Below are 57671 nucleotides of genomic sequence, written 5' to 3'. Positions count from 1 at the left end.
CGACGTGTCGGACGAGAAGGACGATCCGCCGGCCTCGGCCGGGGCAGCTGCCTCGGCCTCGAGCGCCTTGGCGACAGCGGCCTTGTGAGCCTCCCAGCGACCCTGGGCCGCAGCGTACTCCTGCTCCCACTTCTCGCGCTGAGCGTCGAAGCCCTCGAGCCAGGCACCCGACTCGGGGTCGAAGCCCTCGGGGTACTTGTACTCGCCGTTCTCGTCGTACTCGGTGGCCATGCCGTACAGCGCCGGGTCGAACTCGGTGCCGTTGGGGTCGACCGACTCGTTGGCCTGCTTGAGCGACAGCGAGATGCGGCGACGCTCGAGGTCGATGTCGATGATCTTGACGAAGACCTCTTCACCGACCGACACGACCTGCTCGGCGAGCTCGACGTGCTTGCCCGAGAGCTCGGAGATGTGCACGAGGCCCTCGATGCCGTCGGCGACGCGGACGAACGCACCGAACGGAACGAGCTTGGTGACCTTGCCCGGAGCGACCTGACCGATCGCGTGCGTGCGTGCGAACACCTGCCACGGGTCTTCCTGCGTCGCCTTCAGCGACAGGGAGACGCGCTCGCGGTCGAGATCGACCTCGAGGATCTCGACGGTGACCTCCTGGCCGACCTCGACGACCTCGGACGCGTGCTCGATGTGCTTCCACGAGAGCTCGGAGACGTGCACGAGGCCGTCCACGCCGCCCAGGTCGACGAACGCACCGAAGTTGACGATCGACGACACGACACCCTTGCGGACCTGACCCTTGTGCAGGTTGTTGAGGAACGTGGTGCGCGACTCGGACTGCGTCTGCTCGAGCAGGGCGCGGCGCGAGAGCACGACGTTGTTGCGGTTCTTGTCGAGCTCGAGGATCTTCGCCTCGATCTCCTGGCCGAGGTACGGCGTGAGGTCGCGGACGCGACGCAGCTCGATGAGCGACGCGGGCAGGAAGCCGCGGAGGCCGATGTCGACGATGAGACCACCCTTGACGACCTCGATCACGGAGCCGGTGACCACACCGTCGTTCTCCTTGATCTTCTCGACGTCGCCCCAGGCGCGCTCGTACTGCGCACGCTTCTTGGAGAGGATGAGGCGGCCTTCCTTGTCCTCCTTCTGGAGAACGAGGGCTTCGACCTCGTCGCCGACCTTGACGACCTCGTTCGGGTCGACGTCGTGCTTGATGGAGAGCTCGCGCGAGGGGATGACACCCTCGGTCTTGTACCCGACGTCGAGGAGGACCTCGTCGCGGTCGATCTTCACGACGGTGCCTTCGATGAGGTCTCCGTCGTTGAAGAACTTGAGGGTCTTCTCGACCGCGGCCAGGAAGTCTTCAGCAGATCCGATGTCGTTGATGGCGACCTGCTTGGTGGCCGGGGCGGTCGTTGCGGTAGTCATGTAGTGGGTTGTCCTTGTTGGGTTGGGTGTCGGGCTTCGCACCAGGACCGGGCGGTCCCGGCATCCGTTCGAGGACGAGCGGATGCCTCAGCCGAAGCGATGTGGATGGGATTGCGTGTCACGCAGACATGACGATATCGCCACGCGTGTGACACTCCAGGTTATCAGAGCACGGGCGCCACGGACAGCCGCCCCCGATCAGGTGACGTCACCGTCCACGTACCACCACCGGTCGCGCTGGAACACGAACCGACTCCGCTCCTCGAGGATGCCGTCCGCTCCCCCGTCGGTCCATCCCGCGCGGAATTCGACGATGCCCCGGCGGTCGCCCGGTTGGCCCTCCTCGACCCGCACGACCGTGAGCCGCCTCCACCGGAGCGACGCGTCGAGATCGACACGGTCGGGGCGAGTCGAAGGATGCCAGGTCGCCTCGAGGTATGCCGCGTCGTTCACCGCGAACGCCGTGAATCGCGAGCGCATGAGGGCGACCGCCGTCGGCGCTGCTCCCCCGGCCAGGTAGGGGCCGCAGCACTCCTCGTACGCGCCGCCGCCGCAGGGACACGAAGCCCCCGGAGCGATCACCCGCCGCGACCGCGCCCCGAACGCCGCACCTGTCGAGGAAAACGGATCGGATGCCACGCAACGACTCTAGGCGCGGCGGCCGCGGGCGGACGCGCCTGTGGACAACCGGCGAGCCTGGAGCGCACGGATGGCTACGGTGACCGGGTGATGATGCGGAAGACAGTAGTGACGACCCTGGCGGCGACGGTGGTGGTTGCGGGACTCTGCGGTTGCGCGCCTGATCCCTTCGCCGACCCCACCCCCGCTCCGACGCCCAGTGGCGTGGTGTCCGGCTTCGCGTCCGACGAGGAAGCCTTCGCCGCCGCCGAGGCCACCTACCGGGCCTACGTCGATGCTGTGAACGAACGCCGCAAGGATCCGAGGTCCGAACCGGACCCATTGTCGTTCATGACGAAGTCCGGCAGCGCCGAGGAACGGAGTGCGGAGAGTGAGCTGCGGTCTCGAGGCTGGAAGATTGTCGGCGATTCATCCATCGCATCCGTGACCCCGATCTTCGCGGACGAGTCAAGCGCCACATTGAACGTCTGTCTCGACGCCTCCGGAACAACAGTTGTTGACGGAAAGGGCAATGATGTGACCCCGCGTGAGCGCGATGATCGCGTCTCAGTAAGTGTTCACTTCGAGGTGTTTGCTGGACGAGCTCACATTGCGGGCACGCAAACGATGGAAGTCGGATGCTAATCGAACTGTCTATCGCGGCTGCTCTTCTGGATATCCACGCCGGACGTTGCACGTCGAACATGCAGAGCGCGGGCATGTGCGCCATTTCAACCGTTAACGATCGAGAACTGACAATTGAAGGATCCGTGGCGCCACCAAGCTCGGGGGTTGGTGTCGACGGCGGTGAGTCCCGGCCACCGACTAGCGAGGACCCCTCCGCCGAATCGACGGAGTGCACCGACCCGCTGAACCGGTGCCTGTCATTCGAAGTGGTGATGCGCGAGGAGCCGACGCTCAGCGACGTCGCCTCTTTCGCCCCGACTTTGACGTCGCTCTCGCCGGAGCCGGACGGCATCGGAATCGCGGGGCTTCCCCTCAACGTCGTGGCGCACGCCGAAGCCCACACGCGCACGGGCGAGCTGTTCGACCTCCCGGTGACCGTGCGATTCCGCCCGGTCTCCTTCGCGTTCGACTACGGCGACGGCACCGCACGCGAATCGACGACGGGCGGTGCCACGTGGCAACAGCTCGGTGTCGCGCAATTCACCGCGACGGGCACCAGCCACGCCTACCGTCAGCGGGGCACGTACACGATCACCGCCGTCGTGCACTTCGCGGCGGACGTTGACTTCGGCAACGGTTGGCAGCGTGTGCCCGGTCTGCTCGGCATCCCGGCAGGCTCGACCACCGTCGAGATCCTGGAGGCGCGCACCGCGCTCGTCGAACGCACCTGCGCGGAAGACCCCAGCGGCATCGGATGCTGACGGTCAATCGGCGCAGTCGGCGCGACGGGCGGAGCACGTCGCGACCACCCGCACACGACCGTGCCGCGTGCCAGGATGACAGCGTGACCGACCGACTCATGCTCCTCGACACCGCCTCGCTCTACTTCAGGGCGCCGACATGCGTCTCAGGCGGATAGAAGAAGGTGACATCGAAGTGACCGGCAGCGAATCCGACTCATTGCCAACCGCCGAGGAGTTCGAGGTGGACGAAGGCCTTCAGAGGATGATCGTGAACAACGTCTTAAGAGGAATCGCGAACGAGATGGTCTTGACCGGGGAGGTCGACCCGTCGCGGCTCACGCTGGACCAATTGCTCGCGCTCGCATTCGAACGGATGAAGGACAATCTTCGGGACGGCGTGGAGTTCGCGATGGTCGTTGACCATAGTTCAACAATCCTGGCCGAGGCCCGTTCATATGCCGACGGCGGAAGAGAAGAGTTCGCTTTCGTATTTTACGGACTGTTTATCGAGCACGTCCTAAACCGAGCAATTCGCGACCGTTCTACGCAACTTGGCCTATCAGAGCGCGAGACGGTTGAACTCATGCGGCGGTCCGTACCTGACAAGACGGGGCTTACCTGGAAGTTGCTTTTTGGCGAAGACTTCCCAGCGCTACTGCGGTCGGACATCCGATTCATATCAGAGCGACGAAACTCTTTCGCGCACTACAAGTGGCAAGACCATCCCGAGTCACATCTCTTGCCTGACGCGATCCGGACGCGTCGCGAGAAGGCGGAAACTACGGCGGAGAGGGCCGCATCGACTCTCGAAGACTACGTCAGGCGTCTCTTTACCACCGATGGGGACGTAATCGACCACTGGTTGCATGGACCACACCCGACTGAGGAATCGCAAAATGAAGAACCATCCTGAGAAGTTGCTCTTGCTTGACACCGCCTCGCTCTACTTCCGCGCCTTCTACGGTGTCCCCGACACGGTCAAGGCGCCCGACGGGCGTCCGGTCAACGCCGCACGCGGCCTGCTGGACATGATCGCGAAGCTCGTCACCACCTACGAGCCGAGCCACCTCATCGCCTGCTGGGACGACGACTGGCGCCCGCAGTGGCGCGTCGACCTCATCCCCAGCTACAAGACGCACAGGGTCGCGGCCGAAGTCGAGACCGGACCCGACGTCGAAGTGGTTCCCGACCCCCTCGAGATCCAGGTTCCGATCATCCGCGAGGAACTCGCCGCGCTGGGTATCCCGATCATCGGCATCGCCGCACATGAAGCAGACGACGTCATCGGCACCCTCGCCACCACGACGCCGGGAGCCGTCGACGTCGTCACGGGCGACCGCGACCTCTTCCAACTCGTCGACGACGACAGGGATGTGCGCGTCATCTACACCGGCCGCGGGATGAGCAACCTCGAGGTCCTCACCGACACCGTCGTCGTGACGAAGTACGGCATCCTTCCGACCCAGTACGCGGACTTCGCCGTGTTGCGAGGTGACGCATCCGATGGGCTCCCCGGTGTCGCGGGTATCGGCGAGAAGACCGCCGCAACCCTCCTCGCCGCCCACGGCGACCTTGCCGGCATCATTCGCGCTGCCGAGGCCGGTGACGGCATGAGCGCCGGCGTCCGCGCGAAAATCCTCGCCGCACTCGACTACCTGGCGGTCGCCCCGACCGTCGTCGAAGTGGTCCGGGATCTCCCCCTCGACATCGACCTCCACGAGGCGCGCCTGACCGCACCCGACGCCGCCACGCTCGCCGACCTCACCGACCGGTGGAACCTGGGGAGCTCGCTCGATCGCGCTGTCGCAGCGATCTCCGCACGCGCCTGAACCGACGCGATGGTCCAGCGGGCAGAGGCGCGGCGGGCACGGATCACGCGTGCCGTGCGGTCCACTCCCGCAGCTGCTCCAATGGCCACGTCGTCACGATCCGCTCCGGCGGGACCCCGGCGCGCTCGGCGCGGACGGCGCCCTCGCTGAGCAGCGCGAGCTGCCCGGGCGCATGCGCGTCGGAGTCGATCGAGAACAGGCACCCCTCCGACAATGCGACGGCAATGAGCTCGTCGGGCGGATCTTCCCGCTCGGGCCGAGAGTTGATCTCCACCGCCACGCCATGAGAGGCGCACGCCGCGAAAACCGCAACCGGGTCGAACGTCGACGGCGGGCGCGTGCCCCGACTCCCGCTGACGAGCCGGCCCGTCACATGACCGAGCACATCGACATGAGGACTCGACACCGCAGCCACCAACCGCCGGGTCATCGCCGCCGACTCCATCCGCAGCTTCGAATGCGCCGAGGCCACCACGACACCCAGCTCCGCGAGCAGCCCCTCCTCCTGGTCGAGGGCACCGTCGTCGAGGATGTCGACCTCGATGCCGCTCAGCAGCGTGAATTCGTCCACGGAGAAGGACGGCACGAGCCGGAGTTGCTCGCGCAGGCGCTCGGGAGAGAGTCCGCGAGCCACCCTGAGGCGGGGAGAGTGGTCAGTCAACGCGAGGTATTCGTGCCCCAGCGCGCGAGCGGCATCCACCATGAGATCGATCGACGTCAACCCGTCCGACCACTCCGAGTGCGCGTGCAGATCGCCGCGCAAGCGAGGCCGCAGGGTCGAGACCGCGGCTTCCGCGGAGCAGCGGAGTTCCGCCAGGTAGCGCGGCACCCCTCCCGCGAGCGCCTCCTGGATCACCGCGAGCGACGAGTCGCCGATGCCCTTGCGTCGGCGCAGCGCTGCCGTGTCCGCCAACTCCTCGGACGTCAGCCCTTCGATGGCGGCCGCCGCCGCCCGGAACGCCTGCGAGCGGTACCGCGAGGCCCGCTCGCGCTCGAGCAGCGTTGCGATCTCGGTGAGCGCTTCTCTGGGCTCCACGTGGTCCTCCGGTCGTCGACGTCGTCCTCGGGCGAGCCGTGCGGGGTGCGGACACGCGAACGGGCCCGCGCCGGAGCACGGGCCCGTTGCGCTCAGGTCAGGATGCCACTGCCGAGCGACGCACCACCACGGGCACCGACGCGAGGCGCCGGATCGCCCAGCCGAAGAGAATCGAAAGGATGCCGATGCCGATCGCGAATGCCGCGACTCCGAAGGAGACGACCGACGTGAACAACGACGCGCGCAGGAACGAGGCGTTCATCATGACGGCACGCACGGGGTCGTCCTGGTCGAGTTCGGCGTACGTCTTGCCGCCCGAGATGCCCATGGCGTGGTGCTGGATGATGTCGGCCTGGACGAACGCTGTCAAGGGACCGGCGACGGTCTGGCCCTGGAAAGCCATCGCGTCGTCGGGAACCACGATGTTCTCAGCGCGCAGCTGACTCGACACCATCACCCAGACGACGACACCCACGACGATCAGTGCGATACCGCCCAGGATGCCGAGGACTCCGACGGCTTTCACCAGGCCGACCTTCTTGACGGGGGGCTCGACGGTGTCGGACGTGACGACTGATTCTTCGGACATGGGGGCGTTCCTCTCTGGCATGCCGGGGTGTTGCCCACAACGTATCGCCGCGCCCGAGCCCCTCGCCAGGGTGCGAGGCCGGAGAAAACCCCTGCCGAAAGTGGGGGATCGTCAGCGGGAGGTCGCCGCAACCCAGTCGTCGAGCGCGGCGGCGGCCTTTCCCGTGTCGATCGCCTCGGCAGCGCGACTCTTCGCTGCCGACAGCCGCTCGACGATCGGAACCTGCACCTGTGCGGCGTCGCGGAACAGGTCGTAGGACACGATGCCCGCCGCGGCGTTCAGGAGAACGATGTCGCGGACGGGCCCGGAGTCGCCGCCGAGCACGCGGCGCACAACCTGGGCGTTGTGCGCGGCATCGCCGCCGAGGAGGTCGTTGATGTCTGCCAACGGGATGCCGATGTCACGCGGATCCAGGTCGTGCTCGTGGATGTCGCCGCGAGAGATCTCCCACAGCCGGCTGTGCCCTGTCGTCGTGAGTTCGTCGAGTCCGTCGTCACCTCGGAACACCAGCGCTGTGGCACCCCGGGTCTGGAAGACCCCGGTGATGAGCGGCACCCGATCGAGCTGCGCTACCCCGACGGCGTTGGCCTCCGCCCGCGCAGGATTGCACAGCGGGCCGAGGAAGTTGAACACGGTGGGGACACCGAGCTCGGCGCGCGTGGCACCGGCGTGACGGAAGCCCGGGTGGAAGGCGGAAGCGAACGCGAAGGTGATGCCGACCTCCGCCAGCACCTCGGCGACGCGCTCGGGGGTGAGCGACAGATCGATGCCGAGCGCGCCGAGCACGTCCGAGGACCCCGAGGCCGAACTGGCTGCCCTGTTGCCGTGCTTGACGACCGGGATGCCCGTCGAGGCGGCGACGATGGCAGACATCGTCGAGATGTTCACGGTGCCGAACCGGTCACCGCCCGTTCCGACGATGTCGAGCACGTCCGCGGGAACGGGAAGGGGAAGCGCAGCCTCCAGGATCGCGTCGCGGAAGCCCACGATCTCGTCGACCGTCTCGCCTTTTGCGCGCAGTCCGATGAGGAATCCCGCGAGTTGCGAGGGCGTCGCCTCACCCCTCATCACCTGGCGCATCGCCCAGGTAGATTCGGACACGCTGAGGTCACGTCGCGCGAGGACGTTCGTGAGGATCTCGGGCCACGAGTAGAGCTCCGCCATGGGCATCGATCCTATCGGCAGTCTCACGGCGGCTTCACGGCGTGTACCGATGCCCCTCTCAACCCCTCCGAAAGTCGAACCCACCTTCAGTGATGAGGAAACCGTCCGCCGAATCAGCCATAATGAGAGCGTGACGACCTCTCCAGCTACCTACTCCCAAGCCTTGCGATCCGTCAAGCGGCCGGATCCGGTCGCTGTCGGCACCATCGTGTGGCTCGGCAGCGAGGTCATGTTCTTCGCGGGGCTGTTCGCCATCTACTTCACGATCCGCAACGCGTCGCCCGAACTCTGGGCCGACCGCACGGAACTGCTCAACATCCCCTTCGCCGCGGTCAACACGCTCATCCTGGTGCTCTCGTCGTTCACCGCCCAGGCCGGTGTCTTCGCCGCCGAGCGATTCCAGCCTTACCGCAAGGGCACGATCTGGCAGTTCCGCCAGTGGGGCATGGTCGAGTGGTTCTTCCTGACGTTCATCATGGGCGCCGTCTTCGTCTCGGGTCAGGTGTGGGAGTACGCCACGCTCGTCGCGGAGGGGATGCCGATCAGTGCGGATTCCTACGCCTCGGCGTTCTACCTCACGACCGGCTTCCACGCCCTCCACGTCACGGGCGGCCTCATCGCGTTCCTCCTCGTGATCGGTCGTGCGTACGCCGTAAAGAACTTCGGACGCAAGGAGATGACTTCCTCGATCGTCGTGTCGTACTACTGGCACTTCGTCGACGTCGTCTGGATCGTCCTGTTCATCGTCATCTACTTCGTCAAGTAAGAGAGCGGAGCTGAGTACCTCCATGGCATCCAAGACAGCGCGCCGTCGCACCGGTCGCCGCAGCACCTGGGCAGCCGCCGCCCTCATCGGCATCGGCCTGCTCGTCAGCGGCGGTGTCTACGCCGGCGCGTCCGCCGCCATGGCCGCCACCGAGCCGTCCTCCGCCACCACGTCGACCCTCACGGTCGAAGACGGCAAGAAGCTTTTCCAGGCCAACTGCGCCACGTGCCACGGCCTGAACATGGAGGGCACGCCCGACGGTCCGGCGCTGTACGGCGTCGGCGAGCTGGCCGTCGAGTTCCAGATGTCCACGGGTCGCATGCCCCTCCAGATGCAGGGTCCGCAGGCGCCGCAGAAGCCGGTCCAGTTCACCGAGGACCAGATCAAGGCGATCGCCGCGTGGGTGCAGTCGACCTCTCCCGGTCCGACCTATCCCGCCGAATCGATCCTCGACGGCGGAGGGAACGTCGCCAACGGCGCCGAGCTCTTCCGCATCAACTGCGCGATGTGCCACAACGTCGCCGCAGCCGGTGGCGCTTTGACGGAGGGCAAGTACGCTCCCGCCCTCACGAGCACCAGCCCGCTGCACATCTATGCGGCCATGGTCACCGGCCCGCAGAACATGCCGGTGTTCAACGACATGACCCTGACCACGGACGAGAAGCGCGACATCATCTCCGCGCTGATGTGGATGCAGCAGAACGAGTCTGCGGGCGGCTTCTCGCTCGGCTCGCTCGGTCCGGTGTCCGAGGGCCTGTTCATCTGGATCTTCGGCATCGGCGCACTGATCGCTCTCACCGTGTGGATCACGGCGAAGTCGAACTGATCGACACACTTCACTGACGGAACGTACGAGGAGCACCATGGCACACGAGGAAGACGCGCTCGAGCACGAGAGGGCTTCATGGAAGCCGTCTCCGGGGCTCGCGGTCGCGGTTCCCGACCCCGTGCAGAACCCCGGTCTGCCGCCGCACCGGGCGCGCACGACCGACAAGGACCCGGCCGCCATGAAGCGCGCCGTGCGCACGGTCTACACGCTCTTCTATCTGTCGCTCGCCGGGAGCATCTGGGCGGTCGCCGCCTACATGCTCTTCCCGATCGAGAGCGGCCAGATCATCGACATCCGGCACAACAACCTCTTCATCGGACTCGGCATCGCCCTGGCGCTCTTCGCGCTGGGGGTCGGCGCGATCCACTGGTCGAAGGCGGTGATGTCGGACAAGGAGTACATCGAGCCCCGACACGCCACCCGTGGCCGCGACGTCACCCGCGAGGGCGCCATCCAGGCGTTCCGCGACGCCAACGAAGAATCGGGATTCGGCCGTCGCGCCGTCATCCGCAACTCGCTGATCGCGGCCCTCGTGGCATCCGTCGCTCCGGGCATCGTGCTGTTCCGTGGCCTCGCGCCGGAGAGCTCGGAGGAGAACCCGATCGCGGGCGACCCCGTCGCTCTCCTCAGCCACACCATGTGGAAGAAGGGAATGCGCCTCGCGCACGACCCCAGCGGCGAGCCGATCCGCGCCGCCGACCTCACGCTGGGCTCCGCGGTTCACGTCATCCCTGAGCCGCTCGCCGAGCTGAGCCACCACGAGGGCTACCTCGAGGAGAAGGCCAAGGCCATCGTCCTTCTGATGCGCCTGCTGCCCGAGCAGCTCCCCGCCGAGCACAACAACCTGGAGTGGGCCTACGACGGCATCGTCGCGTACTCGAAGGTGTGCACCCACGTGGGTTGCCCGGTCGCCCTATACGAGCAGCAGACGCACCATCTCCTGTGCCCCTGCCACCAGTCGCAGTTCGACGTGTCGCGCTCGGCAGCCGTGATCTTCGGACCCGCCGCCCGCCCGCTGCCGCAGCTGCCGATCACCGTCGACGACGAGGGTTACCTGATCGCGCAGAGCGACTTCAACGAACCTGTCGGCCCGAGCTTCTGGGAGCGCCATTGAGCACCGCGACCGTCAACCAGACACCGACGGAGAAGTCGCAGGCTGAGAAGCCTCTCGGCGGTCGATTCGTCGCCGGCGCCGCGAACTACATCGACGAGCGCACGAGCATGTCGGGTCTCGTCAAGGAGCTCGGCCGCAAGATCTTCCCCGATCACTGGTCGTTCATGCTCGGTGAGATCGCGCTGTGGAGCTTCGTCGTCGTGCTGCTCTCGGGCACGTTCCTGACGTTCTTCTTCCAGGCGTCCATGGTCGAGACCCACTACGAAGGCGCCTACCTGCCGATGGTCGGCGTCGAGATGTCTGCGGCGCTCGACTCGACGCTCCGGCTGTCCTTCGACATTCGTGGCGGCCTCCTGGTGCGCCAGATCCACCACTGGGCCGCGCTCGTGTTCGTCGCGGGCATCGGCGTGCACATGCTGCGCGTGTTCTTCACGGGTGCGTTCCGCAAGCCGCGTGAGCTCAACTGGGTGATCGGCTTCGTGCTGTTCATCCTCGCCATGGGCGAGGGCTTCACCGGCTACTCCCTCCCCGACGACCTGCTGTCGGGCAACGGCCTCCGCATCATCGACGGCATGATCAAGGGCATCCCGCTGATCGGCACATGGACCTCGTTCCTCCTGTTCGGCGGCGAGTTCCCCGGCACCGACATCGTCGGCCGACTCTATGTGCTGCACATCCTCCTGCTGCCGGCGATCCTGGTCGCGCTGCTCGCGGTGCACCTCATGCTCATGATCGTCAACAAGCACACGCAGTTCGCCGGCCCCGGTCGCACGAACAGCAACGTCGTGGGCTACCCGATGATGCCGGTCTACATGTCCAAGATGGGCGGCTTCTTCTTCATCACCTTCGGCGTGATCGTGCTGATCGCTTCGCTGTTCACGATCAACCCGATCTGGAACTACGGGCCGTACGACCCCTCCCCGGTTTCGGCGGGAACACAGCCCGACTGGTACATCGGCTTCGCCGACGGTGCGCTGCGTCTCGTGCCGCCGCACCTGGAGTTCGTGTTGCTCGACCGCACGTGGTCGTTCAACATCCTGATCCCCCTTGGCGGTCTGGGCCTGTTCATCGTCTTGGTGATGCTCTACCCGTTCATCGAGGCGTGGATCACGGGCGACAAGCGCGAGCACCACATCGCTCAGCGTCCACGTCACGCACCCACCCGTACCGCCATCGGCGTCGCCGGAGTGATCTTCTACGCCGTGCTGTGGGCGGCGGCGTCGTCGGACATCATCGCGACCCACTTCCACCTCACGATGGAAGGCGTCATCCACGCGCTGCAGGCACTCCTCATCATCGGCCCCGTGTTCGGGTACTTCATCACGAAGCGCATCGCTCTCGCTCTTCAGAAGAAGGATCGTGAGATCGCGCTGCACGGCTACGAGTCCGGGCGCATCGTCCGACTGCCGGGCGGCGAGTACATCGAGGTCCACCAGCCCGTCGACGAGTACGAGCTCGTCAAGCTCGTCGACTTCGAGACGAACGCGCCTCTCGTCGTCCGCCCGGACGACCGCGGGCGCATCGCCTGGCACCAGAACCTGCGTTCGGCAATCTCGCGCTGGTTCTTCGAGGACCGACTCGTTCCGCTGACGCAGGCCGACATCGACGAGGCGCGTGCACATCAGCACCACACGCTCGAGCACATCGCCGAAGAGGAAGCCGCCGAACTCCAGGGCGCCCACGAGCGCGCCGGAGTTCCCGACGCCCCGCTTCACCCGATCGATGACGGACACAACGGCGAGACGGCGAACCGTCCGTCGAACGTCATCATTCCGGACGACGACGAGGGCAAGAAGAGCAAGAAGAAGCCCACGTCCGACTGACGCCGACGACGAGAGCGGCGAGGCGACGACCGGAAAGGTCGAGCCTCGCCGCTCTCGTCATTCAGGAGCGAGTGTCGGGGCGCCGACATCCGCTCCCTACATGCGTGCGGGTCAGCCGGTCAGACCCGCGAGATCGACGGCGAACCCTTCGGCCGCAGCGCCCGCCCACACCGGCTCCTCCGCGTCAGGCACTCCCCTGCGCACGTCGCAGACGACAGCGGTGACGTTGTCACGGGAGCCGGCTTCGAGCGCCGCGTCCACGAGGTTGCGCGCCGTGAGCTCAGCGTCGGAATCCGTGCGGAGGATATCCGTGATCACCTCATCGGGAAGATAGTCGCTCACGCCGTCCGTGCAGAGCAGCCACCGATCGGCGGCGACCGGCACTCGTTCCGTCACGCGCACGACGTCGTCCGCGTCTCCCCGCAGGGAGGCGGTGATGATGTTCCGGCGCGGATGGTGCATGGCATCCTCAGCGCTCACGATGCCCTGATCCACCAGGGTCTGGACGTAGGAGTCGTCACGGGTCTGACGGATAAGGTGCCCGCCACGGAGCAGATAGGCGCGGGAGTCGCCCGTGTGCGCGAGCAGCAGTCCCCCGCTCCGGTCGAACCAGATGCCCGTGAACGTCGTCGCCATGCCTGCCAGGCCAGGGTCTCGCCGCACGTGAGCCGCGAGCTCTCCGTTTGCTCCATGGAGCCTGCGTTCGAGCTCGTCGGCATCTCTCACATCGCTTCCGCCGGAGACCAGCCGATGGACGAGCGCTGCCGACGCCAGATCACCCGCCGGCCCGCCGCCGACGCCATCGGCGACTGCCGCGCCCCAGGATGCCACGAAGGCAGCGTCCTGGTTGGCGTCTCGGTGCGGACCTCTGTCCGACCATACGCCGGCCTGGAGCCGGAACGTCATTCGATCAGCGCGCGAAGTAGCCGCGGTAGTACTCGTAGACCCAGCCGACGATGGCCACGACGAAGACGGCCACACCGATGGGGAGCAGGAACGTGCCTACGGCCAGGCCGACGATCGCCAGTGCGGCCGAGAACGCGAGCACGAGCGGCCACCACGACCACGGGCTGAACTCACCGAGCTCCGGGTCACCGTCGTCGATGTCGGCCGTGAGGGTGTCCTCAGGAAGCGCGCCCCGCTGCGCGCGGTGGACGCGGTGAACGTAGAACGCGATCATCGCGGCCATGAAGACCGTGAACAGCAGCGCGGTCGATCCCACCCACTCGATGGCGTTGTACCACGGGAGGCTGGAGTGCTCGATGATGTTCCATCCGGTGTACAGGACGGCGCACAGGAGGAAGAAGGCGGCGAGGATCCACCACAGGTTGACGTTGGTCTTCACTTACTTCACCTCTCCCTCGGCGAGGTCGACGACGGGCGCATCGGGTGCATCCTTGGCCGGACCGACTCCCACCGGGATACCCGCTTCGGGGTGATTCAGGTCGAACGCGGGGCGCTCGCTGCGGATGCGCGGAATCGACGTGAAGTTGTGTCGAGGCGGGGGGCAGCTCGTCGCCCATTCGAGCGACGCTCCGTAGCCCCACGGGTCGTTCACGGTCACCTTCGGTGCCGTGCGCGACGTGAGCCACACATTGAGGAAGAACGGGATCATCGAGGCGCCGAGGATCATGGCGCCGACGGTGGAAACCTGGTTGCCGAGCGTCCAGCCGTCCGCGGCCGAATAGTCGGCGTAGCGACGCACCATGCCGTCTACTCCCAGCCAATGCTGGATGAGGAACGTCATGTGGAAGCCGACGAAGAGCATCCAGAAGTGCACCATGCCGAGGCGCTCGTTCAACATGCGCCCGGTCCACTTCGGCCACCAGAAGTAGAACCCGGCGAACATGGCGAACACGACCGTGCCGAAAACGACGTAGTGGAAGTGCGCGACGACGAAGTAGGAGTCGGACGTGTGGAACGTCAGCGGAGGCGACGCCAGGATGACGCCGGTGAGACCACCGAACACGAACGACACGAGGAAGCCCAGCGAGAACACCATCGGCGTCTCGAACGTGACCGAACCTCGCCACAGCGTGCCGATCCAGTTGAAGATCTTCACGCCGGTAGGCACCGCGATGAGCATCGTCATGAGCGCGAAGAACGGAAGCAGGACGGCGCCCGTGACGTACATGTGGTGCGCCCACACCGAGACCGACAGCGCGGCGATCGCGATGGTCGCATAGACCAGCGTCTTGTATCCGAAGATCGGCTTCCGGCTGAACACCGGGAAGATCTCCGAAACGATGCCGAAGAACGGCAGCGCGATGATGTACACCTCAGGGTGACCGAAGAACCAGAACAGGTGCTGCCACAGCAGCACGCCGCCGTTGGCGGGGTCGTAGATGTGGGCCCCGAGCACACGGTCTGCCGCGGCGGCGAAGATCGCTGCCGCCAGCACCGGGAAGGCCATCAGCACGAGGATGCTCGTGACGAGGGTGTTCCACGAGAAGATCGGCAGACGCCACATCGTCATACCCGGTGCGCGCATCGTGATGATCGTCGTGACGAAGTTCACCGCACCGAGGATGGTGCCGAAACCGCTCATGCCGAGTCCGAGCATCCAGAGGTTTCCGCCGGCGCCGGGCGAGAAACTCGCGTTGGCGAGCGGCTGGTACGCGAACCAGCCGAAGGCGGCGGCACCCTGCGGGGTGAGGAAGCCGGCGATCGCGATGAGCGAGCCGAAGATGAACAGCCACAGCGCGAAGGCGTTGAGGCGCGGGAATGCGACGTCAGGGGCGCCCAGCTGCAGCGGCAGGATGGCGTTCGCGAAGCCCGCGAACAGCGGCGTCGCGAACATCAGCAGCATGATCGTGCCGTGCATCGTGAACAGCTGGTTGTACTGATCCTTCGTCGGGATGACCTGCATACCCGGCTCGAAGAGCTCGGCGCGGATGATCAGCGCCATCACACCGCCGAGCAGGAAGAAGAGCACGGAGGCGATGAGGTACATGTACCCGATCGTCTTGTGGTCGGTCGACGTGATCCACTTGACGATCACGTTGCCCTTCTCCTCCACGCGCGATGCGCTCAGGAGAGCTGCTTGACGCGGCGGCAGAGTGGACGGACGGCCGTACGTCTCGCCCTGGAGCGGAAGCGTCGTCGCCATCAGTGGTCTCCCTCGGAGTCGGTCTGCGCGCCCGTGCCCGGCAGATTCTGCAGGCGGTCGTAGGCGTCGTTGATGTCACCGGTCTGACCGGCATCCCGCAGCGATGCGAGGTACGCGTCGTACTCGGCCTGCTCGACCACCTTCACCTTGAACAGCATCATCGAGTGGTACTGGCCGCAGAGCTCGGCGCACTTGCCGTCGTACTCGCCGACACGCGTCGGGGTGAACGACCAGTAGTTGTCCTTCCCGATGTACATGTCCTTCTTGTAGAGGAAGTCGATGATCCAGAAGGAGTGGATGACGTCGCGAGAGACGAGCTTGATCTTCACCTCCTGGTCGACCGGGAGGTAGAGGGTGGGCAGCTCGCTGGTGATGTTGCCCTGCGGGTCGGTCTGCGCCTGGACACCCATCGACCAGACGGCGTCGTCGGCCTGCTCGCAGTCGCTCTCGGTGTACTGGAAGTCCCAGGCCCACTGCTTGCCGATCGCTGTGATGCAGACGTCCGGGTCGTCGTACTGGGTCTCGAGGATGGCCTGATCACGAGCCGTGAACGCGAAGAATCCGATCACCAGGATGAGCGGCACGATCGTGTAGAAGATCTCGATCGGCATGTTGTAGCGCATCTGAACGGGGAGTCCCGTCTGGCCCTTGCGCCGACGGTACGCGACCGCCGCGAAGCCCATGAGCGCCCACGTGATGACGCCCACGACGAGGAGCACGATCCAGGAGTTGACCCAGAGTCCGGAGACCATCTCGGTGCGGTTGGTCGCCTGAGTCCCGTCGTCGGTGAACCCCGGGAGGAAGCCGTTCAGCTCGGTCGGAGTGCATGCCGCAAGGGTGATCGCCGTGGCGAGTCCCAAGGGGATGACGGCCCAGCGGAGGCGACGTTTGACGCGCACGGTGCACCTTTCGGGGTCATGAAGGTCGAACACCTGCCAGTCTAGGGCAACCTCTCACTCGATTCAGGCCATCCGCCCAGGATGTCCCGACTCTCGGAGGGGGCGCACAGCCGCCTGGCCCGGTGTCAGTGGAAGCTGTCGCCGCAGGCGCAGCTGCCCGCCGCGTTGGGGTTGTCGATCGTGAACCCCTGCTCCGAGATCGTGTCCTTGAAGTCGATCGTCGCACCGTCGAGATACGGCACCGACATGTCGTCGACGATGACCTCGACGCCGTCGAAGTCGACGGCCTTGTCGCCGTCGAGGAAGCGCTCATCGAAGTAGAGCTGGTAGATCAGCCCCGAGCATCCGCCGGGCTGCACGGCGACGCGCAGACGCAGGTCGTCGCGGTTCTCCTGGTGCAGCAGACTCTTCACCTTCGCGGCGGCGGCATCGGTCAGTGCCACGCCGTGGTCGGGCGTGACGGCGGCGGGCGACGTGGCGATGTCGGTCATGACTCTCCTGCAGTGTCGGGCCGTCAGTGCCCTTCAGGGGCCGGGACGGCGGATGCCACGATTCTACCGCCTCCTCGGCATCCGCGGCCTGGCGTGCGGCGAGCCGCGGGACTCAGAGCGCCGTCGCGTCGAGGCTCTCCAGCAGCAGCGCCTCCGAGATGAGGGCGTGGCGGAACGTGTCGAGATGCAGGGACTCGTTCGGGCTGTGAGCGCGGGCGTGAGGGTCTTCGACACCGGTGACCAGGATCTGCGCCCCCGGGAACTCGCGCACGAGATCCGCGATGAAGGGAATCGAGCCGCCGACGCCGATGTCGACCGGGTCCACGCCGTATCCGGTCGCCAACGCGTCGCGCGCCTTCTCGACGGCCCAGCCGCTCGTATCGACCAGGAATGCGTCTCCGGAGTCGACGTCGCGGAAGGTGAGCTCCGCGCCGAACGGCGCGTGGGCGCGGAGGTGCGCCTCGATCGCGGCGAACGCCTCGGCCGCCGGCTGACCGGGAGCAACACGCGCACTGATGACGACGGACAACTCGGGGGTGAGCGTGTTGGACGCGTTCTTGACCGACGGGAAGTCGATGCCGGTGACGGTGATCGACGGCTTGTTCCAGATGCGGCTCAGGATGGTGCCGCGTCCGACCGGCGAGACCCCCGCCGGCAGCCCGGCCTCACTGCGCAGCGTGTCCTCGGTGTAGTCCGGGGTCGGCGCGTCGCGCTCGGTGAGCCCGGCCACGGCGACGGCACCGTCGTCATCCCACAGCGTCGACAGCAGCTTGACGGTCGCGAGCATCGCGTCAGGCACCGCTCCCCCGAACATGCCGGAGTGGGATGCGTGATCGAGGGTCTTCACGCCCAGGGTGAACCGTGTGTTGCCGCGCAGCGAGACCGTGAGGGCAGGGGTGACGGCATCCCAGTTCCCGGAGTCCGCGACGACGATGACGTCCGCGCGCAACGCGTCGGCGTTGTCCTGCAGGAACTGCGCGAACGATGCGGAGCCGGCCTCCTCCTCGCCCTCGATGAACAAGTTCACGCCGAGGTCGAAATCCGTGCCGAGCGCGGCGACCAGGGCGCGCAAGGCCCCGACGTGGGCCATGACGCCCGCCTTGTCGTCGGCGGCGCCGCGACCGTAGAGCCGGCCGTCGCGCACGGTCGGCTCGAAAGGCGCAGACTCCCACAGCGTCTCGTCGCCCACCGGCTGCACGTCGTGGTGTGCGTAGAGAAGGATCGTGGGTCGACCGTTGCGCGCGGATCGGGTGGCCAGCACTGCCGGCATCCCCTCCTCGCCGGTCGCCGGCACCACGGCGGTCTTCACCTCGACGCGGTCGAAGATCCCGAGCTCGTTCAGCAGCCCTTCGACGGCGGAGGCACTCCGCGAGACCTCCGCGCGGTCGAAGCCGGGAAATGCGATCGACGGGATGCGGACGAGGGCTCCGAGGTCGGCGAGGGCGGCGGGGACGGCATCGGCGGCAGCGGCGCGCACGGCGTCGGACCGGGACAGTTCGGAGGTCATGCGGGTAATCTTATGGGGCCCGCTCTCCGCCGATCCGAGGTATCCCGTGGCCAAGACACCCGCCGCCCCCGCTCCTGACACCGAGCCCGACGCTCCCGCCGGTCCCGGGAAGAACCGCCCCACGCCGTCGCGCGCCGAGCAGGAAGCCGCCCGCAAGCGTCCGCTCGTCGCGGACACGAAAGAGGCGCGGGCCCGGGCCAAATCCGACCTGGCGGCTCAGCGTGAGAAGGCGCGGATCGGCATGGCCAACGGCGAGGAGAAGTACCTGCCCGCCCGCGACAAGGGTCCGCAGCGGCGCTTCGCGCGAGACTTCGTCGATGCCGGCTGGCACATCGGCGAGCTCATGATGCCGCTGATGGTGGTCGTCATCCTGTTGAGCCTGTGGCCGAACGCCGCCGTCGTCTATTACGGCTTCGTCGGTCTGTGGGTGTTCATCATGTTCGTCGTGGCCGACATGATCATCACGAGCATTCGAGTGAAGCGGGCTGCGTCGGCGAAGTGGGGCGATCGCCGCGAAAAGGGCCTCGGCTGGTACTCCGCGATGCGCACGATTCAGATGCGCTTCATGCGTCTGCCCAAGCCGCAGGTCCGGCGCGGCCAGCACCCGGCCTGACACCACACGACGTCCTGCACCGGCACGGCAGAGGGCCCGCACCCCATCGGTTGCGGGCCCTCTCGCATGTGCGACGTCAGGACGTCGACATGACCTTGTAGGTGTACTCGATCTTCACCTTGTCGCTCGTGAAGCGCGACTTGCCCGCGAGAACGACGGCGAGATCGATACTGCGCGCCGATCCCTTCAGCGACAGGCGGCCGAGCGACCGGTCACCCTTGACGACGAGATCGCTCTTCCCGGTTTCGGCTCCCGTGCGGGTGTATCCCCACGCGACGGTGCCGGCCAGCTCCGTCGTGCTGAGCACGACACGAACCGTGCCGTCACCGTACTTGTACGAGTTCCGCACCGCAGTGGGGACACCGAAGGTTCCGACCGCTGCGACCGAGAGGAAGCCTTCCGTGGCGCCGACGCATCGGAAGCTCGTCGAGCCGACATCGCTGCAGCGGCTGCGCGAGTCGAACGGCATCCAGTCGTCGAACGCCCGCTGGGCCGAGTACCAGGTCGACGTGGTCTTCGTCACGAGCTTGCCCTTCTTGACGACGACCTTCGTGCTGGAGGTCTTGGTGCCGCCCTCCGGACCCTTCACCGCCACCGTGACGGTGTAGGTGCCGGGTACGAGACGGCCGGAGACGGTGCCCGCCCAGGTGGCCGACCAGGTCTTGCTCGAGGTGAGCTTCCACGACGTGATCGTCTTGCCGTCGCGTGACACCTTGACGTAGCCCGTGACCGGGATGGTCGCGCCCGTCGTGGTCGACGTGCGGACGGCGATCTTCGTCGCATCCTTGTAGCCGTCCTTCGACGGATAGATGGTGGCCAGCGAGACGGAGACCTTCGTCGCGGTGACCGCCGTGGTGCGGACGGTCAGCGGGACGGCGGCACTCGCGACCACGTCGGAGCCCGCACCCGTCACGAGCGCCCGTACGGAGCCGCTGCCTGCGGCGAGCTTGGAGCCGGTGACGGTCGCCGTGGCGGCGGCGCCGGTCGACGAGGCGACGCTGACGGTCTGCGTCTTGCCGCCCACCGACGCGACGACGGAGCCGGCGAACGGAACCGCCAGTGCCGTCTCATCCACTGCGACCACGGTGGCGGTCGTCTTGGGTCGGCTGCTTCCGGACCACGAGTAGATCGACGAGGCACTGAGCGACAGCGCGACGGATGCCGGGCGGCCCGAGCCGACGGTGAGCGCCACCGAGACGGGGTCGCCGACGGCCGGTGTCGCCCGCACCGACAGGGTGCCGGCGGGGAGGTCGGTGACGGGCACCGCGATCGACGTGCTCAGCGCGTCCGCGGCGAGGGCGACGCTCTGCGTACGGAGGATGCCGATGCCGTCGGCGGCCAGCACGTCCACGGTCACGTCGGTGGCGACGTCGGAAGACAACGCCAGCGTCGCCGCGTCGCGGACGCCGTCCTCGTCGGGCAGGGTCAGCATCGTCGACGGAGGACCGAGGATGAGCGTCGCGGTCTCGTCGACCGGCAGAGGCTCCTCTTCTCCGTCGACAGCGAGCGCGGGGGCGGCGGTGGCCACGAGGGCCAAGGACAGCAGCACCGCGCTCGCGCGCGACATTGCCGGCCTCATGGATTCGGGTTTCATGAGTTCCTCACAGGTAGATGAGAGAACTCTAATCTGGCATCGGCGGCAGAGAGAAGCCCACGCGGAAAGAATCCCGCGCGATCGAATCAGTCGCGCACGAGCCCGCGATTGATCTGCCGAGCCCAGAAGGGTCCGCGATAGATGAAGCCGGTGTAGCCCTGAACGAGGTCCGCGCCCGCGTCCAGCCGATCCTGCACGTCCCGCGCCGACTCCACTCCCCCGGCGGCGATGACGCAGAATCCCCGGGGCACAGCGCCTCGCACGATCCGCAGCACCTCCAGCGCGCGCTCCCGCAACGGCGCACCCGACAACCCGCCGACACCCGCGGCGTCGACCTTCGCGGCATCCGTCCGAAGCCCTTCGCGGGCCACCGTCGTGTTCGTGGCGACGAGTCCCGCCAGGCCGGCATCGACCGCGAGCCCGGCGATGGCCGCCACCTCCTCGTCGGCAAGGTCCGGTGCGATCTTGACCAGCAGGGGGGTCTCTCCCGCGGCCGCGCGCACGGCTTCGAGCAGAGGGCGGAGCGTCTCGACGGCTTGAAGTCCTCGCAGACCGGGAGTATTCGGGGACGACACGTTCACCACGAGATAGTCCGCGACGGGCGCGACCAGCTCGGTGCTGCGCACGTAGTCGCCGACGGCATCCGCGACGTCGACGACACGGCTCTTGCCGATGTTCGCCCCGATGATGGGGCGGCGGGTTCGGCGGCGAGCCCGCGCCAGTCGAGTCGCGGCCGCCGCCGCACCCGCGTTGTTGAAGCCCATGCGGTTGATCAGCGCGCGGTCCTCTATGAGGCGGAACAATCGCGGGCGGGGGTTCCCGTCCTGCGGGATCGCGGTGACCGTGCCGATCTCGACGTGACCGAAGCCGAGCGCGTGCAGGCCCGAGATCATGACGGCGTTCTTGTCGAATCCGGCCGCCACGCCGAACGGCGAGTCGAAGACGAGCCCGAGCGCCTCGGTACGCAAGCGCGGGTCGGGGCGCGTCATCGCTCGCACGGCCCAAGCGATGGGACGCAATCCGAAGACGCGGATGACCGGGATCACGAGGTGATGAGCGAACTCGGGGTCCATGCGCGCGAAGAACGTGCGGAAGATGAAGGGATACATCGGGACCAGCCTAGAACCCGCGCGAGGGAGTCCTTGCGATGGGCGGCCGGGAGTAAGCGTCGTCAGTCGTCCGTCGATGCCGCGGCAGCATGATCGGCGCGCAACTGCGCGATCGACGACTCGAAGTCCTCGAGCGAGTCGAACGCCTGGTACACGCTGGCGAAGCGGAGGTACGCGACTTCGTCGAGGTCGCGAAGAGGTCCGAGGATCGCGAGCCCGATCTCATTCGTGTCGATCTGGGAAGACCCGGTCTGTCGCACGGCCTCCTCGACCGCCTGCGCGAGCACGGCGAGGTCGGAGTCGGTGACCGGGCGGCCCTGACAGGCCTTCCTCACCCCGGACATGACCTTCTCGCGACTGAACGGCTCGATCACGCCGGAGCGCTTGATGACGTTGAGGCTCGCCGTCTCGATCGTCGAGAAGCGTCCGCCGCACTCGGGGCACTGACGGCGGCGGCGGATGCTCAAGCCGTCATCGCTCGTGCGGGAGTCGATGACGCGGGAGTCGGCGTGGCGGCAGAACGGGCAGTGCATGGTGACTCCAGACTACGTCGCGGACCGATCCACGAAGCGCGCGGTGACCGCCTCGCCGTGCGCGGGCAGCGCCTCGGCATCCGCGAGCGCCACGATCCCGTCATGAACGGCCTCGAGCGCGACACGATCGTAGGCGATGACCTGCTGCGGACGCAGGAACGTGGATGCCGAGAGCCCGGCGGCATACCGCGCCTGGCCCCCCGTGGGCAGCACGTGATTGCTTCCGGCGAGGTAGTCGCCGAGGCTGACCGGTGAGTGCTCGCCCACGAAGACGGCGCCCGCGTTCACGAAGTCGTCCACCCGAGGGTCGGCGAGATGCAGCTCGAGATGCTCCGGGGCGTAGGCGTTGCTGAAGGCGGTCGCCGCCTCGACATCGTCGACCAGTACGATCGCCGACTGCGGACCGATGAGTGCCTCGCGGATGCGCGCGGAGTGCCGGGTGGCGGCGGCACGCAACGTGACCTCCGTCGCCACCTTCTCGGCAAGAGCGGGCGACGTCGTCACCAGCACGGCCGCGGCCTGCTCGTCGTGCTCGGCCTGACTCACGAGGTCCGCCGCGACGAGGGTCGCGTCTGCCGAGGCATCGGCGACGATGAGGATCTCCGTCGCTCCCGCCTCGGAGTCGGTGCCGACCATGCCCGCGACCACCCGCTTGGCCAGGGCGACGAAGTTGTTGCCCGGCCCCGAGATCACGTCGACCGCGTGGAGACCCAGTGATGGCACACCGTGGGCATAGGCGCCGATCGCACCGGCACCACCCATCGCATAGACCTCCGAGACGCCGAGCAGCTTCGCTGCCGCCAGGATCACGGGGTGTACCCGTCCGCCGAACTCGCGCTGCGGCGGCGAGGCGAGCGCGACCTCCGACACGCCGGCCACCTGAGCGGGGACGACGTTCATGACGACGCTCGACGGATACACGGCCTTGCCGCCGGGCACGTACACGCCGACGCGCTGTACCGGACGCCACCGCTGCTCGACCCTGGCCCCCGGACCGAGCTCGGTGACGAGAGGCGGGGGAACCTGAGCGGCCGACGCGAGTCGGACTCGGGAGATGGCCTCCTCGAGCGCCCGCCTGACGTCGGGATCGAGCGATGACAGAGCCTCGTCGAGGTGGGTGGCCGGGACACGGATGTCGTGACCTTCCACTCCGTCGAAGCGCGCCGCCTGTTCACGGAGCGCCTCCTCGCCACGAACGGACACGTCGTGGACGATCTGAGCCGCCGTGTTCAGCGCCTCGTCCCGCGCGGCGGTGGCTCGAGGAACAGCGGCCAGAAGCTCGGCCGGCGAGAGGACGCGGCCGCGCAGATCGATCGTGCGGAGCATCCCTCCAGCGTACTGGCGACGCCGCGCGATCCCGGACGCCCTCGGCTCCGTCGCGGGCTCAGCCGCGCGTCACTCCCGAGACATCCGTGAGGTATCCGACGCGCCCATCCTCGTGGCGAATGACGAAACGATCGCCCCGATCCTCGATCACGAGCGCCCACGCGGTGGGACCGACCGTGAAGAGCGGGAAGCCGTTCTCGTCGACGACGTCGCGTTCGACGGGAGAGAGAGCCCAGAACGCCTGGCTGGCAGCGGGGGCGGCAGCAGCCGGCTCCTCTTCGACAACGAACGGGAAAGCCGCTGTCGCATCGTCGGACGCCGCGTCGACGTTGGACGGGTCGCCGACAGGATCTGCGGCGCGAGGCGCGTACGTCGGCTCCGGTGCTTCGTCGTAGGGAGATGCCTCGGGCGCGGCCGCTGCGGGGCGGGGACGCGGAGTGCTCGGCCGCGGCGTCACGGGTCGGACGGGACGCGCATTGCGGTGCGCGAGCACCTGCTCTCCACGCAGGAAATCTTCGTCGAAAGGTCGGATGAAGGGAGCGAGCACCGTGAGGAACACGCCGGCGACCATGAGGAAGAACTCGACCCACACGACCCAGCTGCTCAGCCAGAGCCCCGTCTGGATGCCGCGGGCCACGTTGGTCCACAGCACCCCGAGCCAGACCACAGCCGACACCGAGAAGGCCACCGACGCGAACTGATCGACGGCGAGCGAACCGACCCGCCGGATGCCGTCGGGCGAGAAGCGCCGCAGCACGATGAGGAAGACGGCCACGGTCGGCACACCGATCGTCAGCACCCAGTCGATTCCCGAACTCCACACCGAACCCAGGTCGAGCAGTGCCGCGGAACCTGGGCCGTCGACCCAGATTGAGAAGAAGGAGACGATGAAGGCGAGTAGCCACACACCGAGCAGCGACACTTCCCGAATCGTGAAAGGCCCCACCCCGTACTGGACGGAGCCACCCTGATCCGCGGGGGGCGCTGCGTCCCGCGACGTCTGGTCGGCGAACGGATTGGTGTCGTACTCGTCACTCACGAGGGTGTCCTTTCGGCGTCGGGAGATCGCTCCCGAAAGACTACCTGCCTCACCCGCACCTCACCCGGACCTCACCCGGACGACGGCCCGAAGTGCGCGGGACGACTCACCCCAGGCACTGCGGTCCGAGGAGGCCCTTGAGCTCGCCGTACAGGTCCACGGTGATCGCTACCGGGTGCGGAACCTCGAACACCTTGGCCACGGAGCCTTTGTGAAGCTTGAGAGTCACTTCGGTGGCGCCGGGATGACGCCCCAACACCTCCGCGAGCTGCGACACGGTCGATTCGGTGGCGCGGTGCTCCGGGATCATCAACACGAGCGGACCGGAGGCGTCGACGGAGCCCAGATCGGGTGCGAACGCCGACTGCCCGTGCAGGTTCAAGCCGTCGTCGCGGCGCGACACGCGTCCGCGGACGACGAGGATCGCATCCTGCTGCAGCATCGATTGGAACTCGGTGTAGGTCTTGCCCATGAACATGACCGTGACCTCGCCGTCGAAGTCTTCGATCGTGATCATGCCGTACGGGTTGCCGCTCTGCTTCGCGACCCGGTGCTGGACGCTGGTGACGAGGCCGGCGACGATCACCTGGTCGCCATCCTGCACGTCCTCGGAGGCCAGGAGATCGTGGATCGAGGTCGAGGCGTGCTTCGCGAGCGGCATCTCCAGACCGGCGAGGGGATGATCAGAGACGTACAGCCCCAACATCTCCCGTTCGAAGGCGAGCTTGTCCTTCTTCGTCCACTCGGGGCGCGGCGGCACCTTCGGCGGCACCGCCTCCTCTGCGGCGTCGTACAGGCTGTCGAAGTCGAAGCCGATGGCTCCCTGCGCCTCGTTGCGCTTGCGGTCGACGGCTGCTTCGGTGGCGTCTTCGTGGACCTCCAGGAGCGCCCGGCGCGTGTCGCCCATGGAGTCGAACGCGCCGGCCTTGATGAGCGACTCGACGGTGCGCTTGTTGGCCACGTGCATCGGCACCTTCGCGAGGAAGTCGTGGAACGACGTGAAGGCGCCGTCGCCACGCGCCTGGACGATGCCGTCGACGACGTTGGACCCCACGTTGCGCACGGCTCCGAGACCGAAGCGAATGTCCTCGCCGACGGCTGCGAAGTAGCGGATCGACTCCCCCACGTCGGGCGGCAGCACCCGAATGCCCATCCGGCGGCATTCGTTCAGGTACACGGCCATCTTGTCCTTAGAGTCACCCACGCTCGTCAGCAGCGCGGCCATGTACTCCGCGGGATAGTGCGCCTTCAGGTACGCCGTCCAGTAAGACACCAACCCGTAAGCCGCGGAGTGCGCTTTGTTGAAGGCGTAGTCCGAGAACGGGAGCAGGATGTCCCAGAGGGCCTTGATCGCGGCATCGCCGAAGCCGCGCTCCTTCATGCCCCCCGAGAAACCCTCGTACTGCTTGTCGAGCTCGGACTTCTTCTTCTTGCCCATCGCGCGCCGCAGGATATCGGCTTGACCGAGCGAGAACCCGGCGACCTTCTGCGCGATCGCCATGACCTGCTCCTGATAGATGATCAGGCCGTAGCTGATGTCGAGGATGTCGCGGAGAGGCTCCTCCAGCTCCGGGTGGATCGGGGTGACCTCCTGCTGACCGTTCTTTCGGAGTGCGTAGTTGATGTGGGAGTTCGCCCCCATCGGCCCGGGGCGGTAGAGCGCGATGACGGCGGACACGTCTTCGAAGTTGTCGGGCTTCATGAGCCGCAGCAACGACCGCATGGGGCCGCCGTCGAGCTGGAAGACCCCGAGGGTGTCACCCCGGGTGAGCAGCTCGTAGGCGGCGCGGTCGTCGAGTGCGAGGTGTTCGAGGTCGAGCTCCTCGCCTCGGTTCATGCGGATGTTGTCGAGCGCATCGGAGATGATCGTGAGGTTGCGGAGCCCCAGGAAGTCCATCTTGATGAGGCCGAGGGTCTCGCACGACGGGTAGTCGAACTGCGTGACGATCTGACCGTCCTGCTCGCGGCGCATGATCGGGATGATGTCGAGCAGCGGTTCGCTCGACATGATCACACCGGCGGCGTGGACGCCCCATTGCCGCTTCAGACCCTCGAGTCCCAGGGCCCGATCGAAGACGGTCTTCGCGTCGGGATCGGTGTCAACCAGCGCGCGGAACTCACTCGCTTCCTTGAAGCGAGGATGCTGGGCGTCGAACATGCCGCCCAGCTCCATGTCCTTGCCCATGACCGCCGGGGGCATTGCCTTCGTGAGCTTCTCGCCCATGCTGAAGGGGAAGCCGAGGACGCGACCGGCATCCTTCAGTGCCTGCTTGGACTTGATCGTTCCGTAGGTGACGATCTGCGCGACGCGTTCAGAGCCGTACTTCTCGGTGACGTAATCGATGACCTCGCCGCGGCGGCGGTCGTCGAAGTCCACGTCGAAGTCGGGCATCGACACGCGGTCGGGGTTGAGGAAGCGCTCGAAGATGAGGCCGTGCTCGAGCGGATCGAGATCGGTGATCCGCATGGCGTAGGCGACCATCGAGCCGGCACCGGAGCCACGACCGGGCCCGACGCGGATTCCATTGTCCTTTGCCCAGTTGATGAAGTCGGCGACGACGAGGAAGTAGCCCGGGAAGCCCATCTGCAGGATGATCCCGGTCTCGTATTCGGCCTGAGCACGGACCTTGTCGGGGATGCCCTCGGGGTACCGGTAGTGGAGACCCTTCTCGACCTCCTTGATCAGCCAACTGTCCTCGGTCTCGCCGTCGGGAACGGGGAAGCGCGGCATGTAGTTCGCCGAGGTGTTGAACTCGACGTTGCACCGCTCGGCGATCAGGAGCGTGTTGTCGCACGCCTCCGGGTGGTCGCGGAAGAGCTGCCGCATCTCGGCCGCCGTCTTGATGTAGTAGCCGTCGCCGTCGAACTTGAAGCGGTTCGGGTCGTCGAGGGTCGACCCGGACTGCACGCACAGCAGGGCCGCGTGCGCATCGGCCTCGTGCTGGTGCGTGTAATGGGAGTCGTTCGTGCCGACCAGCGGGATGCCGAGGTCTTTCGCGAGGCGGATGAGGTCGGTCATCACGCGACGCTCGATCGACAGCCCGTGGTCCATGATCTCGGCGAAGTAGTTCTCCTTGCCGAAGATGTCCTGGAACTCCGCCGCCGCCGCCCGCGCGGCGTCGTATTGCCCGAGTCGTAGCCGCGTCTGCACTTCTCCCGAGGGGCACCCGGTCGTCGCGATGAGCCCCTTGCCGTACGTCTGCAGCAGCTCGCGGTCCATCCGCGGTTTGAAGTAGTAGCCCTCCATACTCGAGAGCGAGCTCAGCCGGAAGAGGTTGTGCATGCCCTCCGTGCTCTCGCTCCACATCGTCATGTGGGTGTACGCGCCCGACCCCGAGACGTCGTCGCTCTTCTGATCGGGGGACCCCCACGCGACACGCGACTTGTCCGTGCGGTGCGTACCCGGCGTGACGTACGCCTCGAGGCCGATGATGGGCTTGACCCCGGCCGACTGCGCAGCGCGGTAGAACTCGAACGCGGCGAAGGTGTTCCCGTGGTCGGTGACCGCGATCGCCGGCATGCCGTACTCGGCTGCGGCCTGCGTCATCGCACCGATTTTCGCGGCGCCGTCGAGCATCGAGTATTCGCTGTGGACGTGCAGATGAACGAAGGAGTCGGTTGCCACGGATCGAGTCTACGTTCCTGCACCGACATCGCTCCGGAGCCCGGATCTAGGCTGGACGACATGGGCACTCCCGAGTTCGTCACCGCGCTGCGCGCACATATCGGCCATGCGCCGCTCCCCCTCGTCGGGGTCACGGCGGTCGTCTTCAAGGATGAGAGAGTGCTGCTGGGGCGCCGCGCGGACAACGGTGCGTGGCAGTGCGTCTCGGGGATCGTCGACCCGGGCGAAGAGCCCGCCGATGCCGCGGTCCGCGAATGCCTCGAGGAGGCGGGCATCGTCGTGAAGGCGACACGTCTGGCGCTCATGCAGCAGATGCCCCGCGTGACCTACGCCAACGGTGATCAGGTCGACTACCTCGATCTCGTGTTCCGCTGCGACTGGGTGTCGGGCGACCCCCATCCGGCCGATGGCGAGCTGACCGACGTCGGCTGGTACGGCCTCGGCGAACTCGTCGAGGTCGAGCAGTTCCACGTGCGCAAGATCGCGCTGGCCCTCGCCGAGGATGATCCTGCGGTGTTCACGGGCGGCCGATGATCCCGGATCACGCGCCCTCACGGAGATCCTTGCGCATGAGGAGCCGAGGGAAGCCGTTGATGACGGAGTCGGTCGCAGCCGCTACGCGGAAGCCCGCACGTTCGAACAGCGCACGGGTACCCACGTACGCCATCGTCAGATCGACCTTGCGCCCGTCGTTGTCCACCGGATACCCCTCGATCGCGGGGGCGCCCTGACTCCGCGCGTACTCCACCGCCCCCGCCAGCAGCGCGTGGGAGATCCCGTGGCCGCGGTGACCCGGGCGCACTCGGATGCACCACACGCTCCACACGTCGAGGTCATCGATGTGAGGGATCTTGCGGTTCGTCGCGAACGTGGTGTCCGCGCGCGGGTGCACGGCCGCCCAGCCGACCACGACATCGCCGTCGTAGGCGAGGACACCGGGTGGACCCACCCCGATGAGGTCGCGCACGCGCTCCCCTCGCGCCGGCCCAGCCAAGGCGCGATTCTCTGCTCCCGGAATCCGGTAGCTCAAGCACCAGCAGACGTTGGAGTTCGGGTTCTTCGGCCCCACCATCACCGCGACGTCGTCGAACTCCGTCGCCGGACGCACTTCGATGCTCATGTCGTCAGGATGCCGCGGACCACCGACACCCGACAGGGGTCTCACTCGCTGCGCAGGATGTCCAGCGCGTGCGCGAGGTCGGCGGGGTACGGCGAAACGGTCGTCGTCCACTCACCCGTGACCGGGTGCGCGAAGGACAACTGATGCGCGTGCAGCCATTGGCGCGTCAGCCCCAACCGGGCTGACAGCGTCGGGTCCGCACCGTAGAGAGGATCGCCCGCGCACGGATGCCGGTGGGCGGCCATGTGCACGCGGATCTGGTGGGTGCGCCCGGTCTCGAGATGGATCTCGAGCAGTGACGCGCGAGGGAACGCCTCCAGCGTCTCGTAGTGCGTGACCGAGTCCTTGCCGTCGGGTGTGACGGCGAACTTCCAGGAGTGCGACGGGTGGCGTCCGATGGGGGCGTCGATCGTGCCGCTGAGCGGATCGGGATGCCCCTGCACGACGGCGTGGTAGATCTTCTCGACCTCCCGCTCCTTGAAGGCACGTTTGAGCGCGGTGTAGGCACGCTCGCTCTTGGCGACGACCATGAGCCCGCTCGTACCGACGTCGAGGCGGTGGACGATCCCCTGGCGCTCGGCGGCGCCCGTCGTAGCGATGCGGAAGCCCGCCGCCTTGAGCGCCCCGAGGACCGTGGGGCCCTCCCAGCCGACGGAGGGGTGTGCGGCGACACCCGAGGGCTTGTCGATCACGACGATGTCATCGTCGTCGTACACGATGCCGAGGTCGGGCACGGCGAGGGGAACGATCTCCGGCTCGCGGCGCGGCTCCCACCGGACGTCGAGCCAGCCACCGGCCCTCAGCCGGTCGGACTTGCCCAGATCACGTCCGTCGAGACTGACACCGCCGGCATCCGCCACTTCCGCCGCGAAGGTGCGGGAGAAGCCGAGCATCTTGGCGAGAGCGGCATCGACGCGCACCCCGTCCAAACCGTCGGGGACAGGAAGAGAGCGGGCCTCCACGTCAGTCCCGTGGTCCGGCCGACGCATCCGCATCGACCTCGTCGCGAGCACCCTCCCGGCGCGCCTCCCTGCTTCCGTCCAGTCGTCGGCCGAGCAGTACCAAGAGCGCGACGGCGATCATCATAGACACGATGAAGATGTCGGCGACGTTGTAGATCGCGGGCATCATCCACGGCGTGTGGATGAAGTCGACGACGTGACCCACGGGAAAGCCCGGCGCGCGGAACAGCCGGTCGGTCAAGTTGCCGAGGATGCCCCCCAGCAGCAATCCGAGGACGACGGCCCACAGCGCCGAGCGAACGCGGCTGAGCGTGAGGAACACGACCGCGACCGCGGCGCCGGCGAGCACCAGCGTGAACACCCACGTGACGTTCTCGCCGAGCGAGAACGCCGCTCCGGGATTGAACGTCAGATAGAACTGCAGGAAGTCGCCCCACACGGGAACCGGCGTGCGTTCGGGAAGCGTCGCGAGCGCGAGATTCTTGGTGAACTGATCGGCCGTCAGCACCGCTCCCGCCAGCAGAACGACGAGAACGACGGACAGCGCGGCGCGGCCCGCCGAGGATCTCTCCCCGGCGGGCCGCGAGTGCGAACCTGTCAAAGGCGCGGCCTAGAGACCGGCGGACGACACGGCGGACGCGCCCGAAGACGTGCCGGTGACATCGAGGTCGCGAAGCTTCTCCTCGATGAAGCCGCGCAGCTGCGTGCGGTAGTCGCGCTCGAAAGTGCGAAGCTCGCTGATGCGCGACTCGAGCGTGGCGCGCTCGCTCTCGAGGCGGGAGAGTTCGTCGCGACCCTTGGCCTCGGCCTCGGCGACGATGGCCGCGGCCTGCGCCTGAGCCTCGGAGATGAGCTTGTCCTTCTGTGCCTGGCCCTCGGCGACGTGCTCGTCGTGGAGGCGCTGCGCCAGCTCGATGATGCCGGCGGACGCAGCGGCGGGGGCGGCGTCGGCGGCGGGAGCCTCGGTCACGACGGGCTCCGGAGCGGCCTCGACGACGGGCTCCTCGGCAACCGGTGCCGGAGCGGGCGCGGCCTCGGCGGGCGCCGAACCGGACTCGTACGCGGCAAGCTTCGCCTTGAGCTCTTCGTTCTCGGCGATGGTCTTGCGCCACTCGACGACGATCTCGTCGAGGAAGTCATCGACCTCGTCCGGATCGAAGCCCTCCTTGAAACGGACGTGCTGGAACTGCTTGGTGACGACGTCTTCGGGAGTGAGAGCCATGGTTGTTGTCCTCATTTCAGAGCTTCACGACGGAGCCGTTACGGGGGACCCGCGGTCGGCGAGCCGTATCCGAACAGCATAGTGCGACCTCCACGAGGTCGCGAGAAAGGGTGATGTATGCGCAGTGGGCACCGCGTCACGACCGCAGGATGACTCCCGTGATCGACAGGAGCACGAAGCAGCACAGCATCGTGATCGGGAACGCGAGATCGATCGCGATCGCGCCGAGCCGCAGCGGAGGAATGAACCTTCGGAAGAACCGGAGGGGCGGATCGGTGAGCGTGAAGACGACCTCGGCGACGACGAGGAGCGCGCCCTTCGGACGCCATTCCCGATTGAACAGCGGGATGTACTCGAGGATCACCCGGGCCAACAAGACCAGGATGTACAGCACCAGCACCGTGTTCACGATGCCGGCGATGAGACGAACGGCCTCCACGACTACGGGACGAAGGGAGCGGCCTCGGGATCGGCCTGCACCAGAGCGCCGTCGCCGGACACCGCGATGTTCTCGGGTGAGAGCAGGAAGACCTTGCTCGTCACGCGCTCGATACGTCCGAACAGGCCGAGCGACAGGCCGCTCGCGAAGTCGACGAGACGCCTCGCGTCGGCGTCGCTCATCTGCGAGAGATTGATGATGACCGGGATGCCGTCGCGGAACGCTTCGGCGATCCCCTGAGCGTCACGGTACTGCTTGGGGTGCACGGTCAGGATCTCGCTGACGGCACTGGCTGCGGGCTGGCGGACGACCGCGGGACGGTGCAGCGGAGTCACGGGCGCGGTCTTCTCGACCGGCTTCTCACGACGGGGCGTGGCAGCGGCAGCAGACTGCTCCTCGTAGATCTCTTCCTCGTCGGCGAGGCCCAGGTAGACCATGGTCTTCTTCAGCGGATTCGACATCGCATTCCTCCGTTTGCTCGTCTGTTTCGAGGTTAACCGGGCACGGCGCGCGGACCCGTGATTGCCGTCCCGATCCGCAGGTGTGTCGCGCCCGCCGCGATCGCTTCGGCGAAATCGCCCGACATGCCCGCCGAGATCCAACCGGCATCCGGGACGACCCCTCGTACCGCATCGGCCGCTGCGGCGAGCCGCGCGAAGGCCTCTGCGGGAGCCTCGGCGAGCGGGGCGACCGCCATGACTCCACGGACGCGAAGTGACGGGCACTGCGCGGCGATGTGCTCGGCCAAGGGGGCCATGGCATCCGGAGCGGCACCCCCGCGCAGGGGATCGTCGGTGAGATTGACCTGCAGGAGCACGTCGAGCGGGGTGGCCGCGTCGGGGTCGGCTGCGTGGAGAGCGTCGGCGAGGCGATCGCGATCGACGGAGTGGACCACCGATGCCGCCGCACGGATGGCGCGTGCCTTCTTGGTCTGCGCCTGCCCGATGAAGTGCCAGACCAGGCCGTCGAGCGGGGGCAGCGCGGCACGCTTCGCCGTGAGCTCCTGCTGTCGGTTCTCGCCGACATCGCGCACACCGAGAGCGTGCAGGTTCGTTACCAAGTCGGCGGGATGGAACTTCGTGACGACGATCCGCGTGAGCGCCGCAGGATCGCGGCCCGCCGCCCTCGCCGCATCCGCGATGCGAGCGTCGAGGGCGGCGAGCCGCTCCGCGAGATCCACTTACTTCAGGAAGTCGGGGACGTCGAGATCGTCGTCGCCGAAGACCGACTCGTTCGAGGCGGACACGACGGACACCGGCACCGCAGGCTTCTCGTCGACCTCGGCGAGGTCGCGCGCCGCCTCGTCGGCCGGCACCGCAGGCACGACCGGGGCGCTGAGCTGCGCGGCGATCGGCTCGATCCTCGTCTGAGGCTCGCCCCCGTCGAATCCGGCCGCGATGACCGTGACGCGCACTTCATCGCCGAGCGTGTCGTCGATGACGGTTCCGAAGATGATGTTGGCCTCGGGGTGCGCCGCCTCCTTCACGAGCTGCGCGGCGTCGTTGATCTCGAAGATGCCGAGGTTCGAGCCACCCTGGATCGACAGCAGGACGCCGTGTGCGCCCTCGATCGAGGCCTCCAGGAGCGGCGACTCGACAGCGAGCTCGGCGGCCTTGATGGCGCGATCCGCCCCCCGCGCGGAACCGATGCCCATGAGGGCGGAGCCGGCTCCCTGCATGACCGACTTCACGTCGGCGAAGTCGAGGTTGATGAGACCCGGAGTCGTGATGAGGTCCGTGATGCCCTGCACACCGGCGAGGAGCACCTGGTCGGCCGTCGCGAACGCCTCGATCATCGAGATGCCGCGGTCGCTGATCTCGAGAAGACGATCGTTCGGCACCACGATGAGGGTGTCGACCTCTTCCTTGAGCTTCGCGACGCCAGCCTCTGCCTGGCTCTGACGGCGGCGCCCTTCGAAGGAGAACGGCTTCGTGACGACACCGATCGTGAGCGCTCCGATGGACTTCGCGATGCGGGCCACCACGGGTGCGCCACCGGTGCCGGTGCCGCCGCCCTCGCCCGCCGTCACGAACACCATGTCGGCTCCCGCGAGTGCCTCTTCGATCTCCTCGGCGTGGTCTTCGGCGGCACGGCGACCCACTTCAGGGTCTGCACCGGCACCGAGGCCGCGCGTCAGCTCGCGCCCCACGTCGAGCTTCACGTCGGCGTCGCTCATGAGCAGTGCCTGAGCGTCGGTGTTGACGGCGATGAACTCCACGCCGCGCAGACCGAGCTCGATCATCCGGTTGACGGCGTTCACGCCGCCGCCACCCACACCGACGACCTTGATCACCGCGAGGTAGTTCTGGTTCTGGCTCATGCCGGCCTCCGTATCGTCCCGAACCACGTCTCTCGACGTCTTGTCTAAACCTTCAACCTCAACAAGAGGTTTAAAGAATTGCCGAGTATGCAATTCCCGATCTCGAAGGTAAGCGCGCAGAAGCCGCACACCCCCCAGGCGGCGGGCGTGTCGCGGATCGCGTGTCGGAAGTCGGACGAATCAGCGCACGACGACAGCGCCGGGCGAGGACACGTCGTAGCGCGAAACCTTCGACGGCGGTCGGGAGACCATGATCGACGCAAGCACGACGGCCTTCCGTGCCGACTCCGAGGCATCGCCCCAGACGATGTCCGTATCCGTCTTGCCGAGGGTCAGTGTGACGTCGTTGGCCGTCGTGGCGCGCATCGCGGTGACCTGATCCCGGATGTCGCTCGGCAGCGACCGGTAGACCGTCCCGAGGGCGGTGAACGCCTTCGACGACACGCCCGTGAGCCCGCCGGGCACCGTGATCGCGGGATAGCCGCCCGGACGCTTCGGCGTCGTGGCCAACGCCACGCCCGCGGCATCCACGAGCGTGTAGCCGGCGCGCGACTTCACCGTGCCGATGGGCGTGCGTTCCACGATCCGCACGACGAGCTCGTGCGGCGGACGAGCTTCCAGCGTGTAGGACTCGACCAGCGGGAATGCGACGAGCGCGGCTTTCACCTCGCTCGAGTCGACGAGCGGCAACGGGCGACCCACCTGGCCCGCCAGCGCCGTCGCGACGGCGTCCGCGGAGAGCTGCTCCGTCCCCACGACACGCACCCGCTCCACCGCCAGCAGAGGGCTGTACGCCGCCCCGACCGAACCGAGCACGAGAAGCAGAACGGCAGACAGCGATGCGATCCATACGGTCCGTCGATGCCGCTGCCTCGCGGTGAAACGGCGCACTTCCGCGCGAAGCGCGCGGCGACGCGCGCGCGCCGCCGCCCACACGTCTCGCGCCTGAAGCGGCGCCGCGTCCTCGCCCTCCTCGACGGATTCCGCAGGCGAGGCCGCGTCAGAGGAGGCCGGGCGCGGCGTGGTCAGCGGCAGGATGGGGGCCGTCTCCCCTTCCGCGCCGTCGGTCGCGACTCGATCTCCAGAGGCGCTCTCGGCATCCGCGCCGTCGACGGCCCCCCGCGACGATGGAGCCACCGGCAACCGGACCTCGATCTCCTCGTCGGCGGTGCCCTCGTCTCGCGACGGCGGTGGCGGGAGCGGCGACGGTCGGCGCACGGTCAGTCCTGCTCGACGGGGGGTGACGACTCGAGGGCGTCGAGCACCTGCGGAATGATCAGGTACACGTTGCCGCAGCCGAGCGTGATCACGAAGTCGCCGTCTCGGGCCACGGATGCCGTATAGTCCGCGGCCTGCTGCCAGTCGGCGACGAAAGCGACCTTCGACGCGTCGTCGAACGCCCCGGAGACGAGCTCGCCGGTCACGCCCGGCACGGGGTCTTCCCGCGCACCGTAGACGTCGAGCACGACCGTGTGATCGGCGCGCGACTCGAGCACCTCGGCGAACTCACGGAACATCTCCTGCGTGCGCGAGTAGGTGTGCGGCTGATGAACCGCGATGAGCCGGCCGTCGCCGACGACCGTGCGAGCGGCGTCCAACGCTGCAGCCACCTCCGTCGGGTGATGGGCGTAATCGTCGTACACGCTCACACCTCGGGCCGAGCCGTGGAGTTCGAAGCGTCGGACCGTACCTCCGAAGCCCTCGACGGCGCGCACGGCGGGCTCCAGCGCATACCCCAGGGTGAGCAGCACGGCCACGACCCCCGCAGCGTTGATGGCGTTGTGCGCACCGGGCACCGCAAGCTGCGCGGTGACGCTCTCGGAGCCGCGGACGATCGTGAACGCCACGGGCCCCTCGGTGGTGATGTCCACGACGCGCACGTCGGCGTCCTCCGCCTCACCGAAGCTCACCACCGTGCGGTGGGACAGCGCCTCGGCCACCCGGCGAGCTCCGGGGTCGTCGGAGGAGATGACGACGGCCTCGCGTGCGGCATCTGCGAACCGTACGAAACCGTCGTAGAACGCGTCCCGGCTACCCCAGTGGTCCAGATGGTCGGGGTCGACGTTCGTGATCAGTGCGATCGACGTGTCGTACAGGAGGAACGTGCCGTCGGACTCGTCGGCCTCGATGACGAACAACTCGTCGGAGCCGGTGGCACTGGAGACGCCGAGATCGGCGATCACTCCCCCGTTGACGAAGGTCGGCGCGCTGCCCAGCGCACGAAGGGCCGTCACGATCATGCCCGTCGAGGTGGTCTTGCCGTGCGCGCCCGCCACCGACACCAGTCGGCGACTCCCGATCAGCCACGACAGCGCCTGCGACCGGTGGATGACGGCGAGGCCGCGCTCCTTCGCCAGCACGAACTCAGGGTTCTCCGGCCAGATCGCGCCCGTGTGGATCACGGTGTCGACATCGCCCGGGAGGTGGGATGCGTCGTGTCCGACGTGGACCGTCGCACCCCGCGCCGCCAGCGCACGGAGTGCGGCGCTATCAGTGCGGTCAGAACCCGAGACGCGGATGCCTCGGTCGAGGAACATGCCGGCAAGGCCGGACATGCCCGATCCACCGATCCCGATGAAGTGGGCGGCGGTGATGTCCTCGGGAATCGGGAGGCTCAGGTCGGGTCGAATCATGGCCCGTCAAGTCTAGGTCGCGCGGGATAGGCGGTCGCTGCGGCACGCTGCGCGACCGACTCCCCGACACGCGACGCGGTCGAGGCTCCCGATGGTGCGTCGCGTCAGCGACCCAACGCCGCGTCGATCATCGAGATGACGTTCTCGGTGCCGCGGAGCGTTCCCACGCCCGCCGCGCGATCGCGCATGCGTCCGAGGGCCTCCGGATCCTGCAGGAGCGGGACGACATCGGCACGCAACCGCTCCGCGTCGAAGTCGGCATCCGGGATCAGCTTCGCGGCCCCCGCGCGGACCGCGGCGGCGGCATTGAGCGCCTGCTCGCCGTTGCCGACGGCGTACGGGACGTACACGGCGGGGATGCCGAGGGCGCTGATCTCGCTCACCGTCGCCGCGCCGGCCCGCGAGACGATCGCGTCGGCGACCGCGAACGCGTCGGCCATGCGGTCGAGGTACGGCACGACGCGGTAGTCGGGATGTCCCGGATCGACGAGTTCGTTGCGCTCCCCCGCCGCGTGGAGGATCTGCCAGCCCGCGTCGGTCACCGCCGACCACCCGCCGGCCACAGCCTCGTTGATCCGCCTCGCTCCCAACGACCCGCCGAAGACGAGCAGAACGGGGCGAGAGGGATCGAGGCCGAAGGATGCGGCAGCCGCCTCCCGCCGTGCGGCGCGATCGAGGTCGACGATCTCGCGGCGCAACGGCATCCCGACCACCTTGGACCGGCGGAGCGGAGTGCCCTCGAACACGGTCCCGACGCCGGCCGCCGCGCGGGCACCGAGGATGTTCGCGAGCCCCGGCTTGGCATTGGCTTCGTGGACGACGAACGGGATGCGCTCGCGGCGCGCGGCGACGTACGCCGGCGCGGACGCGTACCCTCCGAATCCCACCAGCACGTCCACTCCGCGTTCGCGGATGTGTCCGCGCACCTGGGCGATCGCCCGTCGGAAGCGGGCCGGGAACTGGGCCGCGGCGGCGTCGGGCCGGCGCGGGAACGGCACCTTGTCGACGAAGAGCAGCTCGTATCCCCGGTCGGGCACGAGACGTGTCTCGAGACCCTCGCGGGTTCCGAGCACGAGGACGTCCGCACCCGGGTCGCGCCGCCGCAGGCCATCGGCGACGGCGAGCAGCGGATTGACGTGACCGGCGGTGCCACCGCCGGCGAGGAGATAGGTCGGCGCGGAGTTCGGATCGCTCACCGGATCGAGCCTACCGGCCACCCGCCGCGGGACTCGTGCGATGGGCCGGTCGTGAGACGGTCACGGGCGTCTGCAGCGCGCGAGATTCCGGAAGCGTGCGGGCGAACGACAGCAGCACCCCGCATGCCATGAGGACCGACAGGAGCGACGTGCCGCCCTGGGACATGAACGGCAGCGGCACGCCCAGGACGGGGAACACGCGGAGCACGACTCCGATGTTGACGAGGGCCTGACCGACGATCCATACCGTGATGCCGCCGGCCGCGATGCGGATGAACGGATCGTGGGTCTTGCGGATGACGTGGAAGGCGCCCACCGCGAAGAGCGTGAAGAGCCCGAGCACCACGATGCAGCCGATGAGCCCGAGCTCCTCGCCCACGATGGCGAAGATGTAGTCGTGTTCGGCCGCGGGGAGCCAGTCGTACTTCTCTCGCGAGTTCCCCAGGCCGAGGCCGAAGATGCCACCGCCGGCGAGACCCCAGACGCCGTGCAGCGCCTGGTAGCAGTCGCCCGTCGCCGCGAGGTAGCACTCGGACGAGTCCACGTTGAGGAAGCTCATGATGCGCCGCATGCGGTTGGGACTCGTGATGGCGAAGACACCCGCCGCCACCACGACGCCGAGGAGCGGCAGGAGGAAGATGCGGAGCTTCACTCCCGAGAAGAACAGGCATCCGAGCAGCACGGCCATCAAGACGAGACCGGTGCCCAGGTCGCCACTGCCGACCGCCACGAGCCCGATCACGAGCGCACCCACCGGCACCACCGGGATGAAGACGTGACGCCACAGTCCGAGGAGCGTCTGCTTGCGGTACAGCACGTAGGCGAGCCACAGCGCGAGGGTGAGCTTGAGGAACTCGGACGGCTGCATCTGCACACCGGCGATCGAGATCCAGTTCGTGTTCCCGTCGTTCTCGACGCCGAGGCCGGGCACGAAGACGAGCATCTGCAGGGCGATGGCGGCGATGAGCCCCGGCCACGCGATCCGCTTCCAGAACGACACCGAGAAGCGACTCAGCACGAACATGAGCGGCACCCCGAGCAGCGCGAACAGCGACTGCTTGAGAACGACCTCGAACGGGCTGTCCCCCCGGGCCACGGACGCCGCCATCGTCGCCGAGAGCACCATCACGAGACCGAACAGGGTGAGAATCAGCGCCGTCGAGGCGATGAGCAGGAACTCGCTCGGTACAGGGGCGAAGACGCGCCCCAGCGAGACACGTGCCGCGAAACCACGGCCCTGACGAGTGACGTCGTCAGCTCCCGGGGTGCGGGGTCGGTCGGTGGTGGTCATCACCGCTGCCCCTCTCGATCCGGTCTCGCACGGCGTCCGCGAAGCGCGTTCCCCGATCGGCGTAGGACGCGAACTGATCGAAGGATGCCGCTGCCGGAGCCAGGAGGACCGTGTCTCCGTCACGCGCGACACTCGCCGCCAGTTCTACGGCCACCGCCATGACGTCTTCAGTCTGAGCGTGGTCGACCTCGAAGATCGGAACCGAGGGCGCGTGTCGTGCGAACGCCGCCACGATCTCCGCCCGATCCACTCCGATGACGACCGCCGCCTTCGCGCCGTTGCCGCGCGCGGCGACGAGCTCCGCGATGTCCACGCCCTTGAGCAGACCCCCCACGACCCACACCGCACCCGGGTACGCCGCGAGCGACGACGCCGCGGCGTGGGGGTTCGTCGCCTTCGAGTCGTCGACCCACGTGACACCGCCTGCCACGGCGACGATCTCGATGCGATGCGGGTCCAGACGGAACCTCTGCAGCGCATCGCGGATGCTCTCGGGGGCGACGCCGAGAGATCGCGCCAGTGCCGCGGCGGCGAGGATGTTCGCCACGACATGCGGAGCGTTCAGGCCGTGCTCGGCGAGCTCGGCGAGCGTCGTCAACTCCAGCGCGCTGTGATGACGGTCGTCGTGGAATGCCCGGTCGACCAGGATCCCGTCGACGATGCCGAGATCGCTGGGCCCGGGTACGCCGAGATCGAAGCCGATCGCTCGGCATCCTTCGACGACCTCCGCCTCCTCGACCATCTCGCGCGTCGCCACGTCGGACTTGTTGTAGACGCACGCGATCCGGGTGTTCTCGTAGACGAGGGCTTTCGCGTCGCGGTAGGCCGCCGCCGAGCCATGCCACTCGAGATGGTCGTCGGCGAGGTTGAGGCAGACGCTCGCGTGGGGCGAGAGTCGATCCGACCCGCGCTGCTGACCCAGGTACCACAGCTGATGGCTGGACACCTCGACGACGAGCACGTCGAAGCCCGCAGGGTCTCGCACGGCATCCAGGACGGGAACGCCGATGTTCCCGCAGGGCGCCGCCCGCAAGCCGCCCTCGGCGAGCATCGTGGCGGTGAGCTGGGTCGTCGTGGTCTTGCCGTTGGTGCCCGTGATCAGCACCCAGTCGGCGGGGGTTCCGTCGGCACGGGATACCTTGTCGCGCACACGCCAGGCGAGCTCGATGTCGCCCCAGAGCGCCGCGCCGCCGGAGGTGGCCCACGAGATGACCGGATGATGCGGGGGGAACCCCGGCGAGGCCACGACGACGTCGGGCGCAAAGTCGAGGAGCTCGGCCGGCACTGCGGCGAGCGAGCCGGTCCACAGGCGCGCACCGATGACCGGAAGCAGCCGGGCGTACTCCTCGTCGGAAGACTCCGTCACGACCAGGACGTCCGCACCGAGCTCCGCGAGGGTGTCGGCGACGGAGAAGCCGGTGACGGAGAGACCGAGCACGGCCACCCGCAGCCCCTTCCAGTCGGCGTGCCAACTGGTGAGCGTGTCCAGACGCGCGTCGCTCATAGCGCGGCGAGCCACGCGACGTAGAACAGGCCGACGCCGGTGACGGCGAGCATGCCCGCGATGATCCACATCCGCACGACGATCGTGATCTCGGGCCAACCGCGCATCTCGAGATGATGGTGGAAGGGACTCATCAGGAAGAGCCGCTTACCGCCGGTCGCCTTGAAGTAGTAGCGCTGCAGAATCACCGATCCGGGACCGATGATGAAGACACCCGCGATGATGACCGCGAGGATCTCGGTGCGCGAGAGCACGGCCATCGCCACGACGACACCGCCGATGGACATGGAGCCCACGTCACCCATGAACACCTTCGCCTTCGGCGCGTTCCACCAGAGGAACCCGACGAGGGCGCCCACGAACGAGGCGGCGATGATCGTGAGCCCCATCGGATCACGCGTCGGGTAGCAGGCGTTCGCGTAGGCGTCGACGAGAGCAGTCGTGTGACAGCGCTGCTGGAACTGCCAGAACGTGACGAGGCTGTAGGCGGAGACGGTGAAGATGCCGGCACCCGTCGCCAGTCCGTCGAGCCCGTCGGTGAGGTTCGTCGCGTTCGACCACGCCACCGACATGAAGGTGATCCAGGCGAGGTAGAGGATCCAGCCGATCACCGCGCCGAGCGCCATGAAGGACAGCGCCGGGATGTCGCGGAAGAAGGAGACGTAGGGAGAGGCAGGCGTCTCGCCATAGGAGTTGGGGAAGTTCAGCGCCAGCACGGCGAAGGGCACGGCCACCGCGATCTGTCCGACCACCTTGCGCCACCCCGACAACCCGAGGCTGCGCTGTTGACGGACCTTCATGAAGTCGTCGATGAAGCCCACGGCGCCGAGCCCGATCATCATCCAGATGACGAGCAGTCCGGAGGTCGTGGGCGGTGTTCCGCCCGCGTAGCTGCCCACGAAGTACCCCACGAGGGAGCCGACGATGAAGACGATTCCGCCCATCGTGGGCGTGCCGCGCTTGGTGTGGTGGTTCGGGTTGTGCTGGTCTTCGGGCGTGCGGATGACCTGACCCCAGCCCAGCTTCTCGAAGAGCCGGATGAACAGCGGTGTCAGGAACAGGGTGAATGCGAGGGAGATCGTCGCAGCAGCCAGCAGGGATCTCACGAGAACGATTCTCCCAGACGATCGCCCAGATGACGGAGCCCGGCCGAATTCGACGACTTCACCAGCACCCGATCTCCGTCGCGCAGCTCGTCCACGAGGTAGTCGTACGCCTCGTCGGCGGTTTCGAAGAAGACCGCTTCGCCGTCCCAGGACCCCTCCCCGATCGCGGCGAGATACAGGCGGCGTGCGGCGGTACCCACCACCACGATGCGCTCGAAGCGCAACCGCACCGCGAGAAGGCCGACACGGTCGTGCTCCTCGCCCGCGTACTCGCCGAGCTCGCTCATCGCGCCCAGGACGGCGACTTTGCGCTGCCCCGGTTCGGCGATCTGGGCGATCGTGCGCAAGGCGGCGGCCATCGAGTCCGGGCTCGCGTTGTACGCATCGTTGATGATCCGCACGCGGTCGGAGCCGAGCGGCTGCATGCGCCAGCGCTCTGCGATCTCGAGCGTCTCGACCCGCGCGACCGCGTCCGGGATCGACACTCCGAGGCTCTCGGCGACGGTGATTGCGGCCAGCGCGTTCATCACATGGTGCTCTCCCAGCACGCGGAGTCGCAGCGGCGTCCGTTCGTCGCCGACGACGATCGTGCAGGTGGTGCCGGATGCCGTGACCTCGACGTCCTCGGCGCGCACCTCGGCCGCGCGAGAACGCCCGAACCACCGAACGGCCACATCCCCCTCCGCCGCGATCTCCGCCATCGCCGCCACCCGCGGATCGTCGGCGTTCAGCACGGCGACGCCGCCAGGGCGGACGGATGCCACGAGCTCCGACTTCGCCTTCTGCGTCGCCTCGACGCCACCGAACCCGCCGGCGTGGGCGAGGCCCACCATCAGCACGGCACCGACGTCGGGGTGGACCAAGCCCGCGAGCTCGGCGATGCGGCCGATGCGGGAAGCGCCGAACTCGCTCACGAGGTAGCGCGTGCTCTCCGTCACCCGCAGCATCGTGACGGGCGCGCCCACCTCGTTGTTGAAGGAGTCTCGCGGAGCGACGGTCTCACCCTCGTCCTGCAAGATCCGCGCGAGCATGTTCTTGGTGGTCGTCTTGCCGTTCGACCCGGTGATGCCGACGATCTGCAGCGGGCTGACCGCGCGGACACGCGCGATCACCTCGCGCGCCAGATCGGCGAGGGCCTGCACGGCATTCGCGACGACGATCTGCGTCACCGGCACGTCGACGGTCCGCTCGACCACGGCGACGGTGGCGCCGGAGGCCACGGCGGCGTCCACGAAGTTGTGGCCGTCGGTGACCTCACCGGGCTTGGCCACGAAGATCCCCCCCGCGCCCATCGCGCGGGAGTCGGTGTCGACGACGCCGGAGACGATCGTCTCGCCCGTGTCGTCACCGTGGGTGTGCAGTGTCCCCGAGACGGCCTGTGCCACCTCAGCGAGCGTCATCCGGATCATGGCGTGGCTCTCCTCGTGCGCGCTCGCGTTACTGGGTCAACGGGAGCAGGGGGGTCTCCGACTCGGAGGGCATGATCCGGTAGTGCTTCAGCACCTGGGTCATCGCCTTCTTGAACACCGAGCGGTTGGCCGACGACATGCGCTGCTTCTTGGGCTCGTCGAAGACCGTCAATACAACGTACTGCGGATCCTCCGCGGGGGCGTACCCGACCAGCGACGTGAAATACAGGTTCTTCTTGTACCCGCCCTTGCCATCGCTGATCTGCGCCGTGCCCGTCTTGCCCGCCATGCGGTATCCGTCGATCCGGATGTCGTCGGCGAGCGTGCCCTGCGCGAAGACGTTCTCGAGCATCAGGCTCACTTCGTCGGCCGTGGACTCCTTGATGACCCGAACGGGTTCGGGGAGATCGGGCGTCACGACGGTGCCGTCGGACTTCGTGCACGATTCGACGAGCTGGGCGGGCATGCGGACGCCGCCGTTGGCGATCGTCTGATAGACACTCGCCACCTGCGTGGCGGTGACCGTGAACGCCTGACCGAACGTCGTCGTGTAGAACGTCTGGTTGTCCCAGTCCTGCGGCTTCAGCGAGAATCCGGTGTCGGGCTCTCCCGACCAGTTCAACGCCGTCTTCTGCCCCACGCCGAACTTCGTCAGATAGTCGTACCGCGTCTGCGCGTCGACCAACGACCCGAACTCGCTCATCGCGACGTTCGACGAGCGAACGAGGCCGCCGGTCAACGTCATCTGCTCCGTCGCGTGCTGCTCGGAGTCGTTGATGACGGCGCCGTTGTCGAACACCTTGCGCGATGGGACGAGCACCGACGACAGGTGCGTCGCGCCGCCCTTTTCGATCACCGTCGCCGCTGTCACGGGCTTGTACGTCGATCCGGGCTCGTAGGAGAAGCGAGCGAGCCGCGAGCCGCGGTCGGCGGAATCGGAGGCGCCGGGGTCGTTGGGGTCGACGGCATCCGTCTCGGCGAACGCGCGGATCTTCCCGGTCGCGACCTCCATGACGATGATGCCGCCCCAGTCGGCACCGTAGCGCGAGGACTCTTCCGAGATGAGCTGCTGCATGTACCACTGCAGGTCGCTGTCGATGGTGAGTTGCAGTGTGCCGCCGTCGACGGCCGGCTTCTCCGTCTCGGTGCCGGGGATGATGACCCCGTCCCGACCCCGCAGATAGCGCACTTCGCCGGAGGTCGCCTGGAGGCAGGAGTTCTGCAACTCCTCGACCCCCTCGAGCGCTTCGCCGTCAGAGTTCACGAAGCCGAGCACGTTGCCGGCGACGGCCCCGTCCGGATATGTGCGAGAGGGGACCGCGTCGAAAGTGAGGAACGGAAGACCGAGTGCCGCGAGCGCCCGATAGGTCTCGGTCGACACGTAGCGCTTGACACGTGCCCACTGCGAGCCGGGGTCGGCGGCGACGGCATCCTCGACGATGGCGATCACATCGTCGACGGACTGACCCGTGACGGGCGCGATGCGCGCGGCGAGCTCGGGCCACGCGATCATCTCGGGCTTCCCGTCGGCACCGCGGACGACCTGGCCGGCGGCGTCGGTCTTCTTGATGCCCTGAGCGGCGAGCTGCGGGTCGATGTTCACGTCGTAGACGAGCGTGCTCGTGGCCAACACGCTGCCGTCGGTGTCGACGATGTCTCCGCGCGTGCCCTGCAACTCGATCTTCGTCCCGTTGGCGAGCCGGGACTGCTCGGCGATGTGGTCGCTGGCGTTCACGATCTGGATGTCGACGAGTCGCACGACGAAGCCGCCGATGACGGCCAGCACGACCATCAACGCGATCACGGTGCGGCGGCGCGGGCTGCGGGTGGCGCGAGTCGTCATGGTGTCAGTGCGTCTTCGGGGTCGGGAGCGCGTCTGCGACGGCGGGAGGCACGGGTGAGTTGACGACCTGCTCGCCGCCTGCGGAAGCGCCGGCGCCGAGGCTCACGTCGGGGTCGGTGACGAGAGGCTTGTCATCGACGAGGGAGTTGGGCACGGCCGACTTCTTCAGCGCGTCGATGCTCGACGCCGCCGTGGCCGCGGAGCCCTTGCCCATCACCGCACCGTCACTCAGCCGCAGGTACCGGGGTGCAGCGCCCGTGACCATACCGAGGTCGGCGGCGTTGGCAGCAAGGTACTGAGGTGAACTGAGTCCCGCGACATCGTCTTGGAGGATCTGCTTCTGCCACTCCACTTCGCGTTGCTGAGCCGTGAGCTCCTTGAGCTCATACGACCCTTGCGTCGTAAGGATCGACAACCCCATCTGCGCACCCGCGATGGCGAGGGCACCCGCCACCGCCAGGAGGCCGTACATCAACTTCGGTCGTCGGGCGGGAGCGGGGAGGTCGACGGCGTGCAGCCGCCGGTCCTCCGTCGTGCGAGGGGCGGGCGCCGACAGCGGGCGCGCGGAGACGAAGGGGTCGAGGTCGAGCGCGGTGGTGCTCATGCGTCCTCCCTGATTCGCTCCGCCGCACGCAGGCGCACGGGGGTCGCCCGCGGGTTGCGCGCGCGTTCTTCTTCCGACGCCAGTTCGGCGCCGCGCACCAGGAGACGAAACCGCGGCGCATGCTCCGGAAGCTCGAACGGCAAACCGGCCGGAGCGGTCGAGGACGTGGCATCCGCGAACGCACGCTTGACGAGACGGTCCTCCAACGACTGGTAGGACATGACGACGATCCGACCGCCCACGGGCAGAAGTCCCATGGCAGCGGGGATGGCGGTATCGAGGACGGCCAGTTCCCGGTTCACTTCGATGCGCAGCGCCTGGAAGACCCGCTTGGCCGGGTGCCCGGATCGCTCGCGCTGCACCGCCGCCGGCGTGGCGGCGACGAGGACATCGACCAGCTGAGCCGAACGCGTCAACGGGGCCTGCTGGCGGGCGGCGATGATCGCGCGCGCATAGCGCCCCGCGAGCTTCTCCTCGCCGAAGCGCTCGAAGATGCGGCGGAGGTCTCCCTCGCCGTAGGTGGCGACGATGTCGGCGGCGGTGGTTCCCGTCGTCTGATCCATCCGCATGTCGAGGGGGGCGTCCTGCGAGTACGCGAAACCACGCTCCGCCTCATCGAGCTGGAGCGAGGAGACACCGAGATCGAAGAGGATGCCGTCGACGCGATCCCGCCCCGTCGAGGCGACCGCCTCGACGATCCCGTCGTACACGGTGTGCACGAGCGTGACGCGGTCGCCGAAGCGGGCGAGCCGCTCCCCCGCGATCCGCAGGGCGTCGGTGTCGCGATCGAGACCGATGAGGTGCACGTGCGGGAATCGCTCGAGGAGCGCCTCGGAGTGCCCGCCCATGCCCTCGGTGGCGTCGACCAGCACCGCGTTCTCACGCTCGAGGGCAGGTGCCAGCAGCTCGACGCAACGCTCGAGCAGCACGGGGGTGTGGATGTCGCGGAGGCTCATGATGTGCGGCCGGGTGATCCGGGGTCCTGATCCCCATCCGCCCCGACCTGACACCGGGGAAGTGCGTCAGGGCGTGCGGCTGGGAGTCAGGATCACGGCTCAGAAGAGACCGGGGATCACCTCCTGCTCCATGTCCGAGTAGGCGTCTTCGTTGCCCTGGGAGTAGGACTCCCACGCTTCGGCATCCCAGATCTCCGCGTGCGCGCCGACGCCCGTTACGACGAGCTCACGCCCGAGGTTCGCGTACGTGCGCAGGTGCGGCGGGACGGTGATGCGGCTCTGGCTGTCGGGCTTCTCGTCGCTCGCTCCCGAGAGGAACATGCGCTGGAAGTCGCGGGCCTGCTTGTTGGTGAGCGGCGCTTCGCGGATGCGCTCGTAGATGCGCTCGAACTCCTTGGTGCTGAAGACGTAGAGGCAGCGCTCCTGCCCGCGGGTCACGACGACACCGTCGCCCAGATCGGTGCGGAACTTTGCGGGAAGGATGACGCGACCCTTGTCGTCGAGCTTCGGGGTGTAGGTGCCCAACAACATCGCACGCCACCCCCTTCTCTGCCCGGCCGCCTGAAGTTGTCGCCACTTTACTCCACTTTCCTCCACTTCACTATGAGAAATGCGGGATCGACTCCCCCAGCCCTCCCCGAACGCAAAAAAGCACCGACCCGAAGGTCGGTGCTTTTCGAACGGTGCGGGGGGCTAGCCCGTGAAACTGGTCACTCGCGGTCTTGGCGGCGGTCCCAGCGGTCGTTCATGCGATCCATGAATGACCCTCCCGCGGCGGCGCGGGGTGACGCGCCGGGCGCCGTCTTGCGGGTGCCCTCGGAACGGCGGGAGCCGCCCCCTCCCCGAGTGGGAGTGACGGCGAGGACGACACCGGCCACCATGAGGAGGAACGCGATGACGCCGACGACGATGAGGGAGGTCGAGACTCCGACGACCAACCCGGCGAGACCGAGGAGGACGAGGACGCTGCCGTAGACGATGTTGCGATAGCTGAGCGACTGACCCTCACGGGGCGCGCTCACGACATCGGCGTCGTTGCGCATGAGATGGCGTTCCATCTCGTCCAGCAGACGCTGCTCCTGTTCTGACAGTGGCATGCATCCCCCTCTTGAGGTATCGAGTGCTCCAAGTGTACGCGGGAGCGTCGGAACTAGGCTAGGCCCGTGAGACCTTCCGCAGACATGATCGCGTCAGTTTCCCAGCGGATGGAGAGGTTCGTCGAGGACCGTCTCGCAGACGCCGGTGAGCTCGGGGCCGACGCCGTAGCATTCACCCGCGCGGCGGCATCGACCCTCGACGGAGGCAAGCGACTGCGAGCACGCTTCTGCCTCACGGGGTGGCAGGCCGTCGCCAACGCGGAGAGCGGGGGTCGGAACGCTGACGATGACGGCGTCATCGCTGCCGCCGGCGCTCTGGAGATCTTCCATGCCGCAGCTCTCGTGCACGACGACATCATCGACAACTCGGATACCCGGCGAGGCCGCCCCGCCGCGCATCGCGCGCTCGAACGGCACCACACCGACGCCGGCTGGTCGGGAAACCCGGCCACGTTCGGCCGCTCGGCAGCGATCCTCTTGGGCGACCTGCTCGTCGCGTGGAGCGACGACCTCCTGGAGGGGGGCCTTCGCGACGCACCTCATGCCGCTGCCGCTCGCGTCGAGTACGCACGGATGCGTCGGGATGTGACTCTCGGTCAGTACCTCGACATCGTGGAGGAAGTGGCTGCCGCAACGGTCCCCGATGCCGACCACGCCGAACGCGCACTGCGCGTCGCTACTTACAAGTCCGCCCGCTACAGCGTTCAGCAACCTCTCCTCATCGGTGCTGCTCTCGCCGGAGCGGATGCCGCTCAGCTTGCCGCCCTGGAGGCGTTCGGGCTGCCGGTCGGACTCGCGTTCCAGCTCCGCGACGACGTGCTGGGCGTGTTCGGCGACGCCGCCGTGACCGGCAAGCCGTCCGGTGACGATCTGCGCGAGGGTAAGCGCACCCTCCTCATCGCGTACGCCCGCGAGGCTCTCCCCCAGGGAGCGAGGCGCGCGATGGACGAACTCTTGGGCGATCCCGACCTCGACGACGAACAGGTCGCGTTCCTGCAGCGAACGATCACCGATTCCGGAGCGCTCGCACGCGTGGAAGGTCTCATCGCCGACTACGCGACCGCAGCCGACCGCGCGCTGCGCGCCGTGCACCTCGACAACGCCGCGGTGGGTTCGCTCCGCGACCTTGCGCGGGCGGCGGTGGCGCGAGCCTCCTGAGGGCGTCGCCGGGATCAGGCCAGCGCCTGAGCGACCCGCCGCACTTCGCTCTTACGGCCGGCGCGCAGCGCCTCGATGGGGGCCATCCCGATGGACTCCTCGGTCTCCATCAGCCAGTCGATCGCCTCGTCGTCGGAGAATCCGGCATCCTGCAGCACAATCACTGTGCCACGCAGAGTGGTGACGGGGTGACCGTCGAGGAGGAACGCCGCGGGAACACGGAAGACACCGTCACGCCGCGAGCCGATCAGCTGCTTCTCGTCGAGAAGTCGGCGGACGCGCCCGAGCGGCTCGCCGGTCAGCTCGACGAGATCGGGAAGCGACAACCACTCGGTCGGAAAGGAGGAAGGAGAAGCACCGGTCACACCTCCACTATTCCATTCCCGCCCCCCTGCGTCGCGCGTGCCGGGACGCTGAGCACGCCGAGCTCCGCGCCTGTTATTCATATCCTTCACTTCTGTCACTTTGGTTGACACGTGTTTACTTCCGTGACACGGTGTCGGAGGTCGACTCAGAGGGGGAACTCGTGAGACACAAGCCCGCATTCGCCACCACCGCGCCCGTCGCGGTGATCGGAACGATCGCGCTGTCGCTGACGGCCACCCCCGCCCACGCGGGCGCGACGACCGAACGTGACGCGCCGGGGTCGATGATCCCGTCCCTCACCGCTCGCGACGCCGCCGCCGCTCGTGCGGCAGCCGTTCTCGCTGCCGCACAGGAGTATGCCGCCGCACGCAAGCGTGCCACGCACACCGTGGTGCGCGGTGACACGATCAGCGGCATCGCTGCTCGCCACGGGCTGCGCACGGCCGACGTGCTGGCCTGGAACGACTTGGGCTGGAAGTCGATCATCCACCCCGGAGACGTCATCCGGCTCTCCGCCTCGAGCACCACCGCCACCGCCCAGCGCACGTCCAACACCTCGGCCGCACCAACGTCATCGGGATCAGCGTCGTCGAGCGGTACACGCACGCATACGGTCGTTCGTGGCGACACGCTCTGGACCATCGCGCAGCGCTCGGGCATCAGCCTCGCGCGCCTGCTGCGGGCCAACGACCTCACCTCGGCCTCGATCATCTACCCCGGCGAAAAGCTCCGCATCCCGGGCGCGGGAACCTCTGCATCCGCCGACACGGCGACGTCGTCCTCGAAGAAGTCGCGCAGCGACGGCGGAAAGAAGGCCACGGCATCCAGCGCCATGGTAAGCCTGGATGCCGAGCAGATCCGCGGCGTGAAGACGATCATCGCGATCGGTCGCGACCTCGGAGTCCCCAAGAAGGGCATCGCGATCGCGCTCGCGACGGCGATGGTCGAGTCCTGGATCCGCAACGTCGACTACGGCACTCACGACTCCCTCGGCCTCTTCCAACAGCGGCCCAGCATGGGCTGGGGCACCGCGGAACAGGTGCAAGACCCCCATCACGCGACCCGGGCGTTCTTCGGGGGCGAGAGCGACCCGAACGGCACGGCGACGCGAGGGCTCCTCGACATCTACGGGTGGCGCGATATGGAGTTCGGTGCCGCGGCACAAGCCGTGCAGGTGTCGGCGCTCCCGCACCGCTACGGCCAGTGGGAAGAGCAGGCCTACGCCTGGATCGAGGCCTACGGCTGACCGTCCGCACGCCGCGCGTCCTCTGGTCGTGCCGCGGATTCCGGCTGCGTAACGGAGTCGCGATGAGGGTGAGCCGCTCCCCGGGCTCACCGCCCACGCTCCGTAGACTCGTCGCGTGAGCACGAACCCGCAGACCGACCCGCTGATCGGCCGTTTGGTCGACGCGCGGTACCGGGTGCGTGCTCGCATCGCGCGCGGCGGAATGGCGACCGTCTACGTCGCCACCGACCTCCGCCTCGAGCGTCGCGTCGCCCTCAAAGTGATGCATGGGCACCTCTCCGACGACACCGTCTTCCAGAGCCGCTTCATCCAGGAGGCGCGGGCTGCCGCGCGCCTGGCCGACCCGCACGTCGTGAACGTGTTCGACCAGGGCCAGGACGGCGAGATGGCGTACCTCGTCATGGAGTACCTGCCCGGCATCACGCTGCGCGAGCTTCTGCGCGAGCAGCGTCGGCTCAGCATCCCGCAGACGATCACCATCATGGATGCCGTCCTGTCCGGGCTCGCGGCGGCCCACCGTGCCGGCATCGTCCATCGCGACGTGAAGCCCGAGAACGTGCTGCTCGCCGAGGACGGGCGCATCAAGATCGGCGACTTCGGGCTCGCCCGTGCGACGAGCGCCAACACGGCGACGGGTCAGATGCTGCTGGGCACGATCGCCTACCTCGCCCCCGAGCTCGTCACCCGTGGCACCGCCGATGCCCGCAGCGACATCTACGCGCTCGGCATCATGCTGTACGAGATGCTCACGGGAGAGCAGCCGTACAAGGGCGAGCAGCCCATGCAGATCGCCTACCAGCATGCGACCGACTCGGTGCCTCGACCCAGCGCGAAGAACCCGGGAGTGCCGGAGCCGCTCGACGAACTCGTGCTGTGGGCCACGGAGCGCCAGCCCGATGACCGTCCCGACGACGCGCGCGCGATGCTCGATCGCCTCCGGGAGATCGAGAGGGAGCTGGGCGTGCACCCGCACGTCGTGCGCCCCGCGCCAGCCGGGATCGTCGTCGGAGACTCCGGCATCGACTCCGGCGAACTGACGAAAGTCCTTCCCGGCACCTTTACCGCTCCTGTCGTCTCGGAAGAGGTCGACAATGCGACGAAGCTGCGACGCCGCGCCCGGCGCAACAGCGCGAAGGGCGCCTGGCTCCTGATCCTCGTGCTACTGATGGCCGGCGCGGCCGGTGGCGCCGGTTGGTGGTTCGGATCGGGCCCGGGGTCGCTCGTCGCCGTTCCAGGCCTCGCAGGTGCGACGTTCTCTGACGCGGAGTCGACCTTGGCGGACCTCGGCCTCGTCGCGGTGAAGGGTGGCGAGCACTCGCTCGACGTCGCGGAAGGCCGCACGATCCGCACCGACCCCGGGGAGGGCACCCGTCTCCCGAAGGACGCGGACGTCGAGGTGATCCTCTCGCTGGGACCGGCGACCGCGACCCTTCCCGCCCTGCAGGACCGCACCGTCGACGAGGTCACCGCGTTGCTGGCCGACGCGAACATCGAGGTGACGGCATCCGACCCGTACTTCACGTCGTTCGGCGAGAACCGGGTCGTGCGGGTCTACGTGACCCAGAGCGAGGATGCCGAGCCCATCGCGTGCGCCGACGGATGCGAGGTGCTCGAGGGTTCGACCGCCGAGATCCGCTACTCGCTCGGCCCCGTGCCCGACGTCGTAGGCGACAAGATCGCCGACGCGGAAGCGACGCTGAAGGACGTGGGACTCGACGTCGACACGGCCGAGGACTTCAGCGACTCCGTCGACGAAGGTCGCGTCATACGTATGCGCGAGCGCGAAGGCGGTGGTTCCTTCCGTCCCGGCGAGACGGTGACCCTCGTCGTGTCGAAGGGTCCCCAGCTGTTCGAGGTGCCGAGCGTCGTCGGGATGACGCGCGACGGGGCGGTGCAGACACTGCGGGACGCGGGATTCGAGGTAGCCGGCGTCGTGTTCCCGTGGAACATCGCGATCAACGACCTCACGGAAGTGGTCGGTCAGGATCCGGGCGCAGGCTCGTTGCAGCGCGCTGGCACCACGGTGACGATTTCGATCGACGTTCGCGAGGACTGAGCGGCGCGGACGGAACTGCGACGCCGTCCGACCTCAGCGCTTCTCGAGCTCTTCGGCGACGAGGAACGCGAGTTCGAGTGACTGCATGTGGTTCAGACGCGGGTCGCAGAGGCTCTCGTAACGCGTCGCGAGTGTGGCCTCGTCGATCATCTCCGACCCACCCAGGCACTCCGTGACGTCGTCACCGGTGAGCTCGACATGGATGCCGCCCGGGAACGTGCCGACGGAGCGATGGGCTTCGAAGAAGCCTCGCACCTCATCGACGACGTCGTCGAAACGACGCGTCTTGTAGCCCGTCGGCGTCGTGATGCCGTTGCCGTGCATCGGATCGGTCACCCACAGCGGCGTCGCCCCGGCATCCTTCACGGCCTCCAGCAGCGGCGGCAGCGCGTCGCGGATCTTGCCCGCGCCCATCCGGGTGATGAACGTGAGCCGTCCGGGCTCGCGCTCCGGATCGAGCTTGTCGATGAGCGCGAGGGCCGTGTCGGTCGAGGTCGTGGGGCCGAGCTTCACACCGATCGGGTTGCGGATCTTCGAGAAGTAGTCGACGTGTGCGCCGTCGAGATCACGCGTGCGCTCCCCGATCCACAGGAAGTGCGCCGACGTGTTGTACGGCGTGTGCGTACGCGAGTCGATGCGGGTCATCGGTCGCTCGTAGTCCATGAGCAGACCCTCGTGGCCCGTGTAGAACTCGACCCCGCGGAGCTCGTCGAAGTTCGCCCCCGCCGCCTCCATGAACTTGATGGCGCGATCGATCTCGCTCGCGAGACGCTCGTAACGCACGTTGGCGGGGTTCTTCGCGAAGCCCTGGTTCCAGCTGTGCACCTCGCGAAGGTCGGCGAAGCCACCCTGCGTGAAAGCGCGGATGAGGTTCAGCGTGGACGCCGCCGTGTGGTAGCCCTTCAACAGGCGGCGCGGGTCGGCCGCGCGAGAGGCCTCGGTGAAGTCGTAGCCGTTGACGATGTCGCCGCGGTATGCCGGCAGCGTGACGTCGCCGCGTGTCTCGGTGTCGCTCGATCGCGGCTTCGCGAACTGACCGGCCATCCGGCCCATCTTCACGACCGGCATCGACGCGCCGTAGGTCAGGACGACCGCCATCTGCAGCACCGTCTTGATGCGGTTGCGGATCTGCTCCGCCGTCGCGCCGGCGAAGGTCTCCGCACAGTCGCCGCCCTGCAGCAGGAATGCGCGACCGCTTGCAGCCCGCGCGAGCCGGTCCCGCAGGTTGTCGACCTCACCGGCGAACACCAACGGCGGGAGCGTCGCGATCTCCGCGGAGACGGCGGCGACCGCATCGAGGTCGTTCCAGAGGGGCTGCTGCTTGATGGGAAGCGAACGCCACGAGTCGAGGGCGTCGAGCGGTGCGGGCATCCGTTCAGTCTAGTGGCGCGGGGTGACGCCTCGGATCGATGTGACGCACCCGGAGCACTCGCTCACGTCGCGCTCGGGACGCGGTCCTTCACCGTGGAGGCGTACACGTCGTCGTACTCCTGCTCCCCCAGCCGCTGCAGCGCGACCATGATCTCGTCGGTCACCGAGCGCAGGACGTAGCGGTCGCTTTCCATCCCCTGGAAGCGGCGGAAGTCGAGCGGCTCCCCGATCACCATGCCCACCCGTCCGATCCGCGGGATGGAACGACCGATGGGCATGATCGTTCCGGTGTCGACCATGACGACGGGAATGACCGGCACCCGCGCCTCCAGGGCCATTCGCGCGAGGCCCGTGCGTCCTCGGTACAGCTTTCCGTCGGGGCTGCGGGTGCCCTCCGGATAGATCCCGAGGAGATCGCCCCGGCCGAGCACCTGCAGTCCCGTGTTGAGCGAGTCTTCGGATGCCTTGCCGCCCGTGCGGTCGATCGGAATCTGCCCCGTCGCCTTCATGAACATGCGCGTGGCCCAGCCCTTGATCCCCTTGCCGGTGAAGTAGTCGCTCTTGGCGAGGAACGACATGGGCCGGTCGATCATCAGCGGGAGGAAGATCGAGTCGCTCACCGAGAGGTGATTGCTGGCGAGGATGGCGGCGCCCGACGTCGGGATGTTGCTGCGGCCCACGATCCAGGGTCGGAAGATCGCCTTGACGATCGGCCCGATGACCACGTATTTCATGAACCAGTAGAACATCGTCAGCCCCGGATCCTCGCGAGGTCTGCCACGCCGATGAGTCCGGCGTCGTTGCCGAGCGTCGCGATCGCGAAGCTCGCGACGGGCCGGTCGCCGTAGCCGGGCAGGGAGGTCTCATACGCGAGGCGGACGGGAGCGAGGAGCGCATCGCCCAGGTCGGCTACTCCGCCCCCGATGACGAACAGTTCGGGGTCCAAGACCGCCTGGAACTCCCCGCACGCTTCACCGAGGGCCGTCGCCACCCGGTTGAGGGCCTCGAGAGCACCCGGGTCCGCCGCCTCCACGAGACGCGCCATATCCGCTCCGTGCACGATTCCGCGTTCGTCCTGCGCCGCCGCCAACGCGGCGCCGATTCCCCCGGCATCCGCGATGTCGGCGATCTCCCGCTGCAGCGCGCGTCCCGACGCGTACTGCTCCAGGCATCCGTTCTGCCCGCAGCCGCATGGACGTCCGCCGCGGATGAAGCGGATGTGCCCCAGCTCACCGCCGATGCCGTTGCCGCCGACCAGCAGCTTTCCATCGATGATGACGGCTCCTCCGACGCCGGTGCCGAGCGTGAGCATGACGAGGTTGGAGCAGTCCTGACCGGCACCGAAACGGTACTCGCCCCAGCCGGCCGCGTTCGCGTCATTCTCCAGCGTGACCGAGCGGCCGATGCGGGCCTCCAGCTCCGCTCGCAGCGGCTCATCATGCCAGTCGATGTTGGGGGCGTGGACGATCACCGATCGGGTTGCGTCGATGAAGCCGGCCGCGGCGACACCGACCGTGCGCACGTCGCGGCGGGAGGCGAGATCGAGCACCATCGAGGCGACGGCATCGGCGAGATCAGCGGGCTCCTCGGGGGTAACGACTCGGAGTCGCTCCACGATCGAGCCGTCTTCCGCGACGACGCCCCCGGCGATCTTCGTTCCGCCGATATCGATGCCGACGCTGTGCACGCTGCTCCTCCCACGCCGGCGCGGCGCGCGCGGCATCCGCAGAAGTCTAGTCCGCTCCCTCCGCCGCACGCGGGCCGGTGGACCGGGTATTGCCACCGGCTAGACTCAGTGCCAACCCGTCACTTCCGACGCTGTACCGGTACCGAAGGAGTTGCCGCCCATGAGCGCCGTCCAATTCGAAGTCCCCGCGGTCGTCCCCGCCGACCCTCAGGCCAACGTCAGCGACCTGCTGGTCGAGCGCGTCAAGGCCACGCCCTCGCTCGCACTGTTCGCCGTCCCCGACGGCGACGGCTGGCGCGACATCACCGCCGCCGAGTTCCAGCGCGAGGTCGTCGCCCTGGCGAAAGGCTTCGCCGCCGTCGGCGTGCAGCCTGGCGACAAGGTGGGCTTCATCGCCCGCACGACGTACGAGTGGACCCTCGTCGACTTCGCCCTCTTCTTCGCCGGCGCCGTCATGGTGCCGATCTACGAGACCAGCTCCGCGTCGCAGATCAGCTGGATCCTCTCCGACTCGGGTGCGGTGGCCGTCATCGCGGAGTCCACCGATCACGCGAGCCGCGTCGCGGAGATCCGCTCCGAGGTACCCCTCGTGCGCGACGTCTGGACGATGGCCTCGGGCGACCTCGATGAGTTGCGCTCGAAGGGCACGGACGTGTCGGACGACGAGATCGAGCGGCGACGCAACCTCGCCGTCGGCGCAGACATCGCGACTCTCATCTACACCTCCGGCTCGACCGGGCGCCCGAAGGGCTGCGTGCTGACGCACAGCAACTTCGTCGAGCTGTCCCGGAACTCGGCGAAGGCCCTCGCGGAGGTCGTGAACACCCCGGGCGCCTCGACGCTGCTGTTCATCACGACGGCTCACGTCTTCGCGCGGTTCATCTCGATCCTCGACATCCACGCGGGAGTGAAGACGGGCCACCAGCCCGACACGAAGCAGCTCCTCCCCGCGCTCGGCTCGTTCCAGCCCACCTTCCTGCTGGCAGTCCCCCGCGTCTTCGAGAAGGTCTACAACTCGGCGGAGCAGAAGGCCGAGGCCGGGGGCAAGGGCAAGATCTTCCGCGCCGCCGCCCACACGGCGATCGAGCACTCGCGGCTCCTCCAGGAGGGGAAGAAGGTCCCGTTCGGCACGAAGATCAAGTTCGCCCTCTTCGACAAGCTCGTCTACAGCAAGCTGCGCGCCGCCATGGGCGGTCGCGTCACGTATGCCGTCTCGGGATCGGCGCCGCTCGGAGCTCGCCTGGGCCACTTCTTCCACAGCCTCGGCGTGACCATCCTCGAAGGCTACGGCCTCACCGAGACGACAGCCCCCGCCACGGTCAACCTCGCGAAGAAGTCGAAGATCGGCACGGTGGGCCCGGTGCTCCCCGGCGTCGGCGTGCGCCTCGCCGAAGACGGTGAGATCGAGGTGCGCGGCATCAACGTCTTCAAGGAGTACTGGCGCAATCCCGAAGCCACCGCCGACACCTTCGACGACGGCTGGTTCAAGACGGGCGACATCGGGTCGTTCGACGAGGAGGGCTTCCTCACGATCACCGGTCGAAAGAAGGAGATCATCGTCACCGCGGGCGGAAAGAACGTCGCCCCGGCTGCCCTGGAAGACCCGATCCGCGCGAACCCGATCGTCGGACAGGTCGTCGTCGTCGGGGACCAGAAGCCGTTCATCTCCGCGCTGGTCACCCTCGACCCGGAGATGCTGCCGGCGTGGCTGAGCAACAA

General features: G+C 67.7%; 55 protein-coding genes (2 of these 55 running past the window's edge). 14 read left to right on the top strand and 41 right to left on the bottom strand.

Annotated features, from left to right (window positions below; translation table 11 throughout):
- Both rpsA and P0Y48_02965 read right to left on the bottom strand, forming a co-directional pair.
- Positions 1-1383, bottom strand: partial view of a 30S ribosomal protein S1 gene (gene rpsA / locus P0Y48_02970; protein WEK14189.1) — the 5' portion only. Its footprint begins 69 nt before the window's first position; only the first 1383 of its 1452 coding nucleotides appear in the window; it begins with the start codon at positions 1381-1383; the stop codon falls past the left edge of the window.
- A 198-nt stretch (positions 1384-1581) separates the two neighbouring features.
- Positions 1582-2022, bottom strand: coding sequence for a YchJ family metal-binding protein (locus tag P0Y48_02965; GenBank protein ID WEK14188.1), 441 nt, complete (start codon positions 2020-2022; stop codon positions 1582-1584).
- Between the two features lie 90 nt (positions 2023-2112).
- Between P0Y48_02965 and P0Y48_02960 the strand changes: the two genes are divergently transcribed.
- From P0Y48_02960 to P0Y48_02945, 4 genes are all read left to right on the top strand, one after another.
- Positions 2113-2646 carry a hypothetical protein gene (locus P0Y48_02960; protein WEK14993.1) on the top strand — a complete coding sequence of 178 codons (534 nt, stop codon included), beginning with the start codon at positions 2113-2115 and terminating at the stop codon, positions 2644-2646.
- Positions 2647-2900: 254 nt separating this feature from the next.
- Complete coding sequence (locus tag P0Y48_02955; protein WEK14187.1) at positions 2901-3389, top strand: hypothetical protein; 489 nt, start codon at positions 2901-2903, stop codon at positions 3387-3389.
- Positions 3390-3564: 175 nt separating this feature from the next.
- Positions 3565-4284: a hypothetical protein gene (locus tag P0Y48_02950; GenBank protein WEK14186.1), complete on the top strand. Its 720-nt coding sequence runs from the start codon at positions 3565-3567 to the stop codon at positions 4282-4284.
- Complete coding sequence (locus tag P0Y48_02945) at positions 4268-5200, top strand: 5'-3' exonuclease (GenBank protein ID WEK14185.1); 933 nt, start codon at positions 4268-4270, stop codon at positions 5198-5200. Before P0Y48_02950 ends, P0Y48_02945 begins: the two co-directional genes overlap by 17 nt.
- 43 nt (positions 5201-5243) lie before the next feature.
- Here P0Y48_02945 and P0Y48_02940 read toward each other — a convergent pair whose 3' ends face one another.
- The 3 genes from P0Y48_02940 to trpD all read right to left on the bottom strand — a co-directional run bounded on the left by P0Y48_02940 (position 5244) and on the right by trpD (position 7995).
- Positions 5244-6236 carry a PHP domain-containing protein gene (locus P0Y48_02940; GenBank protein WEK14184.1) on the bottom strand — a complete coding sequence of 331 codons (993 nt, stop codon included), beginning with the start codon at positions 6234-6236 and terminating at the stop codon, positions 5244-5246.
- Between the two features lie 97 nt (positions 6237-6333).
- On the bottom strand, positions 6334-6825 hold the full coding sequence (locus P0Y48_02935) for an aromatic ring-opening dioxygenase LigA (GenBank protein ID WEK14183.1): 492 nt from the start codon (positions 6823-6825) through the stop codon (positions 6334-6336).
- A 111-nt stretch (positions 6826-6936) separates the two neighbouring features.
- A complete protein-coding gene (trpD, locus tag P0Y48_02930) occupies positions 6937-7995 on the bottom strand; it encodes an anthranilate phosphoribosyltransferase (GenBank protein WEK14182.1) in 1059 nt (352 codons plus the stop codon).
- Positions 7996-8119: 124 nt separating this feature from the next.
- Between trpD and P0Y48_02925 the strand changes: the two genes are divergently transcribed.
- The 4 genes from P0Y48_02925 to P0Y48_02910 are packed head-to-tail and all read left to right on the top strand — an operon-like array spanning position 8120 to position 12521.
- Positions 8120-8755, top strand: a complete 636-nt coding sequence (locus P0Y48_02925; GenBank protein ID WEK14181.1) for a heme-copper oxidase subunit III — start codon at positions 8120-8122, stop codon at positions 8753-8755.
- A 22-nt stretch (positions 8756-8777) separates the two neighbouring features.
- Entirely contained in the window at positions 8778-9581 is an 804-nt protein-coding gene (locus P0Y48_02920) for a c-type cytochrome (protein WEK14180.1), read from the top strand.
- Positions 9582-9618: 37 nt separating this feature from the next.
- Entirely contained in the window at positions 9619-10698 is a 1080-nt protein-coding gene (locus P0Y48_02915) for a Rieske 2Fe-2S domain-containing protein (protein WEK14179.1), read from the top strand.
- The gene (locus tag P0Y48_02910) at positions 10695-12521 is read left to right on the top strand and encodes a cytochrome bc complex cytochrome b subunit (protein WEK14178.1); all 1827 of its coding nucleotides are present in this window, start codon (positions 10695-10697) and stop codon (positions 12519-12521) included. The genes P0Y48_02915 and P0Y48_02910 overlap by 4 nt, the downstream gene beginning before the upstream one ends.
- Positions 12522-12632: 111 nt before the next feature.
- On the opposite strand, the gene P0Y48_02905 is transcribed toward P0Y48_02910, so the two are convergent.
- From P0Y48_02905 to P0Y48_02880, 6 genes are all read right to left on the bottom strand, one after another.
- Positions 12633-13352, bottom strand: coding sequence for a protein phosphatase 2C domain-containing protein (locus tag P0Y48_02905; protein ID WEK14177.1), 720 nt, complete (start codon positions 13350-13352; stop codon positions 12633-12635).
- 79 nt (positions 13353-13431) lie between these two features.
- Positions 13432-13866 carry a cytochrome c oxidase subunit 4 gene (locus tag P0Y48_02900; protein ID WEK14176.1) on the bottom strand — a complete coding sequence of 145 codons (435 nt, stop codon included), beginning with the start codon at positions 13864-13866 and terminating at the stop codon, positions 13432-13434.
- Positions 13867-15630, bottom strand: coding sequence for a cytochrome c oxidase subunit I (gene ctaD, locus P0Y48_02895; protein ID WEK14175.1), 1764 nt, complete (start codon positions 15628-15630; stop codon positions 13867-13869). It lies immediately after the preceding gene.
- Positions 15630-16529, bottom strand: coding sequence for a cytochrome c oxidase subunit II (gene coxB / locus P0Y48_02890; GenBank protein WEK14174.1), 900 nt, complete (start codon positions 16527-16529; stop codon positions 15630-15632). Before coxB ends, ctaD begins: the two co-directional genes overlap by 1 nt.
- Before the next feature lie 125 nt (positions 16530-16654).
- Entirely contained in the window at positions 16655-17020 is a 366-nt protein-coding gene (gene erpA, locus P0Y48_02885; GenBank protein WEK14173.1) for an iron-sulfur cluster insertion protein ErpA, read from the bottom strand.
- Between the two features lie 112 nt (positions 17021-17132).
- Entirely contained in the window at positions 17133-18527 is a 1395-nt protein-coding gene (locus tag P0Y48_02880) for a dipeptidase (GenBank protein WEK14172.1), read from the bottom strand.
- Between the two features lie 46 nt (positions 18528-18573).
- Here P0Y48_02880 and P0Y48_02875 point away from each other — a divergent pair, with 46 nt between their 5' ends.
- A complete protein-coding gene (locus tag P0Y48_02875) occupies positions 18574-19140 on the top strand; it encodes a DUF3043 domain-containing protein (protein WEK14171.1) in 567 nt (188 codons plus the stop codon).
- Positions 19141-19216: 76 nt separating this feature from the next.
- Here the strand turns inward: P0Y48_02875 and P0Y48_02870 are convergent, their stop codons facing one another.
- From P0Y48_02870 to dnaE, 6 genes are all read right to left on the bottom strand, one after another.
- The gene (locus P0Y48_02870) at positions 19217-20707 is read right to left on the bottom strand and encodes a hypothetical protein (GenBank protein ID WEK14170.1); all 1491 of its coding nucleotides are present in this window, start codon (positions 20705-20707) and stop codon (positions 19217-19219) included.
- 113 nt (positions 20708-20820) lie between these two features.
- A complete protein-coding gene (locus P0Y48_02865) occupies positions 20821-21843 on the bottom strand; it encodes a quinone-dependent dihydroorotate dehydrogenase (protein WEK14169.1) in 1023 nt (340 codons plus the stop codon).
- A 62-nt stretch (positions 21844-21905) separates the two neighbouring features.
- Positions 21906-22376 carry a transcriptional regulator NrdR gene (gene nrdR / locus P0Y48_02860; GenBank protein ID WEK14168.1) on the bottom strand — a complete coding sequence of 157 codons (471 nt, stop codon included), beginning with the start codon at positions 22374-22376 and terminating at the stop codon, positions 21906-21908.
- Between the two features lie 12 nt (positions 22377-22388).
- The gene (hisD, locus tag P0Y48_02855) at positions 22389-23702 is read right to left on the bottom strand and encodes a histidinol dehydrogenase (protein ID WEK14167.1); all 1314 of its coding nucleotides are present in this window, start codon (positions 23700-23702) and stop codon (positions 22389-22391) included.
- Positions 23703-23760: 58 nt separating this feature from the next.
- Positions 23761-24741 (bottom strand): hypothetical protein, encoded by a 981-nt coding sequence (locus P0Y48_02850; protein WEK14166.1) that lies wholly within the window; start codon positions 24739-24741, stop codon positions 23761-23763.
- Positions 24742-24847: 106 nt separating this feature from the next.
- Complete coding sequence (dnaE, locus tag P0Y48_02845; protein WEK14992.1) at positions 24848-28318, bottom strand: DNA polymerase III subunit alpha; 3471 nt, start codon at positions 28316-28318, stop codon at positions 24848-24850.
- Positions 28319-28426: 108 nt separating this feature from the next.
- Between dnaE and P0Y48_02840 the strand changes: the two genes are divergently transcribed.
- Positions 28427-28900, top strand: a complete 474-nt coding sequence (locus P0Y48_02840) for an NUDIX domain-containing protein (GenBank protein ID WEK14165.1) — start codon at positions 28427-28429, stop codon at positions 28898-28900.
- A 7-nt stretch (positions 28901-28907) separates the two neighbouring features.
- Here the strand turns inward: P0Y48_02840 and P0Y48_02835 are convergent, their stop codons facing one another.
- From P0Y48_02835 to P0Y48_02740, 20 genes are all read right to left on the bottom strand, one after another.
- The gene (locus tag P0Y48_02835) at positions 28908-29486 is read right to left on the bottom strand and encodes a GNAT family N-acetyltransferase (GenBank protein ID WEK14164.1); all 579 of its coding nucleotides are present in this window, start codon (positions 29484-29486) and stop codon (positions 28908-28910) included.
- Between the two features lie 41 nt (positions 29487-29527).
- Positions 29528-30448, bottom strand: a complete 921-nt coding sequence (locus tag P0Y48_02830) for an RluA family pseudouridine synthase (GenBank protein ID WEK14163.1) — start codon at positions 30446-30448, stop codon at positions 29528-29530.
- Between the two features lies 1 nt (position 30449).
- Positions 30450-30992, bottom strand: coding sequence for a signal peptidase II (locus P0Y48_02825; protein WEK14991.1), 543 nt, complete (start codon positions 30990-30992; stop codon positions 30450-30452).
- Positions 30993-31058: 66 nt separating this feature from the next.
- Positions 31059-31670, bottom strand: coding sequence for a DivIVA domain-containing protein (locus P0Y48_02820; protein WEK14162.1), 612 nt, complete (start codon positions 31668-31670; stop codon positions 31059-31061).
- A 136-nt stretch (positions 31671-31806) separates the two neighbouring features.
- Positions 31807-32109: a YggT family protein gene (locus P0Y48_02815; protein WEK14161.1), complete on the bottom strand. Its 303-nt coding sequence runs from the start codon at positions 32107-32109 to the stop codon at positions 31807-31809.
- 2 nt (positions 32110-32111) lie between these two features.
- Positions 32112-32570 (bottom strand): cell division protein SepF, encoded by a 459-nt coding sequence (sepF, locus tag P0Y48_02810; protein ID WEK14160.1) that lies wholly within the window; start codon positions 32568-32570, stop codon positions 32112-32114.
- 32 nt (positions 32571-32602) lie between these two features.
- On the bottom strand, positions 32603-33289 hold the full coding sequence (locus P0Y48_02805) for a YggS family pyridoxal phosphate-dependent enzyme (GenBank protein ID WEK14159.1): 687 nt from the start codon (positions 33287-33289) through the stop codon (positions 32603-32605).
- Positions 33290-34429, bottom strand: a complete 1140-nt coding sequence (gene ftsZ / locus P0Y48_02800; protein WEK14158.1) for a cell division protein FtsZ — start codon at positions 34427-34429, stop codon at positions 33290-33292.
- A 180-nt stretch (positions 34430-34609) separates the two neighbouring features.
- Positions 34610-35647: an FtsQ-type POTRA domain-containing protein gene (locus P0Y48_02795; GenBank protein WEK14157.1), complete on the bottom strand. Its 1038-nt coding sequence runs from the start codon at positions 35645-35647 to the stop codon at positions 34610-34612.
- A gap of 2 nt (positions 35648-35649) precedes the next feature.
- On the bottom strand, positions 35650-37062 hold the full coding sequence (gene murC / locus P0Y48_02790; protein ID WEK14156.1) for a UDP-N-acetylmuramate--L-alanine ligase: 1413 nt from the start codon (positions 37060-37062) through the stop codon (positions 35650-35652).
- A 104-nt stretch (positions 37063-37166) separates the two neighbouring features.
- Positions 37167-38258 (bottom strand): UDP-N-acetylglucosamine--N-acetylmuramyl-(pentapeptide) pyrophosphoryl-undecaprenol N-acetylglucosamine transferase, encoded by a 1092-nt coding sequence (locus tag P0Y48_02785; protein WEK14155.1) that lies wholly within the window; start codon positions 38256-38258, stop codon positions 37167-37169.
- A gap of 10 nt (positions 38259-38268) precedes the next feature.
- Positions 38269-39549, bottom strand: a complete 1281-nt coding sequence (ftsW, locus tag P0Y48_02780) for a putative lipid II flippase FtsW (GenBank protein WEK14154.1) — start codon at positions 39547-39549, stop codon at positions 38269-38271.
- Positions 39512-41053 (bottom strand): UDP-N-acetylmuramoyl-L-alanine--D-glutamate ligase, encoded by a 1542-nt coding sequence (gene murD / locus P0Y48_02775; protein WEK14153.1) that lies wholly within the window; start codon positions 41051-41053, stop codon positions 39512-39514. The genes ftsW and murD overlap by 38 nt, the downstream gene beginning before the upstream one ends.
- On the bottom strand, positions 41050-42159 hold the full coding sequence (mraY, locus tag P0Y48_02770; protein ID WEK14152.1) for a phospho-N-acetylmuramoyl-pentapeptide-transferase: 1110 nt from the start codon (positions 42157-42159) through the stop codon (positions 41050-41052). Before mraY ends, murD begins: the two co-directional genes overlap by 4 nt.
- Positions 42156-43568, bottom strand: a complete 1413-nt coding sequence (locus tag P0Y48_02765; GenBank protein ID WEK14151.1) for a UDP-N-acetylmuramoyl-tripeptide--D-alanyl-D-alanine ligase — start codon at positions 43566-43568, stop codon at positions 42156-42158. The genes mraY and P0Y48_02765 overlap by 4 nt, the downstream gene beginning before the upstream one ends.
- Positions 43569-43596: 28 nt before the next feature.
- Complete coding sequence (locus P0Y48_02760) at positions 43597-45411, bottom strand: penicillin-binding protein 2 (protein ID WEK14150.1); 1815 nt, start codon at positions 45409-45411, stop codon at positions 43597-43599.
- A gap of 4 nt (positions 45412-45415) precedes the next feature.
- The gene (locus P0Y48_02755) at positions 45416-46015 is read right to left on the bottom strand and encodes a hypothetical protein (protein ID WEK14149.1); all 600 of its coding nucleotides are present in this window, start codon (positions 46013-46015) and stop codon (positions 45416-45418) included.
- A complete protein-coding gene (gene rsmH, locus P0Y48_02750; protein WEK14148.1) occupies positions 46012-46971 on the bottom strand; it encodes a 16S rRNA (cytosine(1402)-N(4))-methyltransferase RsmH in 960 nt (319 codons plus the stop codon). Before rsmH ends, P0Y48_02755 begins: the two co-directional genes overlap by 4 nt.
- Before the next feature lie 99 nt (positions 46972-47070).
- Complete coding sequence (gene mraZ, locus P0Y48_02745) at positions 47071-47502, bottom strand: division/cell wall cluster transcriptional repressor MraZ (protein WEK14147.1); 432 nt, start codon at positions 47500-47502, stop codon at positions 47071-47073.
- 179 nt (positions 47503-47681) lie between these two features.
- Positions 47682-48068: a DUF3040 domain-containing protein gene (locus P0Y48_02740; protein WEK14146.1), complete on the bottom strand. Its 387-nt coding sequence runs from the start codon at positions 48066-48068 to the stop codon at positions 47682-47684.
- Positions 48069-48134: 66 nt separating this feature from the next.
- Here P0Y48_02740 and P0Y48_02735 point away from each other — a divergent pair, with 66 nt between their 5' ends.
- Positions 48135-49226, top strand: a complete 1092-nt coding sequence (locus P0Y48_02735) for a polyprenyl synthetase family protein (GenBank protein ID WEK14145.1) — start codon at positions 48135-48137, stop codon at positions 49224-49226.
- Between the two features lie 14 nt (positions 49227-49240).
- Here the strand turns inward: P0Y48_02735 and P0Y48_02730 are convergent, their stop codons facing one another.
- The gene (locus P0Y48_02730; GenBank protein WEK14144.1) at positions 49241-49591 is read right to left on the bottom strand and encodes an Rv2175c family DNA-binding protein; all 351 of its coding nucleotides are present in this window, start codon (positions 49589-49591) and stop codon (positions 49241-49243) included.
- Positions 49592-49752: 161 nt separating this feature from the next.
- Between P0Y48_02730 and P0Y48_02725 the strand changes: the two genes are divergently transcribed.
- Entirely contained in the window at positions 49753-50838 is a 1086-nt protein-coding gene (locus tag P0Y48_02725) for a LysM peptidoglycan-binding domain-containing protein (protein ID WEK14143.1), read from the top strand.
- Positions 50839-50953: 115 nt separating this feature from the next.
- Positions 50954-52894 carry a Stk1 family PASTA domain-containing Ser/Thr kinase gene (gene pknB / locus P0Y48_02720; protein ID WEK14142.1) on the top strand — a complete coding sequence of 647 codons (1941 nt, stop codon included), beginning with the start codon at positions 50954-50956 and terminating at the stop codon, positions 52892-52894.
- 33 nt (positions 52895-52927) lie between these two features.
- Here pknB and P0Y48_02715 read toward each other — a convergent pair whose 3' ends face one another.
- From P0Y48_02715 to P0Y48_02705, 3 genes are all read right to left on the bottom strand, one after another.
- Positions 52928-54265 carry a 3-deoxy-7-phosphoheptulonate synthase class II gene (locus P0Y48_02715; GenBank protein WEK14141.1) on the bottom strand — a complete coding sequence of 446 codons (1338 nt, stop codon included), beginning with the start codon at positions 54263-54265 and terminating at the stop codon, positions 52928-52930.
- Positions 54266-54327: 62 nt separating this feature from the next.
- Complete coding sequence (locus P0Y48_02710) at positions 54328-55014, bottom strand: lysophospholipid acyltransferase family protein (GenBank protein ID WEK14140.1); 687 nt, start codon at positions 55012-55014, stop codon at positions 54328-54330.
- A gap of 2 nt (positions 55015-55016) precedes the next feature.
- The gene (locus P0Y48_02705) at positions 55017-55952 is read right to left on the bottom strand and encodes an ROK family protein (GenBank protein WEK14139.1); all 936 of its coding nucleotides are present in this window, start codon (positions 55950-55952) and stop codon (positions 55017-55019) included.
- 160 nt (positions 55953-56112) lie between these two features.
- Between P0Y48_02705 and P0Y48_02700 the strand changes: the two genes are divergently transcribed.
- A protein-coding gene (locus P0Y48_02700) for an AMP-dependent synthetase/ligase (GenBank protein WEK14138.1) crosses the window boundary here: on the top strand, positions 56113-57671 show its 5' portion. Its footprint extends 274 nt past the window's final position; the window shows 1559 of its 1833 coding nt (coding positions 1-1559); the start codon lies at positions 56113-56115; its stop codon lies off the right edge, out of view.

The sequence above is a fragment of the Candidatus Microbacterium phytovorans genome, from assembly GCA_029202445.1.
Lineage (GTDB): Bacteria > Actinomycetota > Actinomycetes > Actinomycetales > Microbacteriaceae > Microbacterium > Microbacterium phytovorans.
The sequence above is the reverse complement of the archived record's forward strand: the minus strand, read 5'-3'. Positions and strand labels throughout refer to the sequence as shown.

Bases quoted from the DNA above. Each gene is read 5' to 3' on its own strand.
- P0Y48_02960 (WEK14993.1), top strand. From the start codon at position 2,113: ATGATGCGGAAGACAGTAGTGACGACCCTGGCGGCGACGGTGGTGGTT.
- P0Y48_02955 (WEK14187.1), top strand. From the start codon at position 2,901: ATGCGCGAGGAGCCGACGCTCAGCGACGTCGCCTCTTTCGCCCCGACT.
- P0Y48_02945 (WEK14185.1), top strand. From the start codon at position 4,268: ATGAAGAACCATCCTGAGAAGTTGCTCTTGCTTGACACCGCCTCGCTC.
- P0Y48_02935 (WEK14183.1), bottom strand. From the start codon at position 6,825: ATGTCCGAAGAATCAGTCGTCACGTCCGACACCGTCGAGCCCCCCGTC.
- trpD (WEK14182.1), bottom strand. From the start codon at position 7,995: ATGCCCATGGCGGAGCTCTACTCGTGGCCCGAGATCCTCACGAACGTC.
- P0Y48_02920 (WEK14180.1), top strand. From the start codon at position 8,778: ATGGCATCCAAGACAGCGCGCCGTCGCACCGGTCGCCGCAGCACCTGG.
- P0Y48_02915 (WEK14179.1), top strand. From the start codon at position 9,619: ATGGCACACGAGGAAGACGCGCTCGAGCACGAGAGGGCTTCATGGAAG.
- ctaD (WEK14175.1), bottom strand. From the start codon at position 15,630: ATGGCGACGACGCTTCCGCTCCAGGGCGAGACGTACGGCCGTCCGTCC.
- erpA (WEK14173.1), bottom strand. From the start codon at position 17,020: ATGACCGACATCGCCACGTCGCCCGCCGCCGTCACGCCCGACCACGGC.
- P0Y48_02880 (WEK14172.1), bottom strand. From the start codon at position 18,527: ATGACCTCCGAACTGTCCCGGTCCGACGCCGTGCGCGCCGCTGCCGCC.
- P0Y48_02870 (WEK14170.1), bottom strand. From the start codon at position 20,707: ATGTCGCGCGCGAGCGCGGTGCTGCTGTCCTTGGCCCTCGTGGCCACC.
- P0Y48_02865 (WEK14169.1), bottom strand. From the start codon at position 21,843: ATGTATCCCTTCATCTTCCGCACGTTCTTCGCGCGCATGGACCCCGAG.
- nrdR (WEK14168.1), bottom strand. From the start codon at position 22,376: ATGCACTGCCCGTTCTGCCGCCACGCCGACTCCCGCGTCATCGACTCC.
- hisD (WEK14167.1), bottom strand. From the start codon at position 23,702: ATGCTCCGCACGATCGATCTGCGCGGCCGCGTCCTCTCGCCGGCCGAG.
- dnaE (WEK14992.1), bottom strand. From the start codon at position 28,318: ATGCTCGACGGCGCCGCGAAAATCGGTGCGATGACGCAGGCCGCAGCC.
- P0Y48_02840 (WEK14165.1), top strand. From the start codon at position 28,427: ATGGGCACTCCCGAGTTCGTCACCGCGCTGCGCGCACATATCGGCCAT.
- P0Y48_02835 (WEK14164.1), bottom strand. From the start codon at position 29,486: ATGAGCATCGAAGTGCGTCCGGCGACGGAGTTCGACGACGTCGCGGTG.
- P0Y48_02820 (WEK14162.1), bottom strand. From the start codon at position 31,670: ATGGCTCTCACTCCCGAAGACGTCGTCACCAAGCAGTTCCAGCACGTC.
- sepF (WEK14160.1), bottom strand. From the start codon at position 32,570: ATGTCGAATCCGCTGAAGAAGACCATGGTCTACCTGGGCCTCGCCGAC.
- ftsZ (WEK14158.1), bottom strand. From the start codon at position 34,429: ATGAGCCAGAACCAGAACTACCTCGCGGTGATCAAGGTCGTCGGTGTG.
- murC (WEK14156.1), bottom strand. From the start codon at position 37,062: ATGATTCGACCCGACCTGAGCCTCCCGATTCCCGAGGACATCACCGCC.
- ftsW (WEK14154.1), bottom strand. From the start codon at position 39,549: ATGACCACCACCGACCGACCCCGCACCCCGGGAGCTGACGACGTCACT.
- murD (WEK14153.1), bottom strand. From the start codon at position 41,053: ATGAGCGACGCGCGTCTGGACACGCTCACCAGTTGGCACGCCGACTGG.
- P0Y48_02765 (WEK14151.1), bottom strand. From the start codon at position 43,568: ATGATCCGGATGACGCTCGCTGAGGTGGCACAGGCCGTCTCGGGGACA.
- P0Y48_02760 (WEK14150.1), bottom strand. From the start codon at position 45,411: ATGACGACTCGCGCCACCCGCAGCCCGCGCCGCCGCACCGTGATCGCG.
- P0Y48_02755 (WEK14149.1), bottom strand. From the start codon at position 46,015: ATGAGCACCACCGCGCTCGACCTCGACCCCTTCGTCTCCGCGCGCCCG.
- rsmH (WEK14148.1), bottom strand. From the start codon at position 46,971: ATGAGCCTCCGCGACATCCACACCCCCGTGCTGCTCGAGCGTTGCGTC.
- mraZ (WEK14147.1), bottom strand. From the start codon at position 47,502: ATGTTGTTGGGCACCTACACCCCGAAGCTCGACGACAAGGGTCGCGTC.
- P0Y48_02740 (WEK14146.1), bottom strand. From the start codon at position 48,068: ATGCCACTGTCAGAACAGGAGCAGCGTCTGCTGGACGAGATGGAACGC.
- P0Y48_02715 (WEK14141.1), bottom strand. From the start codon at position 54,265: ATGCCCGCACCGCTCGACGCCCTCGACTCGTGGCGTTCGCTTCCCATC.
- P0Y48_02710 (WEK14140.1), bottom strand. From the start codon at position 55,014: ATGTTCTACTGGTTCATGAAATACGTGGTCATCGGGCCGATCGTCAAG.